The organism is Enterococcus eurekensis, from assembly GCF_042654605.1.
In the GTDB taxonomy this organism is placed as follows: domain Bacteria; phylum Bacillota; class Bacilli; order Lactobacillales; family Enterococcaceae; genus Enterococcus_I; species Enterococcus_I eurekensis.
In genome coordinates this window covers 57672-109859 of record NZ_JBHSGT010000041.1, presented here as the reverse complement: position 1 = coordinate 109859, position 52188 = coordinate 57672, and the positions used below count along the sequence as shown (strand labels likewise).

Genomic DNA, 52188 nt, shown 5'->3' with positions numbered 1-52188 from the left:
ACAAAATAGACTGTTATAACAAGGTTTTTGAAGCTTTTTTGAAAAATTATGAATTATTCAGGTTAAATGTTTATTATTAAAAATGGCGTACATTTTTTTAAAAATAAGGATGAAAAACTAGTTATTATCGATTATACAGAAGGAAAAAAATATCAAATTCAATTTCAAGAAATGTTGATAAAAATCATGAGACTTTTACGAGTAAAAAAGACGATTAAAGAAGTAGTGGACTATACTGGAATAAAAGAGAGCGAAGTTATCGAAATTATTTCTTCGTTTGAGAAGATTGGAATAATAGAAAAAATCAAAAATACTAAAAGTATCTCTGTGGCCATAATAGGATTAGGTACAACAGGTAGTCATATTTTCAGGCAGATAACTAAATTGGATAATATTGTTAAAATAGTGTTAGTAGATGATGATAGGGTAGAGTATGATAACATAAATAGACAGGATTTTATCGAGAAAGATATTGGGAAATTTAAAGTAGATGTTTTAGAAAAACAAACAGAAATTCTAACTGTAACATATAAACAGAAGGTTATCGAAAAAGATGAAATTAGTAAGATTATCATTAATGAAAAAATTAAACTGATTATTCATGCAGCAGATTATCCCTCATCACATGAGTTAGCACTAATAATTGAAGATGCGGCTAGGGAATCTAAGATACCATATATAATAAATTTTGGATATATTTCAAACGTTGTCTCTCTACCAGAATTTTATTTTCCAACAGATAGTATTACATACAGAAAAACACATCAATCCAATGACTATGAGTTGATTTTCTTACAATCAATTGAAAAAGCTAGTTATCGTGTTATAGAAAATTTAGCTACTTTGATTGCACAACAAATCATAGACTATCAAAGAGAAGGAATCCCGATAAAACATGGTGAGAGGGGATATTTTCATGTGGGGAATTATGAATGGAGGAGTGAAAAGTTGGTATGAATAAAGAATTGAATCTTGTTTTTGAAAAAGGAGAACAGTTTGAAGGCTTTCGGAGAAATAGTATATTTACAGCATTAAATCAAAAAACAATGTCTAGTTTATCGGATGATCTGTGGGATAAAAATCCAATAATGAATACAGATATCAATATTTCATCTCCTACATCATCGATTTTAGATAGATATTATGTAAATATCTTAACCACAATCCTACTAGGGGTATCAAATAATAACTTAAATAAGATTATCATTTATAAACCTAATGAAATAGAGTTGGATAGATATTCTTGTAAAATATTTGAAAGAGTAAAAAAAATGATTCCTATTGAAGTGGTTTCAACGACCGTGCGAAAAAAAAAGAAATTAGATCCAAGCAATATGAGGAAAGCAATTAAACGGGGATTCTATCATGAATTTGAAGAAGAAGAAAGCGTCTTATGTGAAATATATCGAATCTATGGAAAAATATTTATGAATCATAAAATAAACATTTCAGAACTAATAGTACTCTTACAGCGAGAAATAAACGACTATGAGAAGTGGTTACTAGTGAAATTGATTATTAACACCACCATTAGAGAATTTGATTATGAAGTTACCGAAAAATATTTGGATATACTATATAAACTGAAAAAAAATCATTTTGATTATTGGAACAGTAAAAGTTACTATTTATTAAAAAAAGAAGGGAAGCATCATGCTTGTAAATATCTGAAAAACAAACTAAACATAGAACACTTCCTTGTTGGGGAAAAAGTAGACTTAACCGAGTCTTTAGTTTTTAAAAATTATGCAAGCATGTTAAAAACAACCAGTCTGAAAAAAAACAAATACTTGAAAAATGTCTGGGACATACACCACAGGATATTGACTTGTGGAATTACTATTTTTCTTGTTATTCAAATAAAGAAAAAGAAAGAGAAATTTATAAGGAATTTGTGGTAAATGGTTATTCTGAACTATTTCTTTATAAAAATCTGATACTAAATAAGGGGGAAGATGAGTTGGTAGTTCGTTTAATTGTGATTCTTTCTGAAATGGGAGAAGTAAAACTTGCTAAAAAATATATATCGAGCATCTGTTCGAGTGATATAAAAATAAAACTAGAAAAATATTTGGAGGGGATTTAATTGAAGCAGTTATTCTTATGCAGGAAAAAACAATTATTATTCCATTTATTAACAACGATAGTTTTGTCAGCTTTGATGGTGATCAATGCCATTGTTATCGAACAAATAGCTTCTGTAACCAAAATGAACGAGCTTCTAATTGTGACGATGGGGACAATTATTTTTTTAGTATTGCAATCATTAAGCTATTTTTTTCAACAATATTATACAGAGCGCCTAGTTCAGATACTGATGAATGATATTCGATTGATTATTTTTAGAAATTTGAAAAATAAACCTGGATTTATGATCTCTCAAAAAATGCAGGATCAGTATTTATCAACTTTAACAAGTAAATTAAATATAGTTGAGCAATCTTTTTTAGTACAATTGTTTTGGGGAATTTATCTTATTAGTCAGTTTTTTGTTGCATTAATTTTAGCAATGAAAATAAATTTGTTGTTATCATTTTTTGTGTTAGTGTTGACAATACCACAAATACTAGTTCCCATTTTTTCAAGGAAATCATTAACTAAAAATAAACAAGAGGTATCAAAAATAATTGATCTTTATGTAGCAGAAGTGGATGACTATTTAGTAGGGAGCGAGACATGGAGAATTTTTAATAAAAGAGATACATTTTTTAAGAAGCTTCAATTAGTGTCAAATAAAGTAAAGGACACAGAAATTAAAGAAGCTAAAACACTGAATATAGTTGGAGTGTTGAATAAAATTTTTTCGGATTTTCTTTATTTTGGAACTTGGTTGTTAGGGGCATATTTTATTATTAGTGGGCAATTAACATTGAGTCTTTTAGTGGGCTTTACTCAAATTGTTTCCTCCATTTCTTTTCCTTTAAATTCTGCTACTGGAACAATGTCTGAAATCATTGGTGGATTTGAAGTTTTTAAAGAAGTTATAGTGTCAAGTGGAACATCTCTATATACAGAACCAATCTTCACGTTGAATGACAATGCAGTTAGTTTTGTAGATGTTGATTATCATGTAGGGAAAAAAGTAATACTACAGAAATTTACTTATGATTTTAAATCTCAAAAACGATATTTAGTTATTGGAGAAAGTGGATCTGGTAAAACGAGCCTTTTCCGGTTAATTTTTAATGAAGCTAGTCCGATAAATGGTGAGGTAATGCGTTCAGAGAAGGTTGCTTATGTTCCGCAAGAACCGCATATTTTTAAAGGGACGTTAATAGAAAATATTACTTTATTTTCTATTGATATTTGCGAAGAGCATTTGAATTCAATTATAAAAATGCTTTATCTTGAACCATTAAAGGATATGAAACTCTCTTCTAAAACGGTGTCAGGTGGTGAGAAAAGTCGTATTGCGTTAGCTCGTGCGTTATATAGTCAAGCAGAATTTTTAGTAGTGGACGAGTTATCAAGTGCTTTAGACAAGGAAACACAACGTGAAATTGAGCAAATGTTATTAAATTCTGATTTGAACTTTATTTACGCTACTCATAAATATGATGAAGCGTTTGTTTCAAATTTCGATCAAATAATAGAAATGCCGATCTTAACAGAAATTATTGAATAGATAAAAGGAAAAACATTATTTATGTGAATGAGAGATAATGATTTCTAGACAAAAAAATAATGAGACTTCTGTTAGTACACCCAATCATATATTATTTGCTTCTTAGATCTATTGGTCAGTTTAAAAAAAGATAATAAAAAGGAGTGCAGACCTATGTCGCAGTCCTTTCTTTACTTTTAAAAAGAAATAAAATAGATAAAAGTAAGATGAAAGGAACACTAAACTTATTCATGCTAGGGTTGTTGAATACGAATCTAGCAAGCGATTCAAGAATCGTTACCATCAAGAATGACAAATAGAAATAAATTGTAACACGACAAAATAATTTTAGTTGAATTAAAGGGCATAGATGATTTTATTTAAGGGGATGTATCATTATATTGTAGCGGATTTCCATGTAAAGAATAATGATTGGATTAAGCAATCTATATAATCTTAGTTGCGAACAGGTGTTATTTTCGTTGTAATATTTTTAATTGATTTTAAAATAGTCATTCGTGGTTGGATGTAAAGGAGTGTAATAATGAAGTTAAATTGGAAAGTATTTAAAAAAGGTAAGATTCGAAATCTTTTTCTTTTGTTGGTGGGAATGTTATTAACGGCCTTGAATGGGATTTTCATTCCGATGGTGATTATTGAAGCACAAAAAATAACGGTAGAGACAACAATCCGAGCAGTGGTTAACTTGGGTTTGCTGTCATTAGGTATCTGGGTATTGGTTTTATGGGGAGGCTATCTTCTTTCCTATGCCAAAGAAAATGTGATTGAAAATATCAACTTATATCTAAAGGAAAGTATTTTACAATCTATCAATAGTAGAAAAAATAAGTTCGATGATACAGCGATATTAACGTCTTATACGACGAATATCAAATTGTTTGAAAAGAATTTTTTAGAACCTCATATTGATATTTTTACTAATATGGTGATCGCTTTCGTCGCGGTTATTTTCATGATTCAACTGGATCCACTTATTTCTACGGTGTTTATCTTATCCTCACTTCTCGTCTTTATTCCACAATTACTAGCGAAGAAATATTTAATTAAAAGCGGACAAAAAATGGAAAAAGCACAATCGAGTGAATTGAAATATTTCAATGATTTTATTGGTGGTTTAGGAACGTTAAGAAACTATCAAGTCGATCAAGCATTTACTCAAAAAGTCTCGAATGCTGCTCAAGCGACTGAAAAATCGTATAGAGAAATGAAGTTAAAGGCTCAAGTGGTGACATTTATTTCACAAATAGTGATTGTTACGAGTTTTATTTTGCCATTTTTTCTAGGTGTTATTGTCGGAATATTGAATAATCGTTTAGATATTGCTACGCTAATCGCGATTTTCCTTGCGACAGATAAAGTTCAAGCACCATTATTTTTTATGATTCAATCTTTGAATCAAATCAAGGCCTCAGAAGCCATTAAAGAAGATTTAGAACGATATTTATTGGATGAAACGAAGACCATTGATCCCGTTATTTTAGAAAAAAACAGAGAGATTGAAGCGGTGACTTTTAAGAATGTGTCGTTAGATTTTGATTCGAAGACGATTTTAAATAACGCTTCTTTTACGATTAATAAAGGCGATAAGGTCTTGATTACGGGGCCTTCAGGCAGTGGCAAGTCGACCATGCTAAACTTGATTTTGGGTAGTCTTTATCCAAAGAGTGGAGAAATTCGATTTGAGACAGAAAACCAGCAATTAAGTAACCAAGTGATGCAAGAACAAATCGCGATGATTTATCAAAAAGCCTTTATTTTTTCGGATACATTGAAATTTAATGTTGATTTAGGTCAAGGCTACTCCGATGAACAAATTTTGTCCGTATTAGAAAAAGTCAACTTAAGACAAGAACTGGGTCAAGAGGCATTAGTGTATGACTGTGGGGAACAAGGTTCTAAATTATCAGAAGGGCAAAAGCAACGTCTGGAAATCGCACGTGCGTTACTATCGGAGAAAAAAGTGATTTTACTCGATGAGGTAACGGCGAGTTTAGATGAAGAAAATGCCCAAATGATCCGTGCCTTAATTTATCAATTACCAGCAACTATCATTGAAGTTGCACATCACTTTGATCTGCAAGAAATGAAGCAAGCTGGTTTTAGACATTTTCAATTGCAAGCAGGTCAGGTGATTGAATAAATAGGCTACTCTTTGATTCCTGGTCGTGTTATGTTCTGCAGGTATTATCGAAATCGCGCATCACTACGATCGAGGAGTCTAGCCGCTGATTTTCGTTGATCAGAAAGCAAGCACTCTATGAAAAAATTTAACGACAAAAATTTAAACTTATTATATTTATCAGTTCCTTTATTCCCATCCTAGCATCTTTTATCCAAAACACGGCACTATCTTTATACGTGCTTGATTTGACGAAATCAAGTAGTCAATTTGCCTTTGTTCTTGTTTTCTTTTATCGAACGAGAATTAAGAAAAGCCGTATGGAGATTAGTTATAGTGAAGAGGTAGTGTAGTTGAATTAATTAGGGAAGAATTACACCTGATTGGAAGTTGCCTATAATAGACTCTATCTAGCCATTTTTCACTTATTCAGAATATATTATGACTAAATGATTTACTACATAGATCGGCTAAAAACATGATATAATGAGCATAGATATACTTTTATTAAAGGAGGGGTTATATATGGCTGAATATAAATACTCTGTTAAAAATACGACTAAATTAGAACGTGAAAAGTTACGTAACGTTGCTTTAAGCTACTCTACCTTGGATGCACTAGAACCTTCAAAAGATACAATGAAACTGGTAGATGCATATGTTGATGGGACGATGGAAATCGCTGATGCATTAGAAATCGTGTTAGAAAAATATCGAAAATCAGGATCGAACAATGATTGATCCGTATTTAATTCCGAATACAAATATTTTGAAAAATAAGTTAAATATATTGGATATGGATACTTTAGAAAAAGCAGAAGCTGATATCACTTATTTGAATCAAGTGAGTGAAAAAACATATTTAAGTTAATGTTCGAATTATTTCTTTCGAAACGCGAGATATTGTCACGGGAATATAAGTTCCCAGCTAAAGATGCTTGGCTAATATTTCGTTCTTGTCTTAGTTTCCTCATCAATTTGCCATTATTCATTATTTTTAACCCCTTTTTGCGTAAATATTGCGCAATAAACTGTTTTCTAGGTACGAGGGTGTATAGTTTAGTTGTGTTTTGAAAAACGTAATTATGCGAATCTATTATAAAATAAGTTTAAATACTTACTGAAAGAAATCGGGTGCTAATGTTCGTTCATGTGTCGATTGTGATACTCTTTTGAGAATATTTGTTTTTTAGTGAGATGAGTATCATTTAGTAAGAGTTGAAATTTATTTGACGCATTTTTAGTCATAATAAACTTTTATTTATTTTAGCGTGTATAATTTAGTTTGTAAATGATTTATTGTTTTTATGAATGAAAGGTAAAATTGGATTTGAATCTAGTTTATGAAAGAAGGGTGAAGATGAAAAAGAAAAAATGGATTGTTTTGGTTGGTGTTGCCGCAGTTGCACTCGGCGGTTGGTTTTATCAAGAAATGAAAGAAAACGAAGTCGTTGATGCTCAAGCAGAGCTTAAAAGTAATCAACAATTGGTCGGCAAAGATGGGAAATTGACATTGGCGGTCGAAGGATTGGAAGATGCATCAGGTTATTTGAAGATGAACATAAAAGAAGAGGATTTTACACAGTTAGAAGCACAATTGGCAGCTGTGAAATCTGAAAATGAGCAATTGATTGCTAAATACCAGATAAAATCCAATGCAGTACGTCACGTTGAACGCTTAGAAGAAAAATTAAGTTTACTTCGCCAACGTTTTGAGTTCCAAGAAGAAATCAATCAGTTGTTTATTGATGGTACCGCAATTACTCAGGGAGTCTTTAATCAAAAATTGATTTTAAAAGAGGAACTGACACAGATTGATATCCATAAGTTAGAAGCGTCATTTGAACAAACGTTTGAACATCAAGAAGGTTCATGGGGTACAATGATTAAGCAGTCACTAGAAGCCATTGTATTACAAGTTAATGCTATTGATCATGCTTCAAGGATGATCGCTGATTCTAAAGTGGAAGATGCCAGAAGTTTAGTGATTTTGCTCAATAACATGACAGCAACTGAAACAAAAATCGCATTGCTTAGCCAAGTAAAAGGGGAATTACGTGAGGCTGTTTTTGAAGAATTGCAACTAAGCAATAGAATGTAGATATATGATATTAGAATATTCGATAGGTAGGTTTCGAATCATAAATTACACAATAGAAAGGTCAATGCGAATCATTATGATGAGCGTTGACCTTTTCTGTTAAAGTGGAATCTGAATATTACTCACTTCAAGGCATCAATTTCATGCGTGACTTCGAGTTCAAATTCTAAATGATTTGAATAGTTTCTACGATTAAAACCTAATAAACTTTCAACATAGTAATAGCGAAGATATAATAGGTTGACATCTTTTACAGGGCGTTCATCCAGTTTAATAGTAAAAATATAAGTCCCTGTATTGCCCTTTTCTATTGGTTCGAGTGGCAACGAAGAAGAGCTATGAAGATTTTCTCCTCTATCTGCTGTTATAAAAGCTGTCGAATGTGTTATAAAAAGAGGATTGATAGGTTCATCATAATTGTAATTTTGAACTTCTAATTCTAGTTTGATATGTCGATTGTTTTTTTGATATCTCCGTAATTCTTTCTCTGTTTGAAGTTCTTCCATTGCTTTAGTGCTGCCTGTACTGACTTTTTTAAATGTCAGTCCGATTAGTGGTTCGCCATCTTGATAGATAATCCCTTGTTCGTTGTTTCGATAAAAATCTTTATCAGTTGTAAATCTTTCATCATGATTCGGTTTTAAATATGTAAAATCGCCTAATTGAATGGCTTCATCTTTACTCAATTTTTTTGGTGCTGAGGTACATCCAGTCAAAAGTAAAAATAGAAGTAAATAGATCATATGTCTCTTCAATTGCTTTAACCTCCTGGATTCTAGAAATAATGACTTGATTGTTGTTGATTAAATTTTATCATATCTAAAGGATATTTAATACTATGGATAATTAATTAACTAAATGTTGTCACAATTGAATGGATAGATTGACATATAGGGTGTATACAAAAATGATTCGAATCGATAGAGAAGGGAAGATTGTTATGAATGATGAAAAAGCAAGAGTTGTAGGAGATCCATGGGTTTTTGAAGTGCAAGAATGGTTAAATAAAACCTATGGGAATGTATCAGGGTTTGGATCAGTGCCTGAAGATGGGCGAACAGGGTGGCCCACAATTTATGGTCTCATTAGAGCAGTTCAGCATGAATTAGGAATCACAGCATTAGCTAATAATTTCGGACCAACGACGGTAAATAGATGGGATAATCAAGTTCCTCAATTATTATTTGAAGGAAAAAAGCATAGAATTATTAAACTAATTGATGGTGCTATGAGGTGTAAAGGACTAGGACAAGGTGGATTTAGTGAAATATTTGATGAATATACTTATTATTCCATTACACAATTCAAAGTAAAAGCTGGGTTTGATGGAGATAATGGACAATTTTCAGGGATCTTTGCGAGAGCATTATTTGATATGAGCGCTTTTTCATTAGTTTTCGGAGGAAACAGTAATATTCAAGAGGTGCAACGCTACTTGAATCGTACTTATTATCCGTATACAGGAATTCTACCGTGTGATGGTATTTATCAGCGAGATACGAATAAAGCGCTCATTTATGGCCTTCAAGCTGAAATGGGGATGGATGTAGGTACGGCCAATGGTTATTTTGGTGAGGGAACAACTGCAAATTGCCCGACATTATCGCCAACTCAAGGCACTGCGAATAATATTCGGATTTTACAAGCGAGTTTGATTGTAAATGATGAATTTAGTGGTGGTTTAACAGGGGTATGGAATAACGGTCTTTCTTCAGCTGTTAAGAATTTTAAAGCTTTTATGAAGATTGGGGATACTACATCTGCAACTGCAAATATGCCTGTGATTAAGGCCTTGTTAACGACTACGGGAGATATCAATCGATCAACCAATGCTTGTGACACGTCTATGCAAATTTTGACTCAAGCACAAGTAAACACTTTGAAAAAATGCCGGTTATGATACCATTGGACGGTACTTAACAGGTACTGTAGGTGTTGGCGCTAATGAGAAACCTAAAAATTTAACTGTTAATGAAGTTAATTTATTATCATCCAATGGTTTTAAAATCTTCCCGATTTATCAAGATGGTGGCTGGTACTATAATTACTTTGCAAAAGCCGGTCAAGGCTGGAATGATGCTCGTTTAGCAGGCGCATCAGCAAAACAGCTGGGATTTAAAAATGGAACAACTATTTATTTTGCCTGTGATTTTGATGTTATGGGGCATGAGATAGCAACAGTTGTTTCGTATATGAGAGATGTTACACAATCGATGCAACAACATTACCCAGAATACAATGTATCCGTTTATGGTCCGAGAAACCTTTGTACACAAGTAATGAGTTCGATTGTTGCAATAAATAATTGCTTTGTTTCAGATATGTCTTCTGGATTTAGCTCGAATTTAGGCTATAAGATGCCTAGAAACTGGTCGTTTGATCAATACCACGAATATATATTGAATGGGATTCCATTAGATAAAGTGGGGATGTCAGGGTTCTTAGATGTGGGACAATCGTCGTTCAATCCTCCTGTTAACCTAGATAAAAATAACGTATCATTAAATTTAAAAGAAGCGATGCTTGTTCATACTGCTAATGAATTTGCGAATAAATTAAAGGTTTTCCGTGAAACTGTAGGTGTTGGATTTAGTTCGGAAATCGAACAAGAAGCGCATGTGGGTCCATTATTACTAAAATTGAAAATTCAAAATGGTATTCACTTAGATGATGGTGATATGGTAAGATACGAAATCAAAAACGGGGTTCCAGAAATGAAGTTTGTGAATGATTTAGAAACGGTTCAAGACTTGATGGAATTAGCCGATTCAGATAATTTATTTATTGATATTATCAACGAGATGAGCACGATTTGTGATAATGGTGAGTATCAAATCAATTTTAAAGTTGAATCATTAGTTCAAGTGGGCTTAGAAATTCAATCGACGGGGGAATACTATGTTGAGAATATCTATGGCCATAAAGTGAAATATGAATTTACTATCACATTAGGCATCTTTTTTAATCCAGGAATGTTTCCTCCAGGAACGTCTCCTGAGTTAGATAGTATTCAAGCAGACGCTAAAGAGTTTGAAAAACAGTTAGCTCTATACGGATCTGGGTTAGCAGGTCTTGCTCTGGGAGGGGCCTTTATCTACGCAGGCGGTGTGACTGGGACGTTAAACGTGCTATCTGGAGTTGTCGCGGCAGGAAGTACGTTACTTCAAAAAATTGCTGAGTTCTTTTCTACACTCCATATTGTGCCATCGAAATAATAGAAATGGTGGCAATTTTTTAAAACTTAGTTGCCATCACCCATTTAATATATAAATTTTTAAGAAACCGAAAAGACAGTATTCTTTTCGGTTTCTTTTGTTCGCCCAGCATGGGCGAACTCTAACAGGTGAAAGTCCTGAGTGTGACCAATTAGCGGTAAACACATAGCCAACAGCAAGGGTGTCCGTGGTGACGCGGAATCTGAAGGAAGCGCGAGGCAAATCTCTGGTCTGACGAACAGAAATCGTATAGGAGGCAGCGCACAAGGATAAGGTTGCGAAAGAAACTAAAGTCCACTAGCTAATGAAATAGTTGTGTGATGTATATATGGCAGATAGATGGAGAGAAAGAGTTCGCACCTTAACTGGGGATATCTCACGTTCTTATCCCAAAAACTTATAGTGATGTAAGCCTGAGACTTGAGAAGTCAGCAGAAGCCATAGTAGTGTAGACAGCTAGTGAAAGCTAGAAAGAGCGAAGGGCTGAACCGTTTTATCGTTATGGAAATCAAAAATTGGAAGAGGAAAAAGACCACTGGTCCAAAGGACGAGAAAGTGGATACCGACTTTACGAGAAGGAAAGGAAATAACAAACATGTATGAAAGGAAAATACTTGATCGAATTTTGGATAAAGATAACTTAAATCAGGCATTCAAGCAAGTGAAACAAAATAAAGGTGCTGCAGGTGTCGATGGAATGACGGTGGATGAACTAAGGCTAGAGTTGGTTCGAAACAAGGAAGAAATTATTTCTCAAATCCGCCTAAGAAAATATCCACCCTCACCTGTTTTAAGGGTGGAAATACCTAAACCAAATGGTGGCGTCCGCCTTCTAGGAATACCGACAGTCAAAGACCGCGTCATTCAACAAGCCATCTCACAAGTACTGACGCCCATATTTGACAAGAACTTCAGTCAATTTAGTTACGGGTTCCGTCCGAATCGACAAGCAGAAATGGCAATTACCCAAGCGTTGAAATGCTTCAATGAAGGATACGACTGGATAGTTGATATTGACCTCGAACGTTTCTTTGATACGGTCCATCATGACCGTCTAATGAACTTAGTCTCAAGAACCATCTCTGATGGTGACGTGATTTCATTGATACGTAAATTCTTGGTCAGCGGTGTCCAAGTAGATGGAAAAGTTCAGGCAACAAGTATCGGGACTCCCCAAGGTGGTAATCTATCGCCATTGTTAAGCAACATTATGCTTAATGAATTGGACAAGGAACTCGAAAAGAGAGAGCTGCGTTTTGTTCGATACGCAGATGATTGCATTATTATGGTTAAAAGTGAAATGTCGGCAAGAAGAGTAATGCGTTCGGTAACAAAATTTATCGAAGAAAAGTTAGGGCTAATCGTAAATAGTACGAAATCAAAAATTGTGAAACCGTATGACCCAGAATTCAAATTTTTAGGATTCGGTTTCTATACAGATTTCAAAACGAAAGATTATCATGCAAAATCTCATGAGATATCAGTCGAAAACTTCAAATATAAACTTAAAAACTTGACGCGTAGAAATTGGAGTGTTGATACAAAAACACAAGTAAAGAGGTTAAACCAAGTCATTCGAGGGTGGATAAATTACTACAAAATCGGTTCGATGAAGAAAGTGTTACTGAGAATTGATTCCCATCTGAGGCTTCGGCTCAGAATGTGTATCTGATATAAATGGAAAACTGCCAAGAATCGCCGAAAGAATTTAATACAGTTGGGAATGAATAGAAACGAGGCTTACAAAAACAGCCATACTAGCAAAGGGATTGTGCGTATTGCCTACTCTTGGTTCTGACAACAACGATTATAAATAAAAGACTAACCCAATTTGGATTAGTCTCGTGTGTAACACATTATAATAAAGTACATGTTTAGTATAAAACGGAACCGCCGTATACCGAACGGTACGTACGGTGGTGTGAGAGGACGAATAATCAAATAATGATTATTCTCCTACTCGATGACTATGTTCATATTAAAAAATGACACTTATTTTACTAATTTTTAGAAAGTTGTTTTAATGCTGTCTAAATTGAAAGTAATGGTTTCGACACATGAATGTTCTTACATAAAGTAGCTATATTTGTCGATATGATTTTAAAAAACTATAATCAATTAAGATGGATATTTAATCTAGATTTTCAGCGATTACTTCTCCAAGATGTCAATTTCATGTGTGATATCAAGATCAAATTCTAAATGATTGGAATGGGTACGTAAATTGAGATTTAATAAATCTTCAACGTAATAGTAGAGAATGTATAAAGTATCTACATCTTTTACAGGACGTTCGTCAAGTTTTATGGAAAATGTATAAGTGGCAATCTCTCCTTTTTTTATAGGGTCCAACGGTAATGATGAAATTGAGTAGGCTTCTTCACCTTTGTCAGTAATAAAAGCCATTTGAAATTTCATAAAGAATGGATCAAAGGGTTCATTATAATTAAAATTTTGAATTTCTACTTCTAATTTTATGTTATGGTTATTTTTTTGATGTTTACGTAGTTGAGCTTCTGTATAGTATTCTTTCATTGCCTCAGTATTTTCAGTGCTAATTTTTTTAAATGTCAATCCGATTAGTGGCTCACCATCTTGATAGATAATCCCTTGTTCATTGTTTCGATAAAAATCTTTATCAGTTGTAAACCGTTCATCATGATTCGGTTTAGAATATTCAAAATCGCCTAATCGAATCGCTTCATCTTTACTCAATTTTTTGGGTGTTGAGGTACATCCAGCTAAAAGTAAAAATAGAAGTAAATAGAACAGATGTCTCTTCAATTGCTTTCCCCTCCCGGAATTTCGAAATACTGATTTGATTATATCTTATCATCTCGACAAGGTAATGAATACTCATAAGTGATTGTCTGTAACTTTGGATTTACGTAGAAAGTAAACGAACTAGTAAAATTGGGCGAGGGTTATTCAACTTCAAATAATTAAATGGATAGGGATAGTCGGTTTCAATAGACAAAAATGTAGATATCCGTATATACTGTATATACAGATGTTTGAGAGAATGGGGGAATTAAAATGAGTATTCAAGAACGAAAAATTAGAAAAAGTGGTAATTCAATAATTTTGACACTATCGAAGGAGTTTTTAGAAAAACTAGGAATTAAAGAGAATGACATGGTTTATGTGGATGAAACAAAACTAGCGCAAGCAATTCAAAAGAAAGAAAAAAAAACACCTCAAGATTTAGAAGTGGAAAAGTTAATGGAAGAATCTTTTTTGAAATATGAAGAGACTTACAGAGAGTTGGCTAATCATTAATGACGCTTAAAATGTTAACTGAGCTCAATATTATAAGTATGAATAAAATGTTGATTAGTCGCCAAACACCTGATGAAATAAGTGGCATTCGCGATCCCGGGGCATTAAATATGACTATTCAGCAACTAAATCAAGAAATATTTGGAAGAGAACTATATCCGACACTTGAAGAAAAGTCGGCATTATTGATTATTAACCTTATAAAGAAACATCCTTTTCATAATGGGAACAAAAGAACGGCCTTTATGGCCCTAACAGTTCTATTGGGTTTGAATGGGTATGAAATACACATGGAAAAAGATGAAGTAATTAAATTGTCTGTAGGCATCGCAACCTGCTCGAATGAAAACTTTAGTAATCTTAAAGAACATGTAGTTGAGCTGATTGCAGCGCGAATGGTCGCTAAACCAAATAAAAGAATATAAAATTGAATCAAAAAAATGCCCACACTTTTTGTAAACAATACAAAAAGCGTGGGCAGTCTTTTGATCTTTGCGTAAATAAAAAACCGCTTCAGCTTAGGAAACGGTTGTCTAATGTCGTATAAAATTAAACGCGCTCAACTTTACCTGATTTCAAAGCACGAGCTGACACCCATACTTTTTTAGGTGTGCCATCGATCATCACGCGAACTTTTTGTAAGTTAGGTTTAACTGTACGTTTTGAAGCGTTCATTGCGTGAGAGCGGTTATTACCAGTACTTGTTTTACGACCAGTGAAGTAACAAACTTTAGCCATTATAGATTTCCTCCTTTTGCCTTGATCTGTTGGAGCAATATATTAGCATATATTTTCGGCTCATACTAAAATAACTTATCATAATTCTAAGAGAAATGCAAGCTTTTTCCTTGTTCTTCAATTGACATTTTCGATTGAAAAAGGTAAATTTAACAAGGTTAATACATAAAAAACGGTCTAGAACGTGAAAAACTAGGACTCTTTCTTTTATTTAGGGCATGTCTATGTTAAAATATTAGAGATAAGAAAAAGAAGATTTGTCTATTTAAGGAGGCTTTATCGATGGCAGTTAAAATTCAAACAGCATCAGGCTTAATTGAGATTTCCAACGAAGTGATTGCAACCGTTGTTGGCGGTGCCGCAACCGATGTCTTTGGGATTGTCGGTATGGCAAGTAAAAATCAAATTAAAGATAATATTAATGAAATTTTACGCAAAGAGAACTATTCTCGCGGCGTTGTCGTACGTCAAGAAGAAAACGAAATTGCAGTGGACGTGTACACAATTATTAGTTACGGAACAAAAATTTCCGAAGTGTCACGCAATATTCAAGAAAAAGTAAAATACAATCTTGAATCAATGTTAGGCATCACAGCACATTCTGTGAATGTTTTTGTCCAAGGCGTTCGAGTGTTACCAGAAGACTAGAGGTTAAAACTACTGTGAAGTAGTTGATTTTTAAGGAGGATTATCAGTGGAAGTAACGAATATTCGCGCGAGTCAGTTCCAAGAAATGGTTCAGGCTGGTGCCGATCGTCTACAAGAGCATGCGGAGTATGTCAACTCATTAAACGTGTTTCCTGTACCAGACGGCGATACAGGAACAAATATGAATTTATCAATGAATAGTGGGGCAAAAGCAGTTAGTGATTCGACATCTGAAAAAGTTGGCGAGCTAGCAACTCACTTATCAAAAGGTTTATTAATGGGTGCTCGTGGAAACTCTGGGGTTATTTTATCTCAATTATTCCGTGGGTTTTCGAAACAAATCCCAAATGTAGACACGCTAACAGCAAAAGACTTAGCTGCGGCATTTACTCATGGGGTAGATACCGCTTATAAAGCAGTGATGAAACCAGTTGAAGGTACGATTCTTACCGTTGCGCGTATTGCAGCTGAATTTGGTGAGAAAAAAGCACTAGAAACAACCGATTGTGTCGAAGTCATGACGGCTGTTGTGACGGGTGCAAAACGTGCTTTAGCAAAAACGCCCGATTTATTACCGGTTCTAAAAGAAGTCGGTGTCGTGGATAGTGGTGGCCAAGGGCTATTATTTATTTATGAAGGCTTTTTAAGTGTTTTAAATGGCGAATACGTACCAGAAAACACATTTGAAACACCAGCAGCGATGGATGAAATGATCAATGCGGAACATCACCGTAGTGTTCATAATCATGTAGCAACTGAAGACATTGCGTTTGGTTACTGTACTGAGATTATGGTCAAAATTGGCGAAGGTCCAACAGTTGACAGCGAATTTGATTACGATACTTTCCGTAACTACTTAAACGAATTAGGCGACTCATTACTTGTTGTGAATGATGATGAAATTATTAAAGTTCACGTTCATACAGAACACCCAGGTGAAGTAATGAATTACGGTCAAAAATTTGGTTCACTTGTTAAAATCAAAGTCGATAATATGCGTCTACAACACGAAACATTATTAGAAAATGATGCCGCTCCGGTTAAAAAACCTCGTGTACCATACGGTGTGATTGCAATTGCAGCCGGTGAAGGTGTACAAGAGTTATTCAAGAGTTTAGGTGCCAACTATGTGATTAGTGGTGGGCAAACAATGAACCCAAGTACTGAGGACATCTTAAAAGCAATTGATGAAGTCAATGCAGATAAAGTCATTGTTTTACCAAATAACAAAAATATCTTTATGGCAGCAGATCAAGCCGCAGAAGTGGCTGAGATTCCAGTAGCTGTTGTACCAAGTAAGACCATTTCTCAAGGGATGACAGCGATGTTAGCCTTTAATGATCAAGCAACGTTAGCAGAAAACAAAGCTGCGATGATTGATATGTTAGAAAGCGTCGTTAGCGGTTCAATGACACATGCGATTCGTGACACGGCAATTGATGGCGTTCAAATTACAACAGGCGACTTTTTAGGAATGATCGATGGTAAAATCGTTGTTTCTAAAACAGATGCTTTTGAAGTGGGAATGGCTACATTGACAAAAATGGTTGACGAAGATACAGAGATTGTCACGATTATTGTCGGCGATGAAGGTACGCAAGAACAAGCTGAGCAATTTGAGGCAGCTTTACTTGAATTAAATGATGAATTGGAAGTTGAAATCCATCAAGGGGATCAACCTGTTTATCCATACCTTTTTGCAGCAGAATAATTCATATTAAATTAAATCTAGAAAGCTTGGTGCGAACATTTTTGTTTGTCCCAAGCTTTTTTTCAAGAGAGGTGGAGTGTAGGTGAGTATGAAAGAGTCAATTACAAAGTTAAGTGGTGTTGGTGCTAAACGCGCGGAAAATTTAGCGACATTAGGCATTGAGACGATCGAACAACTACTTGGCTACTATCCGTTTCGTTACGAAGATATTCAAGAAAGAAAATTAGCGGAGATTCAAGATCAAGAGAAAGTTACGATTAAAGGTCTCGTTGTCTCACCCGCGGTTCTTAGTCGTTTTGGTTATAAAAAATCCCGCCTGCAATTTCGGATGATGCAAGAACATGATGTGTTTGGTGTTTCTTTTTTTAATCAACCGTATTTAAAAGATAAGGTCGAAGTTTCAACTGAAATTGCCGTTTATGGTAAGTGGGATGCCAAGCGTAAGAGTTTAACGGGAATGAAAATTTTAGCGCCTAAACAAGAAGAAGATTTTGCGCCAATTTATCATGTGAACAAAGTCGTGCGTCAAGCGACCTTGATTCAATTGATCAAACAAGGTTTCGAACATTATTATGAAGCGATTGAAGAAAATTTACCATTATCTTTAATTGAAAAGTATCGCTTGCTACCTCGTAAAGAAGCGATGTATGCCATGCATTTTCCTAAAGACGCTAAGGAACACCATCAAGCGAAACGACGTGTTGTTTTTGAGGAGTTTTTCCTTTTTCAAATGCAATTGCAACGACTCAAGCAAACCGAAAAAGCTGAAAGTAATGGTTTAATGATTGCTTATGATGTCGATGAACTGAAAGCTTTTACTCAACAATTACCCTTTGAATTAACGAATGCTCAAAAACGAGTGACGAATGAAATTTGCCGTGATTTGTTAAGTCCTAATCATATGCAGCGTTTGCTTCAAGGAGACGTAGGAAGTGGGAAAACGGTCGTGGCGGCGATTGGGCTTTATGCAACGAAAACAGCGGGCTTTCAAGGTGCGCTAATGGTGCCAACGGAGATTCTTGCGCAACAGCATATGGAAAGTTTGCAACAATTATATGAAGGCTTTGATATTCGTGTTGCGTTATTGACCGGTTCAACCAAAACCAAAGAGCGAAGAGAAATTTTGAGCCAACTAGCAAGCGGCGAGATTGATGTACTAGTCGGTACGCATGCGCTGATTCAAGAAGACGTCAATTTTGCTCGTCTAGGTTTTGTCATTACCGATGAACAACATCGCTTTGGTGTCAATCAACGGAAAATTCTACGTGAAAAAGGCTGGAAACCAGATGTTTTATTCATGACGGCCACACCGATTCCAAGAACATTAGCGATTACAGCTTACGGTGAAATGGATGTTTCAATTATTGATGAATTACCTGCTGGACGAATTCCGGTTATTACGCGTTGGATCAAGCCACCACAATTAGAAAAAGTCTTACACGCCAGTTTGGAAGAACTAGGTAAAGGACATCAAATGTATGTGATTTGCCCACTTATTGAAGAATCAGAAATGCTTGACGTGCAAAATGCCATTACGATTTTTGAAGAACTTCAAAGTTTTTATGGTGATCGTTACCAAGTTAATTTATTACACGGTAAAATGAAAAACCAAGAAAAAGATGAAATTATGGAGACTTTCAAAAATAATGAAAGTCAAATTTTGGTGTCGACCACCGTTATTGAAGTAGGCGTCAACGTACCGAATGCGACGATGATGATTATTATTGATGCCGATCGCTTCGGGTTAGCGCAACTCCATCAATTACGTGGTAGGGTCGGTCGTGGTGCAGCGGCGTCGACTTGTATACTTGTGGCTAATCCGAAAAATGATACCGGAAAGAAACGGATGCAGATCATGACTGAAACCACGAACGGTTTTATTGTGAGTGAAAAAGATTTAGAACTCCGTGGACCAGGCGAAGTTTTCGGTAACCGACAATCCGGCCTACCTGAATTTGCGACCGCCGACCTTGTAGCAGATGGACATATTCTAGAAGTCGCCAAAACCGAGGCCGAAAGCATTTTACAACAAAAGAACTGGGAAATCCTCCCTGACTACCAACCACTAGTTACCTACCTAGGAGAACAAAAAGAAAGACAATATTTTGATTAAAGTTATAATTGAAGCGCTAAGTGCAAGAGATAAGCAGGCAGTTGATGAAATGTGCTTTTTCATTTCAGCCAAGTGACCGCTTATCTCCGCGGCACTTGCTTCAATTATACGGATTGATTAAAGTTATAAAAAAGATGCCCAGCGATGAGAGATAAGAAGTAATCAAACAAAATCGTTTTTTTGATTTTCGTTTGATTGCACCTTATCTCCGAAATCGCTATCTTTTTTATACGGATTACCTAAAGTTATAAAACAAGCGTTAAGATGCAAGAGATAAGTAGGCAGTTGATGAAATGTGAATTACTCTAGGTTAGTGCTTTAGCACTTACCTGGAGTTTGAAGCTTTCAAGCTGTCACGCAGAGCCTGATATTGTATCCGTAACTCACTACGTTCGAACGGCTCCAACAACTACAGGCTCGCAGCGGTCTCGCAGCTCCGCCCAAAAGGCGATTTTTCGTAGCGGAGTGGGAGTTCCCACCCTAACTTAATACAAAGTCATAGCGTGACTGTGATAGTAGCCTCTCTATGCTTTACTTTTTATCTTTTTTCGTATTTTTTACCCAAAGAGTCACTCTGAAAAATCAAATATTCAAGCATAAGAAAAAATATGCTATACTGTTTGTGAATCATGAAAGGAAGTGCCAAGTGCAATGAGAATTGCTGTTGATGCAATGGGGGGCGATAATGCACCACAAGCGATTGTGGAAGGTGTATTACTTGCTTGCAAAGATTTTCCAACAATTGAATTTCAATTATATGGAAAAGAATCAGAAATTAGAAAATATATGACCGAACAACCAAATATTAAAATTATTCATACAGACGAAAAAATTGATAGTGATGATGAACCCGTTCGAGCGATTCGTCGTAAAAAACAAGCATCAATGGTTTTAGCGGCACAAGCGGTTAAAAATGGCGAGGCCGATGCGATTTTTTCTGCTGGGAATACGGGTGCTTTACTAGCAGCCGGCTTATTAATTGTTGGACGTATTAAAGGGATAGAACGTCCGGGATTGTTATCGACAATGCCAGTTATTGGCTCAGAGACGGGCTTTGATTTACTAGACCTTGGAGCAAATGCTGACAATAAACCTGAACACCTCGTGCAATATGGAATTTTAGGTTCTTTTTATGCGGAAAATGTTCGAGGCATTAAAAAACCACGTGTCGGTCTATTGAATAATGGAACCGAAGAAACAAAAGGTAGCGAATTAACGAAGAAAACTTTTGAGTTGCTATCACAAGAAGAAAGCATTCATTTTATTGGTAACGTTGAAGCGCGTGATATTTTAACCGGTGTGGCCGACGTTGTTGTAACGGATGGTTTTACTGGAAATGCGGTTTTAAAATCAATCGAAGGAACCGCGTTAAATATTGTTAGTTTGTTGAAGAAATCAATTTTAGACTCTGGCTTAAAAGGTAAAATTGGTGCGTTACTGCTTAAAGATGCCTTGAAAAATTTAAAAAATGAGATGGATTACGCCAAATATGGTGGAGCGGTCTTGTTTGGACTAAAAGCGCCAGTTGTAAAAACGCATGGATCAACTGGACCAGAAGCGGTGGCGACAACGATTCGTCAAATTCATACAATGTTAGAATCAAAAGTTGTCGAACATCTAGTTGAAAAATTTGAACCAAAAACAAACGATTAAGAGGTTTTTTATGACTTCAAATCGACATAAATGTTACAAAATTGAAAAAAAGCTAGACAAATTCGCAATAAATCGCTAAAATTGGTATAGCTCTTTTTTGACCTTGTTAAATAATGTGGAGGTGAATGCAATTGACGCGTGATGAAATATTTGCAAAAGTAGCATCAGTAATCGCTAATCATTTTGAAATTGAAGAAGATAAAGTAACCGATACGATGAGAATTAAAGAAGATTTGAATGCTGACTCAATCAGTGTCATGGAATTTGTTCTGGAATTAGAAGAAAATTTTTCAACTGAAATTTCAGATGAAGATGCTGAACAAATTCAAACTGTAGGTGCAGCAGTTGACTATATCGAAAAACATTTGAATTAAGAAGCCAAGAAAAGGTAATGGATTATTGTGAAATAGTCTATTACCTTTTTTGATGTAAAAGAATTCATTAGGAAGCGGTAGCTTAGGTTTCATAATTATTGAAAAACGATTATAATAGTAAGGTATGACTACAAAAGAAAGGACTGTATTAGATGGACCAAGGCTTACTAAAAAAAATTAAAGAAGAATATAGCATCACTTTTTCAAAAGGAGAGCTATTAGAGCAAGCTTTTACCCATTCATCTTATGTGAATGAGCATCGATATTTACAATTATCTGACAATGAGCGCTTAGAATTTTTAGGCGATGCCGTGTTAGAGTTGCTCGTTTCACAATTTTTATACCGCGAGTATCCGAATGTGCCAGAAGGGAAACTCACAAAATTACGCGCTGCGATTGTCCGTGAAGACAGTTTAGCAAAATTTGCAAAGGAATGTTCCTTTGATCAATACATTCGTTTAGGAAAAGGGGAAGAACATTCCGGTGGTCGCACACGTCCAGCGTTACTTTGCGATTTATTCGAAGCTTTCCTTGGAGCGTTGTATATCGATCAAGGCTTAGAAGGCGCGAATTTATTTTTAGAGAAATTGGTTTTCCCTAAAATAACTGCGGGTGCTTTTTCACATGAGATGGATCATAAAACGAAGTTACAAGAAGTATTGCAACAATCAGGCGATGTGAATATTGAGTATCGCTTAATTAAAGAAGAAGGACCGGCGCATAATCGTCAATTTTGGACAGAAGTTCATTGTAACGAACGAAAAATTGGAGAGGGCTACGGCAAATCGAAAAAATTAGCAGAACAGGCAGCCGCATCGAATGCTTTAGAGAAAATTCTGCATTAAGAGAGGATCAACAGTGTATTTAAAGCGAATTGAAATTGTAGGATTTAAATCGTTTGCCAATCGAACGATTATTGATTTTGAAGAAAATATTACAGCGATTGTCGGTCCTAACGGCAGTGGTAAGAGTAATATTACCGAAGCGATTCGCTGGGTCTTAGGTGAACAGTCAGTTAAGAGTTTACGTGGCGGTCGCATGCCGGATATTATTTTTGCAGGTTCAGATACGCGCAAGGCGTTAAACATTGCGGAAGTAACGATTGTCTTATCGAATGAAGATCAATATTTACCGCTAGAATATAATGAGATTAGTGTGACTCGTCGAATTTCACGTAGTGGGGATAGCGACTATTTCTTGAATAAGCAAGCCTGTCGTTTGAAAGACATTCAGGAATTATTTATGGATTCTGGTTTAGGAAAAGAATCGTTTTCGATTATCTCGCAAGGGAAAGTCGAAGCGATTTTTAGTAGTAAGCCAGAAGATCGCCGTGGAATCTTTGAAGAAGCGGCAGGGGTTTTAAAATATAAACAACGTAAAAAGCAAGCCGAGCAAAAATTATTTGAAACAGAAGATAATTTAAATCGCGTGCAAGATATTGTTTATGAATTAGAAGAGCAACTTGCGCCACTTGCGACGCAAAGTGCCAATGCCAAGCAATATCTAGGGCTAAAAGAAACCTTTACAGAATTAGATATTTCGTATATTGTGGCCGAGATTGCTGAAGCAAAAGAAAAATTTGATGAACAAAACCAACAATTGACGAAATTAAAGACACAGTTACAGGCGGCCAGTCAAGATGTTGTGAATGAAGAATTGGCGTTGAATCGTTTACGTGAGCAACGGAGCCAATTAGACGAACAATTAGAAGCGAAAAATGAGCAACAGTTGTCGGTCGTTGAGAATTTAAAACAAGCACAAGGTCAGCGAGACGTTTTAATTGAACGTTCGAAGCATACTGAAAAAAGTGTGAGTGATTATCAAGAAAACTTAGCAGAAATCAACGAGAAAATTGAACAACTTGAAGAAGACAAGGCGACTTGTTTGGCGAATTTATCGCAAAAAAATGGTGAAGTTCAAACGCTTGAAAAAGCATTAGAACAAGGTGAAATCGAGTTAGCTCAATACCAAAAAACAGCGAAAGAATTAATCGAAGAACTTCGTGGACAATACGTGGACTACTTGCAGCAACAAGCGAGTACGAGTAATGAATTGAAGTACTTAGAACGTCAGTATTTGCAAGAAACCAATCAAAACCAACACGTCATGCAAAAGCAAGCGGCACTCGAAAAAGAAATGGCTGAAAAAGAAGCGATTTTTAAAACGAATGGCGCGCAATTAAAAGCTGAGCAGGCAGAACTGGATAAACAACGGGCGTCTTATGTTCAATTACAAGAAAAATTAAAAGAAAATCAAACACAATTTGAACAAGGGCAAGCGAAGATGTTTGACTTGATGAAAGAATTGCAACAAGTCCAAGCACGTAGAAAGAGTTTGCAAGAAATTCAAGAGAACTATACCGGTTTCTACCAAGGAACGCGTCATATTCTGCAACATCGTCATGAGTTATCAGGAATTGTTGGAGCGGTGGCTGAATTGGTTGAAGTACCGGCCGAATATACTTTAGCGATTGAAACGGCTTTAGGCAATGCGGCGCAAAACTTAATTGTTGAAACCGAAAGCGATGCGCGCCAAGGAATCTCTTTCTTGAAACGCAATCAAGGTGGACGTGGGACGTTTCTACCGTTAACCACGATTCATGCGCGTCAAATCCCGGTCAGTATTCAACAACAAGCCACTAGTGTTGAGGGCTACTTAGGTGTTGCTAGCGAGCTTGTTTCTTATGAAGAAAAGATTGCCGGTGTTATGGGTAATTTACTAGGTACGACACTGATTGCCGAGGATTTAGAATCTGGAAATGCGTTGGCGCGTAAATTGCAATACCGTTATCGTGTTGTAACGCTCGAAGGGGATATTATGCACGCCGGTGGATCAATGACTGGTGGAGCAACGAAACGTGGTCAGCAAGGCAGCTTGTTTAGCCAAAATCAAGAACTGCAACAATTAACCACTCGTGGTGAGCGTTTAACCGAGCGTTTGCAAGTCGTGGAAAAGCAAGTGAAATCATTTGAAGAGCAAATGAAGTCAGCGCGAGCAACGTTAGAGCAGTTACGTGATTCTGGTGAAAAAGCGAAAATGTCTGAACAAGATGCGCGTAATCAGCAACAACATCTACAAGCAGAGATTGAACGAATTCATAAAGAGATGAAAGTCTTTTCTTATGAAAACGAGCATATTCAAACGTTCTTAGCTTCTTATCGGGAAGAAAAAGAACGTAATGAAACGTTACTGCAAGAAATTGAAGCAAAGTTAACACAAATTACAAATGAGATTCAAACGTTAACAAACGAAGAAGACAGCTTGGAAGAAAAACGCCAAGCCGCAACCAAAAACGTGGCACATATTCAGTCACGTTTAGCAGTTTCAAAAGAGCAAAGTACGCACTTGCGCCAACAAATGTCGAACTTCATTCAACAAATCGAAGAACAAGAAAGCCGAGCAACAGTCATTCGTCAATATTTAGCGAACTTATCGATCGATTTCTCTAGTCATGAGATGACTGAAGAAGGTTTGCGTCAAAAAATTGAGCAATACACTGCTGAGAAAGAAGCCTTGCAACAAGCGCTTCAAGCAACACGTGATGAGCGATCAAGTGTGCAACAGGCCATTCGTGAGAAAGACCAAATGCTAAGCGAAGCCAACAAGCAACAAAAAACCTTGCTGGAAGAAAAAACCGCGCTTGAAGTCGAGAGTAGTCGTTTAAATATATTACTCGATAATCGTTTAGTTTACTTACAAGAAGTCCATCATGTGACTTACGAGCAAGGATTGGCTACGTATGGCTTAATCGAAAAAACAGAGGAACAACAAGCGAAAATTCAAGAGTTACGTCAAGAAATGACCGCTTTGGAACCCGTCAATATTCAAGCAATTGAACAATTTGAATTAGTCAAAGAACGTTATGATTTCTTAACGGGGCAACAAAATGATTTAATTTCAGCTAAAACACAGTTGTTTGAAACGATGTCTGAAATGGACGAGGAAGTGAAGAGTCGCTTTAAAGAAGTTTTTGAAGGCGTTCGTCGTGAATTCAAAAAAGTCTTTCCAAATATGTTTGGTGGCGGTCGGGCAGAGTTGATTTTAACCAATCCAGATGATTTATTGCATACTGGAATTGAAATTGAAGCACAACCACCAGGTAAAAAGTTGCAAAACTTAAGCCTGCTTTCTGGTGGGGAACGGTCATTAACTGCGATTGCTTTACTATTTTCAATTATTCAAGTCCGTCCCGTACCGTTTTGTGTCCTGGATGAGGTTGAAGCAGCTTTAGATGAAGCCAATGTTTTACGCTTTGGGAATTATTTACGGACATTCCAAAAAGCGACACAATTTATTGTCGTGACGCATCGAAAAGGCACAATGGAGTCGGCGGATGTTTTATATGGTGTGACCATGGAAGAATCAGGCGTATCAAAAATCGTTTCTGTTCGTTTGGAAGACGTCGCGCAAGATGTAGAAATACAACAGTTAGAAGGAGTCAAACATGATTAAATTAGTGGCCATTGACTTAGATGGAACGTTATTGAATGGAAAAAAAGAAATCTCACCAAAAAATAAAGCGGCGATTGCTAAGGCGAAAGCTCAAGGCGTGAAAGTTGTTATTTGTACCGGTCGTCCTTTATCAGCGATTCATCCATTTTTATCAGAGTTAAATTTAGAAGAAGCCGGCGATTACAGTGTGACGTTTAATGGTGGACTCGTTCAGCGCAACGATACGGGTGAAATTATCGAAAAAAATAATTTACGCTTTGAAGATTTAAAAACATTAATCCAATTAGCGCAAGCGTTAGATTTACCACTAGATATTTTGTCGGAAGAAAAAGTGTATCATCTACCGACTTCTGCAACCAATCAATCATTGTACGCAACGATGAACCCTTTATTGACGCATTTTTCGGTAGGGCTGGATGAATTGGATCCAGAACGTATTTATAATAAGGCGGTTATCGGTTTTGACCAAGTCTTTTTAGACCAACAAATCAAAAAAATTCCAGAAGACATTCGCGAACAGTTTGAAGTCATAAAAAGTCGTGATATGTTGTTGGAATTTATGCCGCAAGGTGTGACAAAAGCGTATGGCCTTTCATTATTAGCGCGTGATTTGGGATTAGAACCAGCCAACGTGATGGGGATTGGCGATGAAGAAAATGATTTATCGATGATTGCTTATGCCGGAATTGGTGTGGCAATGGCAAATGCAACCGCAGAAGTCAAAGCAGCAGCCGATGTACAGACCGCTTCGAATGAAGAAGACGGTGTGGCACTAGCCATTGAAAAATATGTGTTAAATGAGAGGAGGTAATCCACATGGGATTGTTTGATAAATTAAAAAAAGCGTTTATTAAAGAAAAAGAAGAAGAACAACAACTCGTTGAAGAACAACAAGAAGAAAGAATTGACGAGAGCGCTGATGAAGTAGCCGCTGAGATCAGTGAAGTGCTAGTTGAGGCCGATGAAACAAGCGAGTCTGAGGACCAAACCGAAGAAGTCGCAGAAGTTGTTACGGAAGTACTTGAAGAAGAGCCAGTTGAAGAACTTGTCGAAGTTGAACCAGAACCGGTCGTTGAAGCAGGCAGTGAACCAATCCAGGAAGAAAACGTTCAGGAAAAATACGATAAAGGCTTAGCTAAAACGCGTAAAACATTTAAAGAACGGATGAATGAATTATTCGCCAATTTCCGTAGTGTTGATGAAGATTTCTTTGAAGAAGTTGAGGAAACACTGATTGGCGCTGACGTTGGTTTTGAAACGTCGATGCGTATTGCGGAAGAATTACGTCAAGAAGTGAAGTTAAAAAACATCAAAAAACCAGCCGCTGTTCAAAATGCGATTATCGAAAAGTTGGTTGATCTATATGAAGCCGAAGGAATTAATGAGGTCAACGATTTAAACTTACAACCAAATGGCTTAACGGTCATTTTATTTGTTGGAGTGAATGGTGTCGGTAAAACAACAAGTATTGGGAAATTAGCCCATGAATACAAACAAGCAGGTAAAAAGGTCTTATTAGCAGCAGCCGATACTTTCCGTGCTGGGGCAATTGATCAATTAGTTGTTTGGGGCGATCGTGCGGGCGTAGAAGTCGTTCGTGGTGCAGCTGGTGGTGATCCGGCGGCTGTTGTTTTTGATGCGATGGTAAAAGCCAAAGCACAACAGGCAGACGTTTTACTTGTAGATACAGCAGGACGTTTACAAAATAAAGTCAATTTAATGAAAGAACTCGATAAAATTAAACGGATTATCCAACGTGAAGAACCGAATGCACCACATGAAGTCCTACTCGTGTTAGACGCGACAACGGGTCAAAATGCGATGATCCAAGCAAAACAATTTAAAGAAACAACCGATGTGACGGGACTCGTCTTAACGAAATTAGATGGCACGGCAAAAGGTGGGATTGTTTTAGCGATTCGTAACGAATTGCATTTACCGGTGAAACTTGTCGGACTTGGCGAAGGCATTAATGATTTAGAAGTCTTCAATCCAAATGATTTTGTGATGGGCTTATTTAAAGGATTAATTGAAGAAGAATAAGTGGGATGAATTGGTACTAAAAAAGGCATTTATCCATCATATTCTTATAGGTGAAAACAGACTGTAACTTCAAGTTGCAGTCTGTTTTTGCATCGTTAAGCAAGCGTTTTGTAGATGAAAGGAATGATGTTTGAATCTGACAAGCCTAACAGTGATTGAGCCAAGAGACTTAAATTCTATAAACAAAAAAGAAACCCTTTCGCTTGTTATTTGATATAATAGAATTTATTATGAACGAAAAAAGGAGTCTAACTATGAATTTTAAAATCCTCCTATCAAAAAAGGAGTTGCAACCTTATTTACTTAAAGCTCGCTATGGTGTTGAACGTGAAGGCCAACGCGTAACTTTAGATGGGGACTTAGTTAAAACGAAACATCCAACAAGTTTAGGAAATCGTCAATTCCATCCATATATACAAACAGATTTTGCTGAAACGCAGTTAGAATTAATTACCCCTGTTGCTGAAAGTATTCCAGAACTTTTTGCATTCTTATCAGGAATTCACGATGTTGCTTATCGTTCGATGAATCCAGCTGAAATGATTTGGCCGCTAAGTATGCCACCTGCTTTACCTGAAAAGGAAGGAGAAATTCCAATTGCGGATTTAGAGCGTTTTTCGGATGTTTTGTATCGTCGTTATTTGGCGAAAACATATGGTCGTCGCAAACAAATGGTTAGTGGGATTCATTTTAACTTTGAATTTAGCGATGAACTCTTACAAAAAATGTTTGCATTGCAAAATGAATATACCGACTATACAGACTTTAAAACAGAAGTTTATTTAAAAGTCACACGCAACTATTTACATTATTCATGGCTAGTGACGTATTTATTTGGCGCAACGCCAACGAGTGAAGCCAATTATTTTGAAAGGGCTGAGCAATTAAATGAACCTGTTCGTAGTATTCGTAATAGCTCATATGGTTATAAAAATAACGATGATGTTCAAGTTTCATACGAAAATTTAGCCTGTTATTTAGCGGACTTGGAACGAATGGTTGTTGAAGGTAAATTATCCGAAGAAAAAGAATTTTATTCATCTGTTCGTTTCCGTGGCGGAAAGAAAATGGCCGACTTAGCTACAGCAGGGATTCGTTATATTGAGTTACGTAATATTGATTTGAATCCTTTTGGTTATTGGGGAATTAGTGAAGAGCAAGTCGAGTTCTTGCATTTATTCTTGTTATTCTTATTATGGCAAGATGAAGGGGTCGATGCGGATGAGTGGGTCACTGAAGGCGAAAGCAAAAATGAAAAAGTTGCCTTGGAGCACCCACTAAATGTGATGACTTATCAGGCAGAAGCAATTGCTTTACTTGAAGGACTAGCGAACTTTGTTGAAGAACGTGAATTAGACATTTCTCCTAATTTATTAGCAAGCATTTTCCAAATGGTTGAAGATCCGTCAACGACATTGGCCGGTAAATTGTACAAAGCTAGTCAAGAAACGTCGCAAAAAGCCGTCGCAACCACAATTGCGAATGAAAATTATAAACGTGCTTGGAGACACCCGTATCAATTAGCTGGTTTCACTCAAATGGAATTATCTACGCAAATTTTGATGTTCGATGCGATTCAAAAAGGGATTGCTGTTGAAGTTTTAGATGATACCGATCAATTTTTAAAACTAACCTTTGACGGCCATTCGGAATATGTAAAAAATGGGAACATGACGAGTAAAGATAGTTATATCGTACCGTTATTGATGGAAAATAAAATTGTTACGAAAAAAGTTTTAGATAAAGCAGGTTTCCGAGTACCCAAGGGTAGTGAGTTTTCGAATATCAAATCGGCGATTCATGCCTATTCGGAATTTGCCAATCATGGATTTGTTGTCAAACCGAAATCAACCAACTATGGTTTAGGTATTTCAATCTTCAAAGAAGGCGCCAGTTTAGAAGACTATACAGCCGCTTTGGAAGTTGCCTTTAGTGAAGACACAGAAGTTTTAGTTGAAGAATTTTTACCTGGAACGGAATACCGTTTCTTTGTGATTGATGGCGAGGTAAAAGGGATTTTACTCCGTGTGCCAGCCAACGTCAAAGGTGATGGCATCCGTACAATCGAAGCACTCGTTGCTGAGAAAAACGAAGATCCATTACGTGGCGAACATCATCGTACCCCACTTGAAAAAATTCAATTGGGCGAACTCGAAAAAATCGCTTTAAAATCACAAGGTTACAAAATAACCGATGTGCCAGCGAAAGATGAAGTTGTCTACTTGCGCGAAAACTCCAATATTAGTAGTGGTGGCGATTCAATTGATATGACCGATGCTTTTTCAGATGCGTATAAAGAAGTCGCTGTTAAAGCCGTTGCAGCATTAGGAGCTGTTGTTTGTGGGATTGACTTTATTGTTCCAGACTACAATGTCGATCCAAGTGAAGCAGGCGCGTATGGGATTATTGAAGGAAACTTTAATCCAGCGATGATGATTCATATTTATCCTTACTCAGGCAAGAGCCGTCGCCTAACCATGGACGTACTTGAATTATTATTCCCAGAAGCATTTGCGAAATGAAGAGCTCCTTACTCTTCTTAATGAAAACATAAGCTTTTGCGAGAAAATTAGGTGATATTACGGTTATTAACATAAAAGCTTTGTGTTTTGTTAATAAACATGTTATTCTATGTAAGTAGTATTTCTTGATATGTAATTTATGATTTGTTGATTGCGTTAACGCATGAACACTTCTAAACACACTTAAGTTGGTATTGCAAAAAAATAAACGCACTTGATGTGTAATATGGAGGTAAAGTTCATGAATAACGGTACAGTTAAATGGTTCAACGCAGATAAAGGTTTTGGTTTCATCACAGCAGAAGACGGGAAAGATGTTTTCGCACATTTCTCAGCTATCCAAGGTGAAGGCTTTAAATCATTAGATGAAGGTCAAGCAGTAACTTTCGATATCGAAGAAGGCCAACGTGGTTTACAAGCAGTAAACATCGTTAAAGCTTAATTAATCAAAAACATCAAAAAGCCTCATTGAAAAGAGATTTTCAGTGGGGTTTTTTTTATATAATAGTTGGTGTGGATGGAAAATCTTCATGAGATTGTCTTTCGGCACTTTTTTAATTTTGCCAAACAAAAAGAGGCCTCAAACTGACAAAATGTAGTCGACGAAAACAAACACGAATCAGGAGTGAAGCCTCATGGAAAATAGTACTAGAAAAATGCTTGGATTAACAGATGAAAATATTACTTTTCCAGAAGATTGGTTGAAGGATGAGAAAATAAAAGGTGCCACTGATTAGTTAATTAAAGGCTTCTTGACTTATAAGCCGACTCATTGCGAGAAATGCGGGAGAAAAAATCAAGGTGAACTTGTTAAGAATGGAACAAAAACAACTCGTACTCAAATGGCTTTGTTCCGTAATACGTTGACCTATATAGAGCTGAAGCGCTGACGGTTTCTTTGTCGTAATTGCGCACAAACCTTCATGGCACAACCCCCAAATTGTTGCACGTCATGATCATTTGGCAAAGAAGTTGAAATATCAAATTCTTTTAGAATTAGCTCAAATTCGTTCTCGTAAATTAATTGTACAGCGATACTTTGTATCGGATGTTTCTGTTTTAAGAATTCAAGAAGAATTAGCAAAAACGTATCATAAAAGCTATCAAACGCTACCACAGGTTCTTTGTGTCGATGAATTCAAATCAATGAAGTCTTGTGGTGAAAGCTCAATGAGCTTCATCTGTGTTGACGGGACAGATTACTCGCTCATTGAATCAACTAAGAATTAAAAAAATGAATGCCTTCAATACTTCAAATCCAGAAGATAAGAAAAAATACCGTCGATTAAAACGGTATTGGAAACTGCTTCTAAAAGATTCGGATTCTCTAGATAATCGACAACCTGCCTATCATCCCATGTTCAAGCGCTACCTCTATGCGCAGGATATTATCGATGAGCTCTTAACCTATGATTCTCAGTTAAAGCTTGTCTATGAAGCGGTTCAATTGCTCCGCTATTATCGGAACAAGAAGGATACAGATGGCTTTTTCTCCACGATTCAAACATTGGATAAGGCTCTTCCGCAATGGTTCTGAAAGAAATACAAGCAAGGGATTCAAAATGCTTTTGAGCTTCGTTATTCTAACGGTGTTACTGAGGGCTTGAATAATAAAATTAAATTAATTAAACGCCTTTCCTATGGTTATCGAAACTTCTATCATTTAAGAGATCGAATCTACATCATTCAGGGATTAATTTTCGCCCCCACTGAAGCTTGATATTGATGACTAACAAACTATTTCAAGATATCACTAGCGAACCGAAGAAAAATACCTTGTGCCCGCTGCGTCAAAAGACGAAATGTGAATTACTCTGGTTTAGTGCTTTAGCACTTAACTAGAGTTTGAAGCTTTCGAGCTGAGTTGTCACGCAGATCCTGATATTGTATCCGTAACTCACTACGTTCGAACAGCTCCAACAACCACAGGCTCTATTAGAGGTCATGAAATGAGCGAATAGTGACGAGTAATAAGCAAAGAATCGTTTGAAAGTGTTTTGCACTTTCAAAAAGATTATGACTTATTACCGAGTCGCTGCTCATTTCATACCGTTTCGAAGCGGTCTCGCAGCTTTCGTCCACAAGGTGATTTTTCGCAGGGGAGCGGGAGGCTCCGCCCCTCTTTTCTAATGCAAAAAAACGATAGAGAAACAAATTTCTCTATCGTTTCTGACAATTATTTTTACTCATTTTGGGTTCATCAACACAATTTGACGAACAACCGAAAAACAATCATTTTTTTGATGGTGTGAGCTGTAATGATAGAAGACAAGGGCTGATAATATTTATAAATCTTTAATAAACATCGTTTGTTTGGTGTCGTCTACCTGTAAACCAGTCAAACCTTCCCACCATGTTTTCATTTCTTTTTCGTAGGTGGTTGGGAAGTCTTGTGTAATTTGAATTAAGGTGCGTTGATGAATTTTGGCGTAAGGATAATTTAATAATAAGTTGTACTTTAGTTCACTCAATAAACTATAGTATTGAAACATTAAAAAATTCATTTCTTCAGGGTCTTCGTCAAATAATACGCGAGGGGCACGATCGAAAATAAAACCAAAGCTACGCATCATAAACATAACCCCATCCAAAGACTCCGTATCGATGGTCGCGGTGTCTTTTAAAATATCAATATGGGTGTCTAGGGCATCGATCAACTCTTCTTTTAATGCAAGGTACGTCGGCATATTTAAAACTCCTTTCGAAAATAACGGTGATTAGAACCATTTCGACCAAAAACTTTTTTTATTTTGTGGTGCGTTATCGGATGTTGCTTTGGACACGTTTTTTTTGAATTTTGCTTCTAGATCAATAACCTCTTCATTAACGGCTTCATCGGATACAAGTAACAGTCCAATGTCATCTTCACGAAGCGACTGCTTGGGTGTGACGATGGTAAAAGCATGTTTATGGGTTGTAACGATTTGGATGTAATTTGCTTGCAGCGACGTTGATAAGAGGCCGTTAATGAGAACTTTTGCTTCAGGATAGGTAGCAAGTGCGCGCGTAAGTAAGTTTTTATTGGATTCTTTTTTCAGTTGATTAACAGTCATGCTAACATAGCAGCGTTCTCGAAATGTTCCTAGATAGCGTGCTTGTTCATCGGGTTTAGTTAAAGGTGTACCGGATGCAGCTTGATCGATTCGTTGTTGTAGATTATCGGTCATCAGTTTCTCCTTGTAATAAGTTGTTAGTTTTATTATAACACAATTGAAAATAACAGAGGCTACTAAGAGAGGTAGTATGACAAAAAAATGGAGAGGTTCTTCTATTGATTGTTTAACAAAAGAATGGTGTAAGGAAAGAGAAAACATGAGAAACGAAAAGATAATTAGAAAAATTAAAGGCTTATTAGCAATTGCTCAAGATGAAAGAAACGATGAGGAGAGCCAATCGGCATTTCTTTTAGCGCAGAAGCTTATGATTCAATATGGAATTCAGAGTTCGGATGTTGATAATCAAAGGGATTGGCAACAAATGACTGCGATTCAGGAAACAGCAGTGACCGTCTATAAACGTTTGTTTTGGTGGGAACGACATTTGGCACAAGTGATCTCGAAAAATTTTCGAGTCAAATATTTCTTGAATTCTAAGATGGTTGGGCGACAACAAAAGAGGCAAATTGTTTTTTACGGATTGGTCGATGATTTGTCTTTAGCAAAAGAAATCTACCTTTTGGCTTATGAAGCTTTGATCTTTCATAGTCAGTCCTTTGTTGACCATTACTATAGGAAGAAAAAAAGTCAAGGCCGTAAACGCTCCCTGACTGAAAGCCTAAAAACAAGCTATATCCGAGGCTTTTTAAGCGGTTTGGATGAACGTTTCAATGAACAAGTAGCAGCCTTGAGAGAGCAATATGAACTGCTCGTGTTAATTCCAAAAGTTGTCGAACAAGCGTATGAAGAACTTTCGAGTCACTGGGGCAAACCATTAGCCCTTCAGGCACCGAACGTCAATGTACTTGAAGCCTATCAAAATGGCTATTTTACTGGAAAGAAAATTGATTTTATGAGACAAACACTCAAGGAGTCGGAAGACGCCTGAGCGTTTTTTCGTGAACAAATCGCAAGAAAAGAGTAGACTAAAGGTAAGAAGGAATCAAGGAGGGAAATAAAATGGAATTACATATCTCAGAAGAAGCACAAGACGTGATTGAAAAAGAGCGACAGACAGGTGACTGGCTCTTACTCGATTTTGAAGATGCCATTGGTCCTTTTACCGAATCAGCCGTTTCGTGTCAGTTATATCCGAATTTCCGTTTATTACTAGTACCGCAAGCATTTCCAGCAGAAAAGCTTGTTGATTATGATGCGAAGCTTGAAACAGAAATGGGAACCGTATTAATGAAGACGACCTCTCAAATGTTATTAGATAAAAAAGTTGAAATCGTAGTTGAACCAAGTTACAAACGAATTCAGTTGCGTTCGGATTCAGGCATCTTGGCCGCTAACCTTCCGCTAAAACGGATCGAGATTAAAAACGACTAAAAAAGGAGTATCGACTGTGGGAAAATTAGCAGTAATTAGTGATTTACATGTCGATATTAACGGCTTAAATCAAGTAGCACTTGAACGAATGGCAGACTATTTAGTGAAAGAGGACATTACTCACCTGCATTTTGCGGGCGATGTGGCCAATACTGCTGCTGAAACGCTTGAAATCGTCGAGCAGTTTCAGCAGTTTTTACCGACGACTTTTCATTGGGGAAATCATGAGATGGTGACTTTAATTGGTGAAAATGAAATTGAAGCATACCCACATGAGGACTTTTTGAGTTTTCGTTCGTATCCATTGTCCGATGAGGTGCTTCTAGTCGGTGTGAATGGTTGGTATGATTATCAGTTTGCAGAAAATCCTGATTTAAAGAAAAATCAACGATTAAAAAACTTATATTGGTACGACCGAAAAATTCTGCGAGCAGGAAATGATCCAATGATTAGTCAAAGGATTAATCAGCGCTTGGACGAATTTCTAGGACAGCTGCCAAAAGAAAAAACAATCATTCTTTCAACTCATTTTGTTCCAAAAACTGAATTTATTATTCAACATCAAGGCGAACATGTTCGTTGGAATCAATTGAATGCTTTTTTAGGGTCACCAGGTTTTGGGGAAGTGATAGATAAATATCCCCAAGTCGGGCACGTTATCTTTGGACATACACATCGTCGTTTTGAACCAAAGAATATTAAACAAACGTGGTATCATTGTCGGCCGTTTGGCTATTATTACGAATGGCAGATGACTCGAACGTTTGTTTTTAAACACCAACTAGTCGAAAATTATCGCCCGAATAAACTACGAAGCGTCTTGCGTGATAATCGCGCTCTGTATCACGTTCACAAAGAAAAGAATCTTTTGAAAGAATTGCAAGAAGGAATGACAATCATTCATTATTGATTTCAAAAATGAGCGTCCATCTGTATCAAAAAAACTCTTTATATTCTAATAAATGGTCATAAAATACCCGATTAAGAAAGCGCATAAGAAAATGAAAGAATGTGTTTTTCAATAGGAAAACCGCCTTTTTTCGTTTTATTTTTGCATAATTTTCGTTTTTTTGAGCCTTTTTTAATTAATTATTAAAAAGCCATTGACGGATAAAACAAAATCATGTATCATTCTCTCATGCTTATCTAATTGTTCAGACAATTCAAATTTTTGAAAGTATTTCTGTGATTTGGAAAAATTATGAAAAATTAGAAAAGTAGAGAAGAAGAGGAAAATGGAGGAGTACGCATGAAAGTAAGGAAGGTTTTAGCAACTGTATTGGTTAGTACATTTGTACTTGCAGCTTGTAGCACAGGCGGCGACACGGGCAACAGCGACAAAGGAAATGGAGATTCAGCAGCACCGACAGCATTTAATTCTGTCTTTTCAACGGATTTACAAACATTAGATTATACCGTTTCTCAACGTAAAACAAACGGTGATCATTTTACAAACTTTGTTGATGGTTTATTAGAAAACAATCCATTAGGTGAATTAGTTCCTGCATTAGCAGAATCATGGGAAGTAAGTGAGGATGGTTTAACTTACACTTATAAAATCCGTGAAGGTGTTCAATGGATGGACAGCGAAGGAAATGAGTATGGGGCAGAAGTAACGGCTCATGACTGGGTTACTGGTTTAAAACATGCTGTTGATCAAGAATCTGAAACACTATATATCGTTGGTAACAGTATCAAAGGTTTAAGCGACTACATCGAAGGTAAAACTTCTAGTTTTGATGATGTTGGCGTAAAAGCAGTTGACGATTACACATTAGAATATACATTAAATCAACCAGAATCATTCTGGAACTCAAAAACAACTTACGGTATTCTTTATCCAATTAATGCAGAATTCTTAGAGTCTAAAGGTGATTCGTTTGGACAACCAACACCAGATTCAATTCTTTATAACGGAGCTTACATCTTGAAAAACAACACAGCGAAATCTGTGATTGAATACGAGAAAAATGAAGCTTACTGGGATGTTGATAACGTAAATTACGACACAGTTAAATGGACTTACAATGACGGAACAGATCCAGATGGCCTATTCAAACAATTTGAAGATGGTACATTAAGCGCTGCTCGTGTCTATCCAAACTCTCCAGGTTACAAAGACGTTTTAGCAGCACATCCGGATGGTGTGACTTGGTCATTACCAGGTGGTTCAACCTTTAACGTAACATTCAACTTCAACCGTGGAACGTTTGATGCGACTTCTAAAACATCAGAAGCACAACAAACAGATACGCAAAAAGCGATTCGTAACCGCGACTTCCGTTTAGCTGTATTATTTGGTTTTGATACTCGTTCTTACCGCGCACAAAACGTTGGTGATGAAGGAGCGGAACGTGGCTTACGTAACACATTGGTTCCAACACAATTCGTATCTGTTGATGGCAAACCGTTTGGTGACGCTGTAGAAACGAAATTACGCGCATTAGATGCCGATGCATTTGGTGATGTTGAGCTAGAAGAAGGACAAGATGGTTACTACAATCCTGAAAAAGCAAAACAATATGTTGAAAAAGCTCGTAAAGATTTAGAAGCTGATGGCGTTACTTTCCCAATTCACTTAGATATTCCAGTAAACAGTAATGCTGAAGTTTCTGTGAACCAAGTGAAATCATTGAAGAGTACAATTGAGTCATCATTAGGAACAGACAATGTGGTTGTTGATATCCAAATGTTGAGTGAAGATGCTTACTTACAAGCAACTTACCAAGCGACAACTGGTGCAGCGGGTGACTTTGATATCTCTAACGCATCTGGTTGGGGACCTGACTATGTTGACCCATCAAGTTACTTAAACATTTACGATTCTCGTACTGGGGATATGTTAAAAACTTTAGGTCTTGAAGGTTCTGCAATCATTCAAGGTGAAGATCCATCAACTGAAGCAAAAGAAGCAATCAATTTAACTGAATACGACGCATTATTAGACAAAGCAGCAGCAATTTACGATGACGAAAATGCACGTTTTGAAGCTTATGCAGATGCAGAAGCATGGTTATTAAACAATGCTATTCAAATCCCAGTTAACGCAGACGGTGGTACACCAGCAGTAACTAAAGTTGTACCATTTACGAAACCTGATGGTTGGGCAGGAATCACAGCTGACAAGTTGAAATATGTGAAGTTACAAGAAGACATCGTAACAGTTGAACAATTCGACAAAGCGCATGAAGAATGGACTGCAGCGAAAGAAGCGGCAGCAAAATAAAGGATTCAAAGTAAAAGAGGCTAGCTTTTAGCCTTTTTTACTTACATATAGAAAGTAGGGACAGAACTTGAAACGATACCTTTCATTTAGGATACTAAGATCAATCATCAGTATTTTTCTAGTAACGACAATCACTTATGGTGTCATTTACACAATGGTTCCTCGTAGAAATGTATTTAAAGAAGATATTAACTACGGGAAACTAAAAGGAAAACCAGATGAGTTGGCGAATTACGAAAACACAGCATTTAGCAAAATGGGTTATATCGATTACTTACCATCAAAAGATTTAATTGATACAGTTAGTGAGGAACATGAAGGTTTAACCGGTGAATCAACTGCAGAGAACAAAGCAATTTTAGAAGAATGGTCAAAAGCAAATGGTTGGACACTGCATCAATTACCAATTAGTCAGGCCTTTTATGCAACGAAAGATATCCCATTGCCACAGCGTGTGTTTCGTTTTTATGCCAATATGATACAGATTGATCATCCTTGGAAGGTACAAGATCCGGACAATCCAGATCTAGAACGCTCTCTACGATTCACAAAAGACGAGACCGTTGGTTGGGCATTAGTCGGTTCAGGAACACAATTTAAATATCAAATTTATTTTGATAAACAGTTCCCGTTCATCCACCAAAATATCGTGCACTTAAACTTAGGCGTATCTTATCCAACATTTGCCGGACAAGATGTGACAACAGTTCTAACAGGCGGACAGGGGAAAACAGATAGTCAAGAAGTCACTTTCCCAACAGGCGTGACATCAAAATCAGCCGTAGATTTAACATCAAGACAATATCAACCAATAGCGAAACTTTCTTCTAAAGAGAAACGCTTGTTTGACGATAACTATACCATTACACAAAATAATTACCGTGACCCGTCAATGATGAAAACCTCATTTTCGATGGGCGTGATTGCAGTCTTACTTGCTTACGGAGTGGGAATTCCTTTTGCCATGTTAATGGCTCGCTATAAAGGCAAACTTCCTGACCGTATGGGGATTGGCTTAGTCACCGTTTTAATTTCAGTACCAAGTTTAGCGTTTATTTATTTCTTCCGCTTTATCGGAAGCAACTTCTTGGGGTTACCAGATACATTCCCGACATTAGGTGCAGGAGATATACGCTCCTTCATTCTTCCGACAGTAATCTTAGGAATGTTATCCATTTCAAATATTGTTATTTGGATTCGTCGTTACATGATTGACCAACAATCAGCAGACTATGTAAAATTCGCAAAAGCAAAAGGGTTGAATGCGCGTGAAATTGCACGTAAGCATATTTTCAAAAATGCTGCCATTCCAATTGCTAACCAAATCCCAGCAAGTATTATCGGTGCGATTACGGGTGCGACAATTACTGAGACAGTCTTTGCTGTTCCTGGTATGGGTAAAATGTTACCAGATTCAATTTTAGCCAACAATAATCCAATGGTTATTGGCTTAGTCTTTATCTTTACGACAGTTGCGGTTACGTCAATCTTAGTCGGAGATATTACAATGGCAATGGTCGATCCACGAATTAATTTAGCAGAAAGAGGAGAATAAAATGGAAAAAACGAATCAAAAAATCAATGATGGCTTTACTTTTGTCAACGTTGACTCCTTAGCTTCTGAAAAAATTGATACGCCAACGTATTCATACTGGCGCTCAGTGGGACGCAAGTTCTTTTCAAATAAAACGGCAATTGCAATGTTAATCTTAATGACTGCGATTATCTTAATGTCTTTTATTCAACCAATGTTTAGTGGTTATGACTTTATGAATGTTGATGACATTAATGATTTCTCAAAACGTTACAATCCACCAAGTCTTGAAAATTGGTTTGGAACCGATAAAAACGGAATGTCGCTTTTCGATGCTGTTTGGGCAGGAGCTAAAACATCGATTTCAATTTCAGTTATCGCAACGGTAATCACAACAACAATTGGTGTGGTGATTGGAGCAATCTGGGGAGTTTCTCAAAAATTCGATAAATTCATGTTAGAAATTTATAACGTTGTCTCAAACGTCCCTCAATTACTAATCATTATCGTAATGTCTTATACTTTCGGAAATGGTTTCTGGAACTTGATTTTTGCGATGTGTGTTACTGGATGGTTAGCGCCAGCTTACTTCATCCGGGTGCAAGTAATGATTATGCGTGATCGTGAGTACAATTTAGCGTCACGTACATTAGGAACGCCAAAGTTACGAATGATTTTTAGAAATATTTTACCGTACTTAACGTCAATTATCGTTACCGATGTTTCTCGTTCATTGCCTTCATTCATCTCTTATGAAACGTTCTTATCATTCTTAGGGGTTGGATTAAGTGCCGATGTACCATCATTGGGACGTTTAATCTCAGACTATACAAATAATATGAGTAATTATCCATATCTATTCTGGATTCCAGTTACCGTTTTAGCCTTAGTTTCTGTTTCCTTATACATTGTTGGACAGACATTGGCCGATGCCGCTGATCCAAGAACACACATGTAGAAGGAGGAATCAGTTAAAATGGACAAAAAAACAATTTTAAGCGCTGAAAATATTTCAGTTGGCTTTAAAGTTCGTAGTAGCGAATTACGTGCCATTCGTAACGTTTCTCTTGAACTGAAAGAACAAGAAACACTTGCGATTGTAGGCGAATCCGGTTCAGGTAAATCAGTATTAACGAAAACATTTACTGGAATGCTTGAAGCAAATGGTGCAATCACTTCAGGAACTATCCGTTATAAAGATAAAATTTTGAGTGACTTAAAGAAAGATGAAGAATGGGATGGGATTCGTGGGAAAGAAATCGCGACAATCTTCCAAGATCCGATGACGTCTTTAAACCCGATTAAAACAATCGGTTCTCAAATTTCAGAAGTCATTATTAAACACCAAAAGAAATCAGCTAAAGAAGCAAAAAAAATGGCGATTGATTTAATGATTCGTACTGGCATTCCGTTGGCGGAAAAACGTTACGATGATTATCCTTTCCAATATTCTGGTGGAATGCGTCAACGGATCGTTATTGCAATTGCTCTAGCGTGTCGTCCAAATATTTTAATTTGTGATGAGCCAACAACGGCTTTAGATGTAACGATCCAAGCGCAAATTTTAGATTTAATTCGTGAATTACAAGCAGAATACAACTTCACAACAATCTTTATTACCCATGACTTAGGTGTAGTCGCATCGATTGCTGACCGTGTAGCGGTAATGTATGCTGGGCAAATTGTTGAAACGGGTACGGTTGAAGAAATTTACTATACACCGCAACATCCGTATACATGGAGTTTATTATCTTCATTACCACAATTAGGTAATCGAGGAGACGAACTTTATTCTGTACCAGGAACACCGCCGTCACTTTACAAAGATATCGTTGGGGACGCTTTTGCACCTCGTAGTCCATATGCGATGGCGATTGACTTTGAGGAAGAGCCACCAATGTTCCAAATTACAGAAACACACTTTGCAAAAACGTGGTTATTAGATCCGCGTGCACCAAAAGCGGAAAAACCAGAAATTATCCAAAACTTACATGAAAAAATGTTAGCATTACAAGAAGAACCACAAACAATCGGAGGTAACGAAAATGTCTAAAGATAAAGAAGTCTTATTATCCATTAAAGACCTTGAAATTACCTTTGGTGAAGGTAAGAAAAAATTCGTCGCCGTTCAAGACGTTAACATTGATGTCTATAAAGGCGAAACTTTCTCACTTGTAGGGGAATCTGGATCAGGTAAAACAACAATCGGACGTGCGATCGTTGGTCTGAATCCAACAAGTAATGGGGATATTATTTTTGAAGGTAAAAAAATTAACAAACAATTAACGGGTAAAGAATTAGAAGATAAAATCCGTAAAATTCAAATGATTTTCCAAGATCCGTCCGCTTCATTAAACGAGCGTGCAACGGTGGAATACATCATTTCAGAAGGACTTTACAATTTTAACTTATTCAAAACCGAAGAAGAGCGTCTTTCAAAAGTTGCAAACTTAATTGAGCAAGTTGGTTTATTACCAGAACATATGTATCGTTACCCACATGAGTTCTCAGGTGGCCAACGTCAACGTATCGGGATTGCTCGTGCATTAATTATGGAACCGTCACTAGTGATTGCTGATGAGCCAATCTCTGCCCTAGACGTTTCGATTCGTGCGCAAGTCTTAAACTTACTAAAAGAATCGCAAATCAAAAATGATGTAACTTATTTCTTCGTTGCTCATGATTTGTCCGTTGTTCGTTTTATTTCAGACCGAATCGCAGTTATTCGTTCTGGACGAATTGTTGAAATGGCAGAAACGGAAGAATTATTTACGAATCCGTTACATCCATATACAAAAGCCTTATTATCGGCTGTTCCAATTCCGGACCCGATTTTAGCTCGTAAAAAAGAACTTGTTGTCTATGATCCAGAAATGCATGACTATTCTGTTGACAAGCCAACATTCAGTGAAGTAAAACCTGGACATTTCGTCTATGGAAATGAAAAAGAGTTAGAAGGTTATCGCAAAGCCGTTCGCCCATAAATTTCACTAGTTATCATGAAGGGTGGAATCAGACATGAGTGTCTTAAAAGCTTATAAATTTAAAATTTACCCTGACGAAGCACAAAAAGAATTCTTTGTTAAAACGTTTGGTTGTGTTCGTTTCACGTATAATCACCTATTGATTTCACGTTCGCAAACGGATGGCAAAAAAATGACGCCTGCTTCGCTAAAAAAAGAATATCCCTTTTTAAAAGAAACGGATAGCTTGGCATTAGCGAATGCTCAGCGAAATTTAGAAACAGCTTTTCGTCGCTATTTCACGGGAAAAAGTGATTATCCAAAGTTTAAAAATAAATCGAACATTTGGCAATCGTATACGACCAATAACCAAGGTCAAACGATTTGTTTAAAGGACGGGCTGTTAAAACTACCGAAGTTGAAGACGCTTGTTCCAGTAAATGAACATCGTGAGATTAAGGGGCAAATTAAGTCAGCAACGATATCAGCCAAAAACAACCAAGAATTCTATGTTTCGATACTCTGTCTAGAGTCGATCGACGCTTTACCAAAAACAACTCAAGAAATCCAATTGCGTTATTCGCCAGAAGAATTGTTATACAATTCAAAATGTTTAACGACAGTAACTTTTGATCAAGCGGCATTAGTATGCAAAATGGATAGGATGCATCGTCGTTTAAAATTACGTGGGAAAATTGCACGTAAAAATAAGGTACCACTCGCTTACGCTAAAAATTACCAAAAACAAAAAGTAAAATTAAGCCGTTTGCAAGGTCACCAAAAAGAAAAGAAAGAAGATTACTTCAATCAACTTTCTTATACGCTTATCCGCGATTTTGACCGGATTCTGATAGATAAAACAACACTAGCAGAAGGTCAATCAAACGAGAACGTCAATTTCACCAAAGCTGATTGGCAAACTTTTTTACGAAAGTTGCAATACAAAGCCGATTGGTATGGCAAAGAAATTATTTACCAATAAGCAACAAAACTGGATGGAGCTCCAGAGATCGCCTAGGGTATAGAAAAAGTTCAGACTTTTGTTTCTAGGAATCCGACTCACTAATTATGAAAAACCGAAAGAAAGCGGAAGAATCTTAGATTCTTCCGCTTTTGTTGGCTCTTTAACAATAGGTGTTGGTAAAAATTTAGATAAGCTTTGTAATAGAATCATTGGATCAGGTAGCTAATTTCACTGCTTGATCTTTTTTATTTGTTTGAATAGTTTTGGTTTTAAAATACTTGCCATGGTTGATAGAAATCACGAAGGACTCTCAAAACGGCATTTAAAAGGTTGATATTTCGGAGATAAGCCTGATTTGGAAAAAATGAAAGAGCCATTTTTTCGTAGGCTGTACTTATCTCTCGTATCTAATCGCTTATGAAATAGCCTTTAGTTTAAACGGCATTTAATAAACAGGTGCTGCGGAGATAAGCTGTCACTTGGCTGAAATGAAAAAGCGCATTTCATCAATTGCCTGCTTATCTCTTGTACCTAAACGTTTATTAAATAGCCTCTATTTGAAACGGCATAAAATGAGTTGCTCCTCAGAAATAAGTCGATCTGTAAAAAAATGAAAGAGCCATTTCTTTTCCAGATGCGTTCTTATTTATCGGAGCAGACCACTCATTTTATAGCCTCTATTCTGAAACGGCATTTATGATGCAGTGACTCGGTAATAAGCCAGAATCTTTTTGGAAGTAAAGAGCACTTTCAAACGATTCATTGCTTATTACTCGTCACTAACCGCATCCTAAATCGCCTCTAGTTGAAACGGCATAAAATGAGTTGCTCCTCAGAAATAAGTCGATCTGTAAAAAAATGAAAGAGCCATTTCTTTTCCAGATGCGTTCTTATTTATCGGAGCAGACCACTCATTTTATAGCCTCTAGTTTCCCTAATCTTTTTTTCATTATGACGACTATTGGGGTGATGATGGTGGCTTTGGCTGCTTCTGGGAGGATGAATGGGACGAATCCGCTGGCGATTCCTTGTGGTATGGTAAGGTTTGCGGCGAAGGTTAGCCAAGCAGTTCCAAAGACGAGCGCCACCATAAATCCTAGTAAATTAATACTAAAGGTCGAAAGGTAGTTAGTAGATGTTTGGTTTTGTAGTGTGCCAATTACTAAACTAGCAAAGATGAATCCGATCAAGTAACCACCAGTTGGGCCGAATAAAACGCCGAATCCGCTGGCACCTCCGGCAAAAACCGGTAAACCAATTAGTCCAAGTAATAAATAAATGATGATACTCCACGTTCCGACTCGACGGCCGAGTAATGAAGCCGTTAGGCCAATCATTAAAGTTTGTAGGCTGAATGGAACAAGTCCTAACGGAATGACAATTTGTGATGCAACGGCGATTAAAGCCGCGAATAAGCCTGAAATTAATTGTTCTCGTAATGTTAATTTCATTAAAAATACTCCTCCCTTAGAAAAAACTTCTGTGAGAGGAGTATAACATTGTGTTAACTAACTTGTAAATAAAAAGTTAACGAAAAGTATTATTTATTGATTAAAGTAATTAAATGAGTACCAAACTCTTGCGTGGTTAAGCGTGTCGCATCGGCTAATTGATCAGCGAAATCGCTTGTCACCTGTTTGTTAACTATGGCTGTTTCAATTGCAGTAGTAATTAAATCTGCCGCTTCTTGCCAGCCGAGGTGTTCGAGCATCATGACACCCGATAATAAGAGGGAAGAAGGATTTGCTTTGCCGAGCTCTGCGATATCCGGTGCGGTACCGTGAGTCGCTTCAAAAATTGCATAGCCTGTATGGTAATTGATATTGGCGCCTGGTGAGATGCCAATGCCGCCAACTTGAGCTGCTAAGGCATCGGAAATATAGTCACCGTTTAAGTTGGTTGTTGCAACAACATCATAACGTTCAGGATAAAGTAAAATTTGTTGTAAGAAGTTATCGGCAATGACATCATTGATAATGACTTTTCCTGCCTCTTGAGCCTCTTTTAAAGCTGTTTGAGCGGTTTTAAGACCGTCTTGTGACTTTATCTTGTCGAATTGGCGCATGGTGAAGGCCGTGTCGTTAAAGCTATTTTCTGCTAGGTCGTAACCCCAGTTTTTAAACCCGCCTTCGGTAAATTTCATAATATTACCTTTATGGACCAGTGTCACACTTTTACGGCCTTGTTTAATGGCGTATTCAATCGCAGAGCGAATCAACCGTTGACTCCCTTCTTTTGAAATTGGCTTAATTCCGATGCCTGAAGTTTCAGGGAAGCGGATGTTAGTTACATCCAACTCATTTTGCAAAAAGTCGATAATTTTTTTTGTTTTCGGCTCGTCAATAGCAAATTCAATTCCGGCATAAACGTCTTCTGTATTTTCTCGGAAGATAACCATGTCGGTTTTTTCTGGTTCTTTAACGGGTGAAGGAACACCTTCAAAGTAACGTACTGGACGAACGCAAGCGAATAAATCTAGTTTTTGGCGTAAAGTCACGTTGATTGAGCGAATCCCACCGCCAACCGGAGTGGTTAGTGGTCCTTTAATAGCGATTTTTGCATGATGAATCGCATCAAGCGTGGCTTCTGGTAACCATTCGCCTGTTTGGTTGAAGGATTTTTCGCCAGCTAAAATTTCTTTCCAGATAATTTTTTTCTCGTCGTTATAAGCTTTAGCAACTGCCGCGTCAAAAACCGGTTGACTCGCTTGCCAAATTTCTTGGCCGATACCGTCGCCGGGAATATATGGAATAATTTGTTCTTCAGTACGTGTCATATTAAACGCTACCTACGCTTTCACTTAATTTTTTACGAATTACCATTGGTAAAATTCCTTGATGTTTCCAATAACGGATATCAGCTGGTGCATCAAAACGTAATCGAGTCATGAAACGGATTTTTTCGTTGTCTGAAGTCGTGGCAATCACCTCGATCGATTGGTTGACTTCTGGCTCTTCTGGTAATAAAACTTCAAATTTTTCTTCGCCAGTTAGGCCATAAGTTTCAGCTGTTTCACCTGGTAAGTACTCTAAAGGCACTACGCCCATCATCACTAAGTTACTGCGGTGAATCCGTTCGTAACTTTCAGCTAAAACGACTTTGACGCCTAATAATTGTGTCCCTTTAGCAGCCCAGTCACGGGAAGAACCCATTCCATAATCTTTACCAGTTAAAATCATACAGCCAATATTTTCTGCTTGATAACGCATTGATGCATCATAAATAAACATTTCTTCATTGGTTGGTAAGTAGCGTGTATAACCGCCGCTAATTTCAGGTACGAGTTGATTTTGTAGGCGAATATTACCGAAAGTACCACGCATCATAATTTCGTGATTGCCCCGACGTGAACCGTAAGAGTTAAAGTCGCTGTAAGTTAAGCCTTTATCTTTTAAATATTTACCCGCTGAAGATTGTAGTGCAATACTTCCGGCGGGAGAAATATGGTCAGTAGTGACAGAATCACCTAATTTCGCTAGAACGTGTAAATTGGTTAAGGTGCCTTGTTTTGGCAATTCTCTCGTTAAGCCCTCAAAATAAGGCGGCAAGGCGATGTAAGTTGAAGCATCATCCCAATCGTAGGCGTTACTTTGGGTCGTTTCAATCGCATTCCAACGTTCATTGGCGCTAAAAAGGTCGCTATAAGCGCTACGGAAAGCTTCAGGTGAGACGAATTGATCGATATACGATTGAACTTCTGATTTATCAGGCCAAATATCGCTGAGTAAAATCGGTTTTCCTTGTTGGTCGTAACCAAGCGCTTCTGTGGTTAAGTCTTTTGTGACTGTACCGGCTAAAGCGTAAGCGACAACTAGCGGTGGAGACGCCAGGTAGTTCGCTTTGACTAATGGATGAATTCGACCCTCAAAGTTGCGGTTACCAGATAATACAGAAGAAACAAGTAAGTCTTCACTCGTTAGGGCTTTTGTAATCGCAGGAGCTAATGGTCCAGAGTTTCCGATACAAGTGGTACAACCATAACCAACTAAATAAAATCCAAGTTTTTCTAGGTAGGGCATTAAACCACTAGCTTCTAGATAGCTCGTTACAATTTTTGAACCGGGAGCTAAAGAAGTTTTAACATAGTCAGGGACCCGTAAACCTTTTTCGACGGCATTTTTAGCAAGTAGGCCGGCTGAAAGCATAACGAAGGGGTTACTTGTATTCGTGCAACTCGTAATGGCTGCGATGACTAAATCACCCGTTTTAATTTCGTTATCAGTTTTATCCCAATCGATATTGACTGTTCTTTCGTGTTCTTCTGGCGGTAAGCCAAAACCTTTTGGTCCAACCGGTGCCGTTACGCTTGAAACGAAATCTTTTGCAACTTCCGATAAGACGATGCGGTCTTGTGGACGTTTTGGTCCGGCTAAAGCTGGTTCGATTTGAGCTAAATCAACGGTAATCACCTTGGTATAAGTCGGCTCATTATCAATGTCATAGAAGAAGTTGTTGGCTTTAGCGTAGGCTTCAACGCGCGCGATAACGTGTTCTGGACGTCCAGTGATACGTAAATAATTTAATGTTTCATCGTCAATTGGGAAAAATCCACAAGTTGCCCCGTATTCAGGCGCCATGTTCGCAATTGTTGCACGATCGGCTAAACTCAATTCTTGATAACTAGGTCCGTAAAACTCGACGAATTTTCCAACAACACTTTCTTTACGCAATGTTTCAGTAATCGATAAGACTAAATCGGTTGCAGTAGCGCCGGAAGGTAGTTCTCCAATAAAACGTACGCCAATCACTTCAGGCGTAGGGAAGAAAGAAGGTTCACCGAGTAGGGCAGCTTCAGCTTCGATTCCTCCGACACCCCAACCTAAAACACCAAGGGCATTAATCATCGTAGTGTGAGAATCGGTTCCTTGTAACGTGTCCGGGAAGAGCCATTTTTGACCTGCTATTTCTTCTTCTAAAATCACTTCAGATAAAACTTCCAAGTTTACTTGGTGAATAATTCCGGTTTCGGGTGGGACGACATCGAAGTTTTTAAAGGATGACTGCGCCCATTTTAAAAATTGGTAACGTTCATGGTTTCTCTCGAATTCTTTTTCAGTATTTAATGAAATTGCAGATGCATTGCCATATTGATCAACTTGGACGGAATGGTCAATGACTAAGGTTACAGGAATATCAGGATTAATATCAGTTGCTTGGCCATCTAAAGCGATCATCGCATCACGCATAGCGGCTAGATCGACAATTGCCGGAACACCAGTGAAATCTTGTAAGATAACGCGCTCGACTTTAAAAGGAACAACACCTTTTGGATTACTTGCTTCCCAGTTAATTAATGAGATAACATCCTCTGTTGTGATATCTTCTCCCATTTGGCGCGCGACACTTTCTAATAATACGCGAATCGAATAAGGGAGTTTGGTTAAATTTACATGATAATTTTCAGCGATGGATTTTAAATCGATATAATGGTATGTTTCATTGTCTAAAGCTAGTTCTTTATGCCATTTCATAAGGAATCCTCCTGTCTCCTAATAATAGATATGGAATAATTATACGTTCAAAATGAAAAAAAGCAAATGTTAAATGAAAAAAACTTTCATTTTCAGCTTACCGTGCTATAATGTTTTTTAAGAAATAATAAGTTTAGATGAGAATTCTAACATTATCATGTGAGAAAATGTAAAGGAGGATAACAAGTTTGGATTATGACAAAATGTTGACGTTAAGTAAAAAAAATAATCAGATTGCTAGTGATTTGTATAAAAAATATGAAGTGAAACAAGGTTTGCGCGATGAGCAAGGAAAAGGTGTGGTTGCAGGTTTGACGACCATTTCAACCGTTTATCCTGAAAAAGTTGTAAATGGCCAAGTTGTACCAGGGGCAGGAGAATTGCGTTATCGTGGGATTGCGATTGATGAGCTAGTCGATGGGTTTGTCTTAGAAGAACGTTTTGGTTTTGAAGAAACAGCGTATTTGTTGCTGTTTGGCGAATTGCCAACCGAAGAAGAGTTAGCGGAATTTCAACAGTTGATTTCCAGTCATCGCACGTTACCGACGAATTTTGTTCGCGATGTCATTATGAAAGCTCCATCAGCTGACATTATGAATAGTTTATCGCGCAGTGTACTAACTTTGGCTAGTTACGACGAAGCCTCGGACGATGTGTGCTTGGAAAATGTTTTGAATCAAAGTCTAATGCTCATCGGGGTCTTTCCGTTATTAGCGATTTATGCCTATCATGCGTATAACCATTATAATAAGGAAGAAAGTATGTATATCCATCTTCCTAATGCCGATGATAATTTAAGTACGGCTGAAACGTTATTGATGATGTTACGTCCGGATCGTCAATATACGAAGCAAGAGGCACAAACATTAGATATGGCTTTGATTTTACATATGGAACATGGCGGTGGGAATAACTCAACATTTACCACCCGAGTAGTTACCTCGAGCGGCACCGATACCTATTCAACGATTGCCGCTGCGTTAGGTTCATTAAAAGGACCAAAACATGGAGGGGCCAATATTAAAGTTACCAAAATGATGGCCGATTTAAAAGAAAATATTGCAGATTATAGCGATGAAGCTGCTGTACGTCAATATTTAGAAGATTTACTCGATAAAAAGGCCTTTGACAAAAAAGGTTTAATTTACGGTATGGGGCATGCGATTTATAGTGATAATGATCCACGAGCGGCAATTTTCAAGCGTTACGTCTCCAAGTTAGCCGAAGAAAAAGGGGAAACAGCACGTTCTGAATACGAGCTTTATACTCTAGTTGAACGTTTAGCACCCGAGGTTATTGGAAGTAAGCGTAAAATGTTTAAAGGCGTGAGTGCCAATATCGATTTCTTTAGTGGTTTTGTTTATAATTTGCTAGGGTTACCAGAGGAGCTGTATACGCCGATTTTTGCGATTGCTCGAATTGTAGGTTGGTCAGCACATCGAATGGAAGAATTGACGAATTCCAATAAAATTATTCGTCCGGCTTATCAAGAAGTGACAGAGGATCGTGCATATACAAAAATGTGTGATCGTTCATAACGACAAAAAACCTCGAAAGCTTCAAAAAGAAGTTTTCGAGGTTTAATTTGAAAGATTAGATTAATTTGTTGTAGTACTCAACTACTAATAATTCATCAATTTCTTGTGATAACTCATCACGTTCAGGTAAACGAGTGTATGAACCTTCTAATTTTTCGGCATCAAATGCTACAAATGATGGGCGTCCAATAGTTGCTTCAACAGCTTCTTTGATTACAGGAATGTTTTTAGATTTTTCGCGAACTGCGATCACTTGACCAGGTTGTACGCGGAATGATGGAATATCAACGCGTTTGCCATCTACAGTGATGTGGCCGTGGTTAACTAATTGACGAGCTTGACGACGAGTAGTTGCTAAACCTAAACGGTAAACAACGTTATCTAAGCGTTGCTCTAATAAAATCATGAAGTTCACACCGTGAGTTCCTTCTTTGATTTTACCAGCTTGGATGAATAACGTACGGAATTGACGTTCGTTCATGCCATAAGTGTGGCGTAGTTTTTGTTTTTCATTTAATTGTAAACCGTATTCTGAGCGAGCTCCGCGGCTAGTTGGTCCATGTTGACCAGGTGCGTAAGGGCGACGTGCTAATTCTTTTCCAGTGCCTGATAATGAAATACCTAAGCGACGAGAAACTTTCCATGATGGTCCAGTATAACGTGACATTAAAGATTCCTCCAATAATATAATAGTATTTGGAGTAAAATAATCCGATGAAAGAGTCATTTCTCGTGTAGTTCAGTCTTCAATCTTCACCTTATGCAGCCGGGGCTACGCAATTGAACCTAATAAAAGGCGATGAACTGGGGACGAGTAATTCATTTTCTGCTGCATTATTTTACACAAAGAATAATATAGCATGGATATTATTGATTTGTCAAATGAATCGCTGTAAAATAACCAGAGAAACAAATCATTTTGTTCTCAATGTTTTTCTGAAAATAATTTATACATTTTTTCACAATAACCTTTACAAATCATGAATACCTATTTAAAATAAAAGAGGATAATGTCACTTAAAGACAGAAGTACTAAAGGAGAGTCTAAAAATGAATCCAGTATCACCTCTATTTGAAAAGATCGATGCCTCAATTGAGAAGAAGAAAAACTTAATCGAAACCAGTTATGCGCGCTATGCTTTGCGTGCGATTTTCGCTTGTATGTTCTTAACATTGGGAACAGCTGTAGCCTACAGTATTGCGATGAAAGGTGAACACATTGCACCTGGTTTTGGTAAGATGTTGTATGCGTTTATGTTTAGCTGGTCGCTCGTCATGATTTTGTATATGAACGCTGAATTGGGAACATCGAATATGTTATATATGACGGTGGGTTATTATCGTCGTCGTTTAAATTTTACTTTTGCTGTAAAAATTTTATTTACTTGTATTTTATTTAACTTAATCGGTGG

Annotated in this window: 44 protein-coding genes and 2 pseudogenes (1 of these 46 cut by a window edge); 37 read left to right on the top strand and 9 right to left on the bottom strand. The window is 37.1% G+C overall.

All coding sequences use genetic code 11. From position 1 onward, the window contains the following. The first annotated feature begins 66 nt into the window (after window positions 1-66). The 8 genes from ACFO3L_RS06390 to ACFO3L_RS06355 all read left to right on the top strand — a co-directional run bounded on the left by ACFO3L_RS06390 (window position 67) and on the right by ACFO3L_RS06355 (window position 7845). The gene (locus ACFO3L_RS06390; protein ID WP_379964993.1) at window positions 67-957 is read left to right on the top strand and encodes a ThiF family adenylyltransferase; all 891 of its coding nucleotides are present in this window, start codon (window positions 67-69) and stop codon (window positions 955-957) included. Continuing rightward, entirely contained in the window at window positions 954-1901 is a 948-nt protein-coding gene (locus tag ACFO3L_RS06385) for a hypothetical protein (RefSeq protein WP_379964991.1), read from the top strand. The genes ACFO3L_RS06390 and ACFO3L_RS06385 overlap by 4 nt, the downstream gene beginning before the upstream one ends. 59 nt (window positions 1902-1960) lie before the next feature. Beyond that, window positions 1961-2086 (top strand): hypothetical protein, encoded by a 126-nt coding sequence (locus ACFO3L_RS06380; RefSeq protein WP_379964989.1) that lies wholly within the window; start codon window positions 1961-1963, stop codon window positions 2084-2086. Continuing rightward, entirely contained in the window at window positions 2087-3625 is a 1539-nt protein-coding gene (locus tag ACFO3L_RS06375) for an ATP-binding cassette domain-containing protein (RefSeq protein ID WP_379964987.1), read from the top strand. A gap of 523 nt (window positions 3626-4148) precedes the next feature. Continuing rightward, window positions 4149-5765 carry an ATP-binding cassette domain-containing protein gene (locus ACFO3L_RS06370; protein ID WP_379964985.1) on the top strand — a complete coding sequence of 539 codons (1617 nt, stop codon included), beginning with the start codon at window positions 4149-4151 and terminating at the stop codon, window positions 5763-5765. 504 nt (window positions 5766-6269) lie between these two features. Further along, entirely contained in the window at window positions 6270-6485 is a 216-nt protein-coding gene (locus tag ACFO3L_RS06365) for a hypothetical protein (RefSeq protein WP_379964983.1), read from the top strand. Then, a complete protein-coding gene (locus ACFO3L_RS06360; protein ID WP_379964981.1) occupies window positions 6478-6615 on the top strand; it encodes a hypothetical protein in 138 nt (45 codons plus the stop codon). The genes ACFO3L_RS06365 and ACFO3L_RS06360 overlap by 8 nt, the downstream gene beginning before the upstream one ends. Before the next feature lie 489 nt (window positions 6616-7104). Continuing rightward, on the top strand, window positions 7105-7845 hold the full coding sequence (locus tag ACFO3L_RS06355; protein ID WP_379964979.1) for a hypothetical protein: 741 nt from the start codon (window positions 7105-7107) through the stop codon (window positions 7843-7845). Between the two features lie 122 nt (window positions 7846-7967). On the opposite strand, the gene ACFO3L_RS06350 is transcribed toward ACFO3L_RS06355, so the two are convergent. Then, the gene (locus ACFO3L_RS06350; protein WP_379964977.1) at window positions 7968-8600 is read right to left on the bottom strand and encodes a hypothetical protein; all 633 of its coding nucleotides are present in this window, start codon (window positions 8598-8600) and stop codon (window positions 7968-7970) included. Between the two features lie 152 nt (window positions 8601-8752). On the opposite strand from ACFO3L_RS06350, the gene ACFO3L_RS06345 reads away from it, so the two are divergent. The 3 genes and pseudogenes from ACFO3L_RS06345 (at window position 8753) to ltrA (ending at window position 12938) form a co-directional block, all read left to right on the top strand. Beyond that, window positions 8753-9745 carry a hypothetical protein gene (locus ACFO3L_RS06345; RefSeq protein ID WP_379964975.1) on the top strand — a complete coding sequence of 331 codons (993 nt, stop codon included), beginning with the start codon at window positions 8753-8755 and terminating at the stop codon, window positions 9743-9745. Between the two features lie 4 nt (window positions 9746-9749). Beyond that, the gene (locus tag ACFO3L_RS06340) at window positions 9750-11060 is read left to right on the top strand and encodes a glycoside hydrolase domain-containing protein (protein ID WP_379965003.1); all 1311 of its coding nucleotides are present in this window, start codon (window positions 9750-9752) and stop codon (window positions 11058-11060) included. 595 nt (window positions 11061-11655) lie between these two features. Further along, window positions 11656-12938 (top strand): annotated as a pseudogene (ltrA, locus tag ACFO3L_RS06335) (group II intron reverse transcriptase/maturase). A gap of 273 nt (window positions 12939-13211) precedes the next feature. Here the strand turns inward: ltrA and ACFO3L_RS06330 are convergent. Next, window positions 13212-13844 carry a hypothetical protein gene (locus ACFO3L_RS06330; protein ID WP_379964974.1) on the bottom strand — a complete coding sequence of 211 codons (633 nt, stop codon included), beginning with the start codon at window positions 13842-13844 and terminating at the stop codon, window positions 13212-13214. Between the two features lie 252 nt (window positions 13845-14096). Between ACFO3L_RS06330 and ACFO3L_RS06325 the strand changes: the two genes are divergently transcribed. Together ACFO3L_RS06325 and ACFO3L_RS06320 are read left to right on the top strand one after the other, a co-directional pair. Further along, a complete protein-coding gene (locus ACFO3L_RS06325) occupies window positions 14097-14339 on the top strand; it encodes an AbrB/MazE/SpoVT family DNA-binding domain-containing protein (RefSeq protein ID WP_379964972.1) in 243 nt (80 codons plus the stop codon). Further along, a complete protein-coding gene (locus ACFO3L_RS06320) occupies window positions 14339-14764 on the top strand; it encodes a type II toxin-antitoxin system death-on-curing family toxin (RefSeq protein WP_379964970.1) in 426 nt (141 codons plus the stop codon). The genes ACFO3L_RS06325 and ACFO3L_RS06320 overlap by 1 nt, the downstream gene beginning before the upstream one ends. Before the next feature lie 124 nt (window positions 14765-14888). Here the strand turns inward: ACFO3L_RS06320 and rpmB are convergent, their stop codons facing one another. Next, window positions 14889-15077: a 50S ribosomal protein L28 gene (gene rpmB / locus ACFO3L_RS06315; protein WP_379964968.1), complete on the bottom strand. Its 189-nt coding sequence runs from the start codon at window positions 15075-15077 to the stop codon at window positions 14889-14891. 282 nt (window positions 15078-15359) lie between these two features. Here rpmB and ACFO3L_RS06310 point away from each other — a divergent pair, with 282 nt between their 5' ends. The 13 genes and pseudogenes from ACFO3L_RS06310 to ACFO3L_RS06250 all read left to right on the top strand — a co-directional run. Beyond that, the gene (locus ACFO3L_RS06310) at window positions 15360-15725 is read left to right on the top strand and encodes an Asp23/Gls24 family envelope stress response protein (protein WP_379964966.1); all 366 of its coding nucleotides are present in this window, start codon (window positions 15360-15362) and stop codon (window positions 15723-15725) included. 46 nt (window positions 15726-15771) lie between these two features. After that, window positions 15772-17436 carry a DAK2 domain-containing protein gene (locus ACFO3L_RS06305; RefSeq protein WP_379964964.1) on the top strand — a complete coding sequence of 555 codons (1665 nt, stop codon included), beginning with the start codon at window positions 15772-15774 and terminating at the stop codon, window positions 17434-17436. An 88-nt stretch (window positions 17437-17524) separates the two neighbouring features. Next, window positions 17525-19549 (top strand): ATP-dependent DNA helicase RecG, encoded by a 2025-nt coding sequence (gene recG, locus ACFO3L_RS06300; RefSeq protein WP_379964962.1) that lies wholly within the window; start codon window positions 17525-17527, stop codon window positions 19547-19549. Between the two features lie 651 nt (window positions 19550-20200). After that, entirely contained in the window at window positions 20201-21202 is a 1002-nt protein-coding gene (gene plsX / locus ACFO3L_RS06295; protein WP_379964960.1) for a phosphate acyltransferase PlsX, read from the top strand. Between the two features lie 131 nt (window positions 21203-21333). Continuing rightward, entirely contained in the window at window positions 21334-21576 is a 243-nt protein-coding gene (gene acpP / locus ACFO3L_RS06290; protein ID WP_379965001.1) for an acyl carrier protein, read from the top strand. Between the two features lie 152 nt (window positions 21577-21728). Next, window positions 21729-22421 (top strand): ribonuclease III, encoded by a 693-nt coding sequence (gene rnc / locus ACFO3L_RS06285; protein ID WP_379964958.1) that lies wholly within the window; start codon window positions 21729-21731, stop codon window positions 22419-22421. Window positions 22422-22434: 13 nt separating this feature from the next. Then, complete coding sequence (gene smc / locus ACFO3L_RS06280; RefSeq protein ID WP_379964956.1) at window positions 22435-26028, top strand: chromosome segregation protein SMC; 3594 nt, start codon at window positions 22435-22437, stop codon at window positions 26026-26028. After that, window positions 26021-26839 (top strand): Cof-type HAD-IIB family hydrolase, encoded by an 819-nt coding sequence (locus tag ACFO3L_RS06275; RefSeq protein ID WP_379964954.1) that lies wholly within the window; start codon window positions 26021-26023, stop codon window positions 26837-26839. The genes smc and ACFO3L_RS06275 overlap by 8 nt, the downstream gene beginning before the upstream one ends. A 5-nt stretch (window positions 26840-26844) precedes the next feature. Next, window positions 26845-28071, top strand: a complete 1227-nt coding sequence (ftsY, locus tag ACFO3L_RS06270; protein WP_379964952.1) for a signal recognition particle-docking protein FtsY — start codon at window positions 26845-26847, stop codon at window positions 28069-28071. Between the two features lie 254 nt (window positions 28072-28325). Beyond that, window positions 28326-30593 carry a bifunctional glutamate--cysteine ligase GshA/glutathione synthetase GshB gene (gene gshAB / locus ACFO3L_RS06265; protein WP_379964950.1) on the top strand — a complete coding sequence of 756 codons (2268 nt, stop codon included), beginning with the start codon at window positions 28326-28328 and terminating at the stop codon, window positions 30591-30593. Window positions 30594-30834: 241 nt separating this feature from the next. Further along, entirely contained in the window at window positions 30835-31035 is a 201-nt protein-coding gene (locus ACFO3L_RS06260; RefSeq protein WP_379964948.1) for a cold-shock protein, read from the top strand. Window positions 31036-31565: 530 nt separating this feature from the next. Then, entirely contained in the window at window positions 31566-31823 is a 258-nt protein-coding gene (locus tag ACFO3L_RS06255) for a hypothetical protein (protein WP_379964946.1), read from the top strand. Beyond that, window positions 31789-32313, top strand: a pseudogene (locus ACFO3L_RS06250) (transposase); the annotation flags it as partial. The gene ACFO3L_RS06255 and the pseudogene ACFO3L_RS06250, both read left to right, overlap by 35 nt. 565 nt (window positions 32314-32878) lie before the next feature. On the opposite strand, the gene ACFO3L_RS06245 reads toward ACFO3L_RS06250, so the two are convergent. Then, on the bottom strand, window positions 32879-33280 hold the full coding sequence (locus ACFO3L_RS06245; RefSeq protein WP_379964944.1) for a hypothetical protein: 402 nt from the start codon (window positions 33278-33280) through the stop codon (window positions 32879-32881). Between the two features lie 30 nt (window positions 33281-33310). Next, on the bottom strand, window positions 33311-33760 hold the full coding sequence (locus tag ACFO3L_RS06240) for a YueI family protein (protein ID WP_379964942.1): 450 nt from the start codon (window positions 33758-33760) through the stop codon (window positions 33311-33313). 145 nt (window positions 33761-33905) lie between these two features. Here ACFO3L_RS06240 and ACFO3L_RS06235 point away from each other — a divergent pair, with 145 nt between their 5' ends. The 9 genes from ACFO3L_RS06235 to ACFO3L_RS06195 all read left to right on the top strand — a co-directional run bounded on the left by ACFO3L_RS06235 (window position 33906) and on the right by ACFO3L_RS06195 (window position 43785). Then, window positions 33906-34637, top strand: coding sequence for a DUF2786 domain-containing protein (locus ACFO3L_RS06235; protein WP_379964940.1), 732 nt, complete (start codon window positions 33906-33908; stop codon window positions 34635-34637). Window positions 34638-34708: 71 nt separating this feature from the next. Further along, window positions 34709-35080: an iron-sulfur cluster biosynthesis family protein gene (locus ACFO3L_RS06230; protein ID WP_379964938.1), complete on the top strand. Its 372-nt coding sequence runs from the start codon at window positions 34709-34711 to the stop codon at window positions 35078-35080. A 16-nt stretch (window positions 35081-35096) separates the two neighbouring features. Further along, entirely contained in the window at window positions 35097-35990 is an 894-nt protein-coding gene (locus ACFO3L_RS06225; RefSeq protein WP_379964936.1) for a metallophosphoesterase, read from the top strand. A gap of 339 nt (window positions 35991-36329) precedes the next feature. After that, window positions 36330-38306: a peptide ABC transporter substrate-binding protein gene (locus tag ACFO3L_RS06220; RefSeq protein ID WP_379964934.1), complete on the top strand. Its 1977-nt coding sequence runs from the start codon at window positions 36330-36332 to the stop codon at window positions 38304-38306. Window positions 38307-38373: 67 nt separating this feature from the next. Then, complete coding sequence (locus tag ACFO3L_RS06215) at window positions 38374-39861, top strand: ABC transporter permease (protein WP_379964932.1); 1488 nt, start codon at window positions 38374-38376, stop codon at window positions 39859-39861. Window position 39862: 1 nt separating this feature from the next. Beyond that, window positions 39863-40798 carry an oligopeptide ABC transporter permease OppC gene (gene oppC, locus ACFO3L_RS06210; RefSeq protein WP_379964930.1) on the top strand — a complete coding sequence of 312 codons (936 nt, stop codon included), beginning with the start codon at window positions 39863-39865 and terminating at the stop codon, window positions 40796-40798. A gap of 18 nt (window positions 40799-40816) precedes the next feature. Beyond that, on the top strand, window positions 40817-41893 hold the full coding sequence (locus tag ACFO3L_RS06205) for an ABC transporter ATP-binding protein (RefSeq protein WP_379964928.1): 1077 nt from the start codon (window positions 40817-40819) through the stop codon (window positions 41891-41893). After that, entirely contained in the window at window positions 41886-42824 is a 939-nt protein-coding gene (locus ACFO3L_RS06200; RefSeq protein WP_379964926.1) for an ATP-binding cassette domain-containing protein, read from the top strand. The genes ACFO3L_RS06205 and ACFO3L_RS06200 overlap by 8 nt, the downstream gene beginning before the upstream one ends. 34 nt (window positions 42825-42858) lie before the next feature. Further along, window positions 42859-43785 (top strand): RNA-guided endonuclease TnpB family protein, encoded by a 927-nt coding sequence (locus ACFO3L_RS06195; protein ID WP_379964924.1) that lies wholly within the window; start codon window positions 42859-42861, stop codon window positions 43783-43785. An 893-nt stretch (window positions 43786-44678) separates the two neighbouring features. On the opposite strand, the gene ACFO3L_RS06190 is transcribed toward ACFO3L_RS06195, so the two are convergent. From ACFO3L_RS06190 to acnA, 3 genes are all read right to left on the bottom strand, one after another. Next, on the bottom strand, window positions 44679-45218 hold the full coding sequence (locus ACFO3L_RS06190; protein ID WP_379964922.1) for a biotin transporter BioY: 540 nt from the start codon (window positions 45216-45218) through the stop codon (window positions 44679-44681). A gap of 89 nt (window positions 45219-45307) precedes the next feature. Next, entirely contained in the window at window positions 45308-46543 is a 1236-nt protein-coding gene (icd, locus tag ACFO3L_RS06185; RefSeq protein ID WP_379964920.1) for an NADP-dependent isocitrate dehydrogenase, read from the bottom strand. Between the two features lies 1 nt (window position 46544). Beyond that, a complete protein-coding gene (gene acnA / locus ACFO3L_RS06180; RefSeq protein WP_379964918.1) occupies window positions 46545-49238 on the bottom strand; it encodes an aconitate hydratase AcnA in 2694 nt (897 codons plus the stop codon). A gap of 203 nt (window positions 49239-49441) precedes the next feature. Between acnA and ACFO3L_RS06175 the strand changes: the two genes are divergently transcribed. Continuing rightward, window positions 49442-50776: a citrate/2-methylcitrate synthase gene (locus ACFO3L_RS06175; RefSeq protein ID WP_379964999.1), complete on the top strand. Its 1335-nt coding sequence runs from the start codon at window positions 49442-49444 to the stop codon at window positions 50774-50776. 55 nt (window positions 50777-50831) lie between these two features. On the opposite strand, the gene rpsD is transcribed toward ACFO3L_RS06175, so the two are convergent. After that, a complete protein-coding gene (rpsD, locus tag ACFO3L_RS06170; protein ID WP_379964916.1) occupies window positions 50832-51443 on the bottom strand; it encodes a 30S ribosomal protein S4 in 612 nt (203 codons plus the stop codon). A gap of 383 nt (window positions 51444-51826) precedes the next feature. Between rpsD and ACFO3L_RS06165 the strand changes: the two genes are divergently transcribed. Next, on the top strand, window positions 51827-52188 hold the beginning of the coding sequence (locus ACFO3L_RS06165) for a formate/nitrite transporter family protein (RefSeq protein ID WP_379964914.1). 436 nt of this gene lie beyond the right edge of the window; 362 of the gene's 798 nt are visible here — the first part of the coding sequence; its start codon is at window positions 51827-51829; the stop codon falls past the right edge of the window.

Excerpts from the sequence above, each read along its gene's own strand:
- ACFO3L_RS06240 (WP_379964942.1), bottom strand. The coding sequence starts at position 33,760 with ATGACCGATAATCTACAACAACGAATCGATCAAGCTGCATCCGGTACA.
- ACFO3L_RS06220 (WP_379964934.1), top strand. The coding sequence starts at position 36,330 with ATGAAAGTAAGGAAGGTTTTAGCAACTGTATTGGTTAGTACATTTGTA.
- ACFO3L_RS06390 (WP_379964993.1), top strand. The coding sequence starts at position 67 with ATGTTTATTATTAAAAATGGCGTACATTTTTTTAAAAATAAGGATGAA.
- rpsD (WP_379964916.1), bottom strand. The coding sequence starts at position 51,443 with ATGTCACGTTATACTGGACCATCATGGAAAGTTTCTCGTCGCTTAGGT.
- ACFO3L_RS06230 (WP_379964938.1), top strand. The coding sequence starts at position 34,709 with ATGGAATTACATATCTCAGAAGAAGCACAAGACGTGATTGAAAAAGAG.
- ACFO3L_RS06355 (WP_379964979.1), top strand. The coding sequence starts at position 7,105 with ATGAAAAAGAAAAAATGGATTGTTTTGGTTGGTGTTGCCGCAGTTGCA.
- gshAB (WP_379964950.1), top strand. The coding sequence starts at position 28,326 with ATGAATTTTAAAATCCTCCTATCAAAAAAGGAGTTGCAACCTTATTTA.
- rnc (WP_379964958.1), top strand. The coding sequence starts at position 21,729 with ATGGACCAAGGCTTACTAAAAAAAATTAAAGAAGAATATAGCATCACT.
- ACFO3L_RS06360 (WP_379964981.1), top strand. The coding sequence starts at position 6,478 with ATGATTGATCCGTATTTAATTCCGAATACAAATATTTTGAAAAATAAG.
- ACFO3L_RS06345 (WP_379964975.1), top strand. The coding sequence starts at position 8,753 with ATGATTCGAATCGATAGAGAAGGGAAGATTGTTATGAATGATGAAAAA.
- ACFO3L_RS06175 (WP_379964999.1), top strand. The coding sequence starts at position 49,442 with ATGTTGACGTTAAGTAAAAAAAATAATCAGATTGCTAGTGATTTGTAT.
- ACFO3L_RS06235 (WP_379964940.1), top strand. The coding sequence starts at position 33,906 with ATGAGAAACGAAAAGATAATTAGAAAAATTAAAGGCTTATTAGCAATT.
- ACFO3L_RS06190 (WP_379964922.1), bottom strand. The coding sequence starts at position 45,218 with ATGAAATTAACATTACGAGAACAATTAATTTCAGGCTTATTCGCGGCT.
- ACFO3L_RS06260 (WP_379964948.1), top strand. The coding sequence starts at position 30,835 with ATGAATAACGGTACAGTTAAATGGTTCAACGCAGATAAAGGTTTTGGT.
- recG (WP_379964962.1), top strand. The coding sequence starts at position 17,525 with ATGAAAGAGTCAATTACAAAGTTAAGTGGTGTTGGTGCTAAACGCGCG.
- oppC (WP_379964930.1), top strand. The coding sequence starts at position 39,863 with ATGGAAAAAACGAATCAAAAAATCAATGATGGCTTTACTTTTGTCAAC.
- ACFO3L_RS06245 (WP_379964944.1), bottom strand. The coding sequence starts at position 33,280 with ATGCCGACGTACCTTGCATTAAAAGAAGAGTTGATCGATGCCCTAGAC.
- rpmB (WP_379964968.1), bottom strand. The coding sequence starts at position 15,077 with ATGGCTAAAGTTTGTTACTTCACTGGTCGTAAAACAAGTACTGGTAAT.
- ACFO3L_RS06200 (WP_379964926.1), top strand. The coding sequence starts at position 41,886 with ATGTCTAAAGATAAAGAAGTCTTATTATCCATTAAAGACCTTGAAATT.
- icd (WP_379964920.1), bottom strand. The coding sequence starts at position 46,543 with ATGACACGTACTGAAGAACAAATTATTCCATATATTCCCGGCGACGGT.
- ACFO3L_RS06365 (WP_379964983.1), top strand. The coding sequence starts at position 6,270 with ATGGCTGAATATAAATACTCTGTTAAAAATACGACTAAATTAGAACGT.
- ACFO3L_RS06385 (WP_379964991.1), top strand. The coding sequence starts at position 954 with ATGAATAAAGAATTGAATCTTGTTTTTGAAAAAGGAGAACAGTTTGAA.
- acnA (WP_379964918.1), bottom strand. The coding sequence starts at position 49,238 with ATGAAATGGCATAAAGAACTAGCTTTAGACAATGAAACATACCATTAT.
- ACFO3L_RS06370 (WP_379964985.1), top strand. The coding sequence starts at position 4,149 with ATGAAGTTAAATTGGAAAGTATTTAAAAAAGGTAAGATTCGAAATCTT.
- ACFO3L_RS06325 (WP_379964972.1), top strand. The coding sequence starts at position 14,097 with ATGAGTATTCAAGAACGAAAAATTAGAAAAAGTGGTAATTCAATAATT.
- ftsY (WP_379964952.1), top strand. The coding sequence starts at position 26,845 with ATGGGATTGTTTGATAAATTAAAAAAAGCGTTTATTAAAGAAAAAGAA.
- ACFO3L_RS06195 (WP_379964924.1), top strand. The coding sequence starts at position 42,859 with ATGAGTGTCTTAAAAGCTTATAAATTTAAAATTTACCCTGACGAAGCA.
- ACFO3L_RS06310 (WP_379964966.1), top strand. The coding sequence starts at position 15,360 with ATGGCAGTTAAAATTCAAACAGCATCAGGCTTAATTGAGATTTCCAAC.
- ACFO3L_RS06205 (WP_379964928.1), top strand. The coding sequence starts at position 40,817 with ATGGACAAAAAAACAATTTTAAGCGCTGAAAATATTTCAGTTGGCTTT.
- ACFO3L_RS06275 (WP_379964954.1), top strand. The coding sequence starts at position 26,021 with ATGATTAAATTAGTGGCCATTGACTTAGATGGAACGTTATTGAATGGA.
- ACFO3L_RS06320 (WP_379964970.1), top strand. The coding sequence starts at position 14,339 with ATGACGCTTAAAATGTTAACTGAGCTCAATATTATAAGTATGAATAAA.
- plsX (WP_379964960.1), top strand. The coding sequence starts at position 20,201 with ATGAGAATTGCTGTTGATGCAATGGGGGGCGATAATGCACCACAAGCG.